The following is a 57,671-nucleotide window of genomic DNA, read 5'->3' on the forward strand; positions in this document are numbered from 1 at the left end:
CGCCCGGCTCTGGCGGGGGGGTGGGGGGGCCGGGCGTCCGCCCGGGGCCGCGTTCCCCGCGCGGGCCGGGCGGGGGCGGGGGGCCGGTACCGGCACCCGGCCCCGCGTCGTGACCTGCGGTGATACCCGCCGGGATGCTCGGTGCCACGATCCGATGACGGGTCCTTAAACTTGCCGCGTGGGTACACATCGCAGCGGGACCAGATCTCGGAGTATCAGCAAAGGTCCGGTTATCGCGGCATCGGTACTCGTGCTCGTGCTGGTGGCCGTGTTCGCCTGGTTCCAGTTCAGTGATCGCGCCGATTCCTCCGACGTAGCGGCCGCCGCCGAGTGCGTCGAAGGCCCGGCCACCCTCGATGTCACCGTCGACCCCGCCATCGCGGGCCCGGTCCGCGCCGCCGCCGACGCCTACAACGCCACCACACCACGGGTGCGTGATCACTGCGCACAGGTGCAGGTCGCGGCACACCCGTCGGCCGCGCTGGTCGCCGGCCTGGCCGATGCCACGACGTGGGATCCGGCGCTCGGCCCGAAGCCGGGACTGTGGATCGCCGATTCGAGCCGGTCCATCGATCTGGTCCGGGTGCCCGGCCTGATCGAGGGCGCGCCCGCGTCCATCGCGACCAGCCCGATCGTGCTCGCGGTCCCCGAGCCGCTGCGCCAGGCGCTCGACGAGCATCAGATCACCTGGTCGGATCTGCCCCGCCTGCAACAGGGCAGCCTCGACGAACTCGGCCTGTCCGGGTGGGGTGGGTTGCGGATGGCGCTGCCCGGCGGTGACGCGACCACCGCCGCCGCGGCCTCCGTCGGGTCCGCGGTCTCGGGCACCGAACCGCTGACCGAACAGGCCGCGGGCGACGGCCAGGTCGTCGCGGCGATCTCCGGTCTCGCCGCCGGCGCACCGGTATCCGCCGATCTGACGACCGCCATGGCCGGGATCACCGCCGACCCGACCGCCGACACCGTGCACGCGGTCGCCGCGACCGAGCAGCAGCTGGGCACCGGCGGGCTCGTCGCCTACCGTCCCGCGGGCAGCGCCCCGATCGCGGACTATCCGGCCGCGCTGCTGTCGGGTCCGTGGGTCGACAAGACCCAGAACCTCATCGCGTCGCGCTTCATCGATTTCCTGCGCGCACCCGAGCAGGCGGCCGCGCTGGCCACCGCCGGGTTCGGTCCGGCGATCGGCTCGGCGCCGGCCAATCCGCCCAAGGGCGCGCTGCAGCAGGTGCTGTCCACCCTCGCCAACCCGGTGCTCGGTGTGAACGCGACTGTCCTGCTCGACGTGTCCGCGTCGATGAGCACGACCGACGGGTCCACCACCCGGCTGGCGAACGCGGGCGCCGCGCTGGCGTCCACGTTGCAGGTGATCCCGCCGGACTTCGGTCTGGGCCTGTGGACGTTCGGCAAGAACCTCGACGGCACCACCCCCTACCAGGTGCAGGTGCCCACCGCGCTGCTCAGCGACACCCAGCGCACTGCGTTCGGCACTGCCGTCACCTCGACCGAGGCCACCCAGACCACCGCCGATCAGGCCTATCCGAGCCTGCTCGCCGCCTACCGTGCCGCCGTGGCCGCCTACTCCCCCGGCCGCACGAACTCGATCCTGCTGATCACCGACGGCCCCGACGACGATTCGTCGCTGACCGGCACGGCGCTGGTCAGCGAGATCACCGCCGCGACGAAGTCGGACAAGCCGGTGCGCATCGATGTCGTGGTGATCGGCGGTGACGGCACCCAGACCTTGCAGACCCTCGCCCAGCAGACCGGCGGCACCTACACCCGGGTGACGACGAGCAACGACCTCGGCTTCGGCACCGCGGTGGTCGAGGCGCTCACCACCCCCTAGGGCGAAACCTCCACCAGCGCACCGGATTCCATGGCGATCCAGAGGTGCCCGCGCGGGTCGACGGTGAGTCCGTGTGGTTCGGTGCCGGGCAGCGGCAGGTGGGTGACGGCACCGTCGGTCGTCAGCCGGCCGAGCCGGGCGCTCGCCCACTCGGTGAACCACAGTGCGCCGTCGGGGCCGGTGACGATCGCGTGTGGGCGGGCCGCCGGATCCGGCAGGGGGTATTCGGTGATCGTGCCGTCGACGGCGATGCGGCCGATCGCGCCTGCGCCGATCTCGGTGAACCACACCGCATCGTCGGGACCCGCCGTGATGCCGACAGGTGCGGCCGCGGGGGTCGGGAGCGGATACGTCGTGAGGCCGAGCTCGGCGTCGACGCGGCCGATCGCGTTGCCCTGGTTCAGCGTGAACCACACGGCATCGTCGGGGCCGGGTGTGATCATCGACGGCATGCCGTCGACCGCGACGCGGCTGACCTCGCCGTCGGCGGTGCGCCGGCCGACCTGCCCGGCCTGCAATTCGGTGAACCACCAGCCGCCCGGCCCCGCGCACAACCCGTAGGGACTGTCCAGCGCGATGCCGGTCACCTCGCCCCGCACGGTGATCCGGCCGAGCCGTCCGCCGCGGAACTCGGTGAACCACAACGCATCGTCGGCGCCGGCCACGATCACGGTCGGTTGCCCGTCGGCCGGGTCGAGCGTGAAGGTCTCGACCTCCCCGTCGGCGCAGCGACCGATCATCCCCTGCGCGGCCAGAGTGAACCACAGCGCGCCGTCGGGCCCGACGGTGATCCCGTAGGGCGCGCCTGCGACCTCGAATACCCGTACGATGTCAGCCAAGATCCCGAATCCCCTTCTGTTCGCCCCGGAATCGGCGGCGCAGTGCCCGATCGTGCGAGACGACGACCACCGCGCCCCGGTAGTCGTGCAGTGCGCGTTCCACCTCGTCGACCAGGGTCAGCGAGAGGTGGTTGGTCGGCTCGTCGAGCAGCAGCAGATCGTGTTCCCCGGCCAGCACCCGGGCCAGCGCGAGCCTGCGCCGCTGCCCCTCCGACAATGTGCCCACTGCACGATCGAGCAGTGCGGGCGCGAACAGCCCGGTCGCGAGCAATGCCGTGCGCCCGAATCCGTAGGTCTCGACGACGCTGCGCGCCGGGTCGAACCGCTCGTCCTGGCGCAGATAGCCGACCCGGCCCGGCGCCGCGGCGTGGATCGCGTCGAGCAGGGTCGATTTCCCGGCCCCGTTGGGTCCGTGGATGAGCAGCCGGTCGCGCGGACCCAGCGTCACCGATCCGACCGCGAATTCGCCACCCGATCCGGTGAACCGGCCACGGAACCGCAGCGGCTCGGGTGGGCGTGGCACCGCGTGCTCGCGCAGCCGCCGCAACCGCTCGGCGGTCTGGCGCACGCGCGAGGCCACCGAACTCTGTACCCGTCCGGCATTGCGGTCGTAGGCCATCTTGTTGTTGTCGGTCATCGCGCGACCGTGTGCCACCCGGACCGCGGTGGTCGTCGCGAACTCCTCGAGCCGCGCGATCTCCGCCCGCCACTGCTCGTAGGCCTGCTCCCAGCGGACCCGCGCGGCCGCCTTCTCCGCGAGGAATCCGCTGTAACCGCCGCCGAAGCGGGTCAGGGTGCCGTCGGCGACCTCGAGGATCGCGGTGACCACGTGGTCGAGGAAGAGGCGATCGTGCGAGACCACGACGACGGTCCCGCGATGGCTGCGCAACCGGTGCTCCAGCCAGGTCAGCGCCGCCTCGTCGAGATGATTGGTCGGTTCGTCGAGCAGCAGCACCTCGGGTGCGGCGGCCAGCAGACAGGCCAGGCCGAGCCGGGCCCGCTCGCCGCCGGAGAGGCTCTCCATCCGCCGGTCCCGGTCGATGCCCGCCAGCCCGAGACCGTGCATGGCCGCGTCGACCCTGGCATCGGCGGCGTAGCCGTCCCGCGCCTCGAATCGGGCCAGCAGGGCGCCGAATCGGTCCATGTCCTGCGCTTCGGCGGCCTCCTGCATGCCGCGCTCGAGCACCCGCAACTCCGCCAGCGCCGCTTCGACGACCGCGCCGACGGTGTCGCCGGTCAGTGTCTGCGCGAGGTGCCCGACACCGTTGTCCGCGGTGACCGTGACCGCGCCCGCGTCGGGGGTCTCCAGTCCGGCCAGCACCCGCAGCAGCGTCGACTTTCCCGCGCCGTTCTCGCCGACGATCCCGACCCGTTCACCGGGCCGGATGGTGGCGGACACCCCGTCGAGCACCGGGCAGTCCGCGTAGGACTTCGATACGGCACGCAGGGACAGTTGAGTAGTCAAACAGCACTCCAATCGCTACTTGTGTAGCTTTAACTCTAACCAAGAGTCGACACTAACGCAACAGGAGTAGATTTTGGAACCGCAACGTCGCCCCGGTGGACGCAGCGCCCGGGTCCGCGAGGCCGTCCTCGACGCCACCGCCGCCGAACTCGCCGAGCACGGCTATCCCGGTCTCACGGTGGAGGCCGTCGCCCAGCGCGCCGGCGTCCACAAGACGACCGTCTACCGCCGCTGGCGCGGGCCGGAGGGCCTGGTCGCCGACGCCCTGGAGCGGGCAGGCGAACAACCCTGGCCGATCCCCGACACCGGCACCCTCACCGGCGACCTCCGCGCCCTCACCGAACTGCTCCGCACCGGCTTCACCGACCCCGAATCCGGCAGCGTGGCAACAGCTTTCGTCGCCGCAGGCATGCAGCACCCCGATGCCGCGGCCGCCCTGCGCAGCTATTACACCGCCCGCCACCGCGACGCCGCGGTCATCATCGACCGCGCCGTCGCCCGCGGCGAACTCGCACCGGAAGTCGACGCGACCGAGATCATCCGCTTCGCGACGGCCCCGGTCTTCCACCGGCTGTTCATCACCCACGAGCCGGTCACCGCCGAGCATGCCCGCCGGGCCGCGGACGCGGCAGTCACGGTGGCGCGGACGACGCAGGGACCGGACGGTCAGACCCGGACGGCGTAGACCTCGTGGAGTTCGGTACCGGCCAGGGCTGGGTCCTGCCGGGTGCGCGGGCTGAGTCCGTGCGCGTCCAGGACCTGGCAGAACTCACCGAGCCGCCCGTCGTGATCGTGCACCTCGGCCACGACCGCGCGGATCCGTGACCAGTCCGATTCGGTGATGCCGAGCAGCACATCGAATTCGGCCCGCTCGACATCGACCTTGAGCAGGCCGATCTCGGCGGTGGTGTCGTGCGCGGCCAGGATCGCCGAGACCGTGGTGACCTCGACGTCGATCTGCTCACCGTCGTGCAGGCCCCGGGTGATCAGCGAGATCGCGTCGTCGGGTAATCCGCTGTTGCGCAGGAAGATTCGCGTCGCCTCGTCGTCGGCGGCCGGATCGGCGTACAGGCCCGAATTGGCGGTGGCCCGCGGGTACCAGGTGAACGGCAGCACGCCGGGCGCGGCGCCGACGGCGACTTCGAGTGCCACGCCGCCAGGCACGTGGGCAGACATGTTGCGGCGCAGGCAGTCGTAGGTCGCGGGCGCCGGTTCGGCCGCGATCACCCGCACCGCGGGGTGGGTGTCGGCGAACATCATCGCGCTCAGCCCGATGTTCGCGCCGATGTCGACGGCGAGGTCGCCGGGTCGCAGTGTGGCCGCGGCCTGGCGGTAGAACCCGTCGACCGCCATCTCGTTCCAGAGCATGCGCGCTTCGGCGGGGCTGGTGCAGGTCACGGTGCGGCCGTCGTCGAGCCGCAGATTCTGCTGAGTGGTCATGAGGACATGAATCCTTCGAGGATCGGGCCGATGGCGGCCAGCGCGGAGGGGTGTGTCAACTCGAGGTGCCGTGCGTCGATGACGGTGTTGTGGACGGTGCCGGTGATGTGCGGTTGCCAGGTGCCTGCGATGGCGGCCGGATCGGGACGGTCCTTACCGGCGGTGAAGAACACCAGGTCACCGTCGAAGACCCGGGGCCGGTAGGCATCGGCGAGGGCACCGGCGGTGTCGAAGCTGCGCATCACGCGGTCGACCTGTTCGGCGGTGAACAGGCCGGTGCCGGTGATCTGTTCGCGCACGACCTGCCAGGCCTGCTCGGGCGTGCGGGCGGTGACCGCGTCACCGAGGTCGAACAGTTCCCGCCAGCCACCGAGCAGGTCGGCCAGCACCTCACCCGGGGCGGAGCCGTTCCCGTCCGTCGCCGGCGGCACTCCCGCCGCGCTGTCCATCATGGCCAGCAGCGCGACCTGTGCGCCCTGCTCCTGCAGCAGCACCGCCACCGCATGGGCGATCGCACCGCCCAGCGACCAGCCGAGCAGGTGGTACGGACCGTCCGGCTGCGCCCGGCGGATCTCGTCGGCGTAGCGCCGCGCGAGGTCCTCGATCGAGGTGGCGATCGGCTCGGCCGCGACGACATGGGGATCCTGGAGCCCGTACACCGGGCGGTCGCCACGCAAGTGCCCGACCAGGCCGCCGTAGAACCAGGCCAGCCCGCCCGCGGGATGGATCGCGAACAGCGGCGTTGCGGCCCCGGTGGGGCGCAGCGGCAACAGGACCTGCATGCCCGACGCGCCGTCGGCCTCGTCGGCGCGGCGGGCGAGGGCGCGCGGGGTGGCGTCGTCGAACATCCACGGCAGTTCGATCGCCACGCCGCGCGCGCACGACTCGGTCACCGCCATCGTGGCCAGCAGCGAGTTGCCGCCCAGGTCGAAGAATCCTTCGGTCGCGCCGACCCGCGGCACCGACAGCACCTGGGCGAAGACCTCGGCGACCACGGCCTCGGAATGGGTGCGCGGTGTCTCCGGCTCGACAGTTTCATCGTCGAAGACCGGCGCGGGCAGCGCTTGTCGATCGAGCTTGCCGTTGATCGTCACCGGCAGCGCGGGCAGCACGACGATCACCGACGGCACCATGTAGCCGGTGAGCACCTCGGCCACGGCCCGCCGGATGCCCGCCGGATCGACCGGCTGCCCGTCCACCGCGACGACATAGCCGATCAGCTGATCGACCTCCCTGACGTGCCGGTGCACCGCGGCCGCCGCCTGCGCCACACCCGGCTGACGCAGCAGGGCCGCTTCCACCTCACCCAATTCGATCCGGAAACCACGCAATTGGATCTGGGCGTCGGCCCGGCCCAGGTATTCGAGCTCGAGCCCGGCGGGGCCACGGCGCCACCGGCCGAGGTCACCGGCGCGATACATCCTGGCGCCCGGCGCGCCGAACGGTGTGGCGACGAACCGGCCCGCCGTCAGCGCGGCGGCGCCGCGGTAGCCCCGGGCGAGCTGCTCGCCGCCGGTGTACAGCTCGCCGGTGACTCCGACGGGCACCGGCCGCAGGCGATGGTCGAGAACGTGGACCGTCATCCCCGGCAGTGCGGTGCCGATCCCGCGCCCGCCCGCGCCATCGATCTCGGCGAAACCGACATGCACGGTCGTCTCGGTGATGCCGTACATGTTCACCAGTCGCGGCGATCCCGCCGGATGGGCCGCGAACCATTCGCTCAGCCGGGTCGCGTCGAGCGCTTCACCACCGAAGACGACATAGCGCAGCGCCGACTCGCCATCGGCGGCCTCCCGGTGCCGCTGTTGCGCCGCCACGAATCCGTAGAAGGCCGAGGGTGTCTGGCTCAGCACGGTGACCCGCTCCCTGGCCACCAGGGCGGCGAAGGCGTCCGGCGTGCGGGAGGTGTCGTAGTCGACGACCACCAGCCGCCCGCCGGAGAGCAGGGCGCCCCACATCTCCCAGACCGCGAAATCGAAGGCGTACGAGTGGAACATCGTCCAGACGTCGGCGGGTCCGACATCGAATTTCTCGCGCGCGTGGGTGAGCAGGGTGACCACGTCACGGTGGGTGACGGCGACACCCTTCGGCCGCCCGGTCGACCCCGAGGTGTAGATCAGGTAGGCGAGATTGTCCGGGCGCGGAGTGCGCGCGGGCCGCGTGTCCGGGACCGGTGTGCCGTCGTCGAGATCGATGACGGGACCGTCGAATTCCGGTAGCCGGGACACCGCGCCGGACCAGGTCAACAGGGCGACCGGTTTCGCGTCGGCGAGGACGAAACGCAGCCGTTCGGCCGGATACGCCACATCCAGCGGCAGATAGGCCGCGCCCGACAGCACGACACCCAGCAGGCCGACCACCAGATCGGCGGTTCGCGGCAGCGCCACGGCCACCAGCGTTTCCGGTCCGGCGCCGCACGCGATCAGCCGGGCCGCGACCGAACGCGCGCGCAGCTCCAGTTCGCGGTAGGTCAGGACCGTCGTGCCGTCGGTCACCGCGACGGCGTCCGGCACGAGCACGGTCCGGTGCGCGAACAGCTCGCCGAGCGTCGTCGCCGGGACGACAGCACCGGGTTCGCCTGCGGCGGTGCGCAATTCGTGTTGCTGCCGGGGCTCGAGGTACTCGATGTCGCCTACCACGACTCCGGGATCGGCGGTGACCGCGTCCAGGATCCGGACATACCAGCGGGCGAAACGCTCCATCGACTCGTCGGTGAAAAGATCGGTGGCGTAGGTCAATCGGCCCACGATGCCCAGAGCCCGCCCCTCGGGATCGTACTGTTCGACCAGTTTCACATTCAGGTCCGACTGGGCTTGTTCGAAGTAGTTCCCGACCGGCTCCACCGTGATCCCCGGCAGGTCCAGCACGGCCTGATCGAGGTTCTGGTAGTCGATGGTCACCTGGTAGAGCGGCAGGTGCGCGGTGGATCGCGGTGGGTTGATCGCCTCGACGACCTGCTCGAACGGTACGTCCGCGTGCGCCATGGCGGCCAGGTCCGCGGCCCGGACGGCTGCCAGCAGATCCGCGAAGGGTGCGCCGGGCGGCACGGGCGTGCGCAGGACGACGGTGTTGACGAACATGCCGATCAGATCGTCGAGTTCGCGGGCGCCGCGACCGGACATCGGTGTGCCGACGGCGACGTCACCGGTGTTCGCCAGGCGCGACAGCAGCACGGTCAGCGCCGCGTGCGCGACCATGAACGGCGTCGCGCCCGCTGTGCGGGCCAGCGCGCCGATCCGTTCCTGCAACGGCGCGCCGATCGCGAATTCGAAGGCTCGCCCACGCATCGACGCCACCGGCGGGCGCGGCCGATCGGTGGGCAGTTCGAGCAGTTCGGGCAGTCCGGCCAGCGTCGCCCGCCAGTACGCCAGCTGGCGGGACAGCAGCGACTCGGGATCGCTGTCGTCGCCGAGTACTTCGTGCTGCCACACCGCGTAGTCGGGGTACTGCACCGGCAGGGCGGGCCAGCCGGGCTCGGTCGCGGCCGTCACGGCGTGATAGGCGGCGGCGACATCGCGGGCCAGCGGGATCATCGACAGTCCGTCCGCGCAGATGTGGTGCACGGCGATGACCAGCACGTGATCGTCGGGGCCCACCTCGAACAGTTCGGCCCGCACCGGCGGCGCTTCGGTCACCTGGAACCCGGCCGAGACCACCGTGGCCACCGCCTTCGGCAGCACCGATTCCTCCATCACGACCGGACGCAAGGCGGGCACGACCTCGTCGGCGCCCACGACGACCTGCCGTGGAACACCGTCGACCACCGGGAATTTCGTGCGCAGCGACTCGTGCCTGTCGATGACCAGCGCACAGGCCGCGCGCAGGGCGGACAGGTCCAGCTCGCCGGTCAGCCGGACCACCAGGGGCACGTTGTAGGCGCCGACCGTGGCGTCGAACTGGTTGAGGAACCACATGCGCAGCTGTGCCGGTGACAGCGGTACCGCGGCGTCGTCGGGGCGCCGGGTCAGCGCCGGGCGCCCGACCAGGTCGCGGCTGGTCAGGTGGGTGGCGAGGTCGGCCAGGACCGGGAATTCGAACACGTCACGGACCGAGACGCGGATACCCAGCGCGGAGCCGAGCCGCGCGGTCAGCCGGGTCGCGGTCAGTGAATTGCCGCCGAGATCGAAGAAGTCGGCGCGCAGGCCGACCCGCTCCAGGTCGAGTACCTCGGCGCAGATGTCGGCGACGACCTGTTCGGTCTCGGTGGCCGGGGCCAGGTAGCCGGCGGCCGGCGCGCCGACCGGCACCGGCAGGGCCGCGCGATCGAGTTTCCCGGTCGTGGTCAGCGGCAGCTGTTCCAGCACCACGCACACATCGGGCACCATCGAGGCGGGCAGCCGGCCCCTGGCCCATGCCCGTACCTGGTCGGGGTCGACCAGGTCTCCGGTCAGGTAGCCGACGAGCCGGTCGGTCCCTTGCCCGTCGGCACGCACCAGCGCGACCGCGTGGGTGACGTCGTGATGCCCGGCCAGGACCGTCTCGATCTCGCCGAGTTCGATGCGCTGGCCGCGGATCTTGACCTGATGGTCGGTGCGCCCGAGGTATTCGAGTGTGTGCCCGGCGGTCCAGCGGACCCGGTCACCGGTGCGATACATCCGCGCTCCCGGTGCGTACGGGTCCGCGACGAAGCTCGCCGCGGTGGCGCCCGCGCGGCCCAGGTATCCGCGGGCGGGCTGGACGCCGCCGATGTACAGTTCGCCGGTCACCCCGACCGGCACCGGCCGCAGCCGGGAATCCAGCACCACCGCGGTGGTGCCGCGGATCGGACCGCCCAGGGTGACAGTCTCCCCTGCCCGCAGCGGATCGCTGATAGCGACCATGATCGTCGTCTCGGTCGGGCCGTAGCCGTTGAACAGTTCCCGGCCCGGTGCCCACGCTGCGGTGAGTTCGGCCGGTACCGCTTCGCCGCCCGCGACGAGCACCCGCAGACCATCCAGGCCCTCGGGCGACATCGTCGCCAGCACGGTCGGGGTCAGGAACGCATGGGTCACGGCGTGTGCGCGGATCAGGGCGGCCAGCTCCTCGCCGGCGAAGACATCCGGCGGCGCGACCACGAGCGTCGCGCCGTGCGGATGGGCCATCAGCAACTCCAGCATGATGGCGTCGAAACCTGGTGCGGCACACTGCAATACCCGGGATTCCGGCTCCACGTGGTAGCGCTCGCGCTGTTCGGCGGCGAAGTTGGCCAGACCGGATCCGGTCACCGCCACACCCTTCGGCGTGCCGGTGGTGCCGGAGGTGTAGATGATGTACGCGGTGTCGGCAGCCCGCGCCGGGACGGCCCGTGCGGCCACCGGAACCTCCGGTGCGGAATCGTCGACGACGAGAATCTGCCAATTCCCTTCCGGCACAGCCCCGCCCGTGTCCGTGGCGGCCAGCCGGGCGCCACAGCCGGCCAGCATCACCGCGAGCCGTTCCGCCGGATTGCGTGGGTCGAGCAGCGCACACGCCGCGCCGATCTCGGCCACCGCCCAGATCGTGGTGACCAGCTCGATCGAGCGCGGCATGACCACGCCGACCGTGTCCCCGGGCGCGACACCGTGCGCGATCAGCCGCTCGGCCAACCGGTGTGCCTTCGCGTCCAATTCCGCGAAAGTGACCTGTTCGGCGCCGCACACCACCGCCACGCCCTCGGGTCGCCGGGCGACCCCGCGCCGCAGCAGGTCGGTCAGCGGTTCCGGCGGCACGCTCGGCGCACCCTTGGCCGGCACCAGCGCGCTGCGTTCCCTTGCGGTCAGCAGGTCCACGTCGCCGACGCGGGTCTCCGGATCGGTCGCGATCCCGCGCAGCACCCGGTGCATCCGGTCGGCCAGGCCGGCGGCGGTGGCCGCGTCGACCCGGGATCGCTGATAGCGCACCCGCAGGTGCAGGGTGTCGGTGTGGTGCGCCTGCACGGTGATCGGGTAGTGCGCGGCATCGGCACCCTCGACGGCGGTGACCCCCATTCCGTCGATATCGGCGTCACCGAGCCCACTGCTGTCGACCGGGTAGGACTCGTAGGCCACGAGGGTGTCGAACAGTCCGCCCCCGCCTGCGGCGGCCAGGATGTCGGACAAGGCGATGTGGTGATGGTCGAGCAGCCGGGTCTTGTCCGCCTGCAATCGCCGCAGTGCCTGGGTGAAAGTCCGGTCCGGCCGGACGTGCACGGGCACCGGCAGGGTGTTGACGAACAGCCCGATCATGGATTCGACGCCGGGCAGGTCGGCGGGGCGTCCGGAGACGGTCTCGCCGAAGACGATCCGCTCCCGGCCGAGCTGGTTCGCCAAAACGGTTGCCCAGGCGAATTGGACGACGGTCGACATCGTGACGCCGTGCGCCCTGGCGAACTCGCTGAGCGCGAGGTCCAGGTCGGCGTCGAGGTCCAGGCTCAGGTCGACCGGGATGTCGACGGTCGCCGCGCCGCCGGTCTCGGCCACCAGCGTGGGTTCGGTGAACCCGCTCAACGCGTCCCGCCAGACCGCGACGCCGGCCGCGCTGTCGTGACGGTCGAGCCAGTGCAGGTACTCACCGTAGGACGGTGCGCCGGGTAGCAGTGCCGTATCCGCCCCGACCGCGTACAGCCCGATCAGGTCGCGCAGCAGCAGCGGTAGCGACCAGCCGTCGAGCAGCAGGTGGTGCGCGGTCAGGATCAGCCGGAACTCGGTGGGCGACACCGTGACCAGGACGAACCGCACCAGGGGTGGGTCGGCGGGATCGAAGGCCGCGGCCCGCTCGCCCGCGAGGATCTCCGGCAGCGCCGCGCTGGACGCATCGACCGTGCGCCAGTGCGGCGCCACCTCGACCGGAACCACCTGCGCCGCAGTGCCGTTCGCGGTCCGGGTGAAGGCGGCACGCAGATTCGGATGCCGCTCGAGCAGCGCGCTCGCCGACCGGCGCAGCCGGGTCTCGTCGAGCGAACCGGTCAGCGTCATCATGGATTGCGCGGTGTAGACGTCCAAGGCGCCGGCTGCCAGCTCGGCGTGGAACAGCAGTCCGCTCTGTAGCGGCGCCAGCGACCAGACCGCGTCGAGCGGACCGTAGCGCGCGGTGAGGTCGTCCAGGTCGTCCTGGGCCAGGGCGACCAGCGGAGTATCGGACGGGGTGAGTCCCCACGCGCTGTCCCGGGTCGCGGCGTCGGCGATCTCGGTGAGCGCGGACCGCCATTCACCGAGCAGGTCCTCGACCGCGTCGCTGTCGAGAAGCCTTGTCGCATAACCGATCTGCGCCGACAGCACCGGCCCGTCCGGCATATCCGCGATGGTCGTGTCGATCGTCAGCGCGGCAGCGGCGGGCATGTCGGGGTCGAAGGCCGCCTGCCGATCGACATCCTCCGGGGCGGGGATCCAGGCGACGCCGGACAGTGCCGCGAGGTCGACCCCCGCCCGGCCGAGGTTGTTGAAACTGATCTGCGGTGTGGGTAGCGCGGCCAGTACCTGCGCGGTCTCGCCGTGCAGATAGCGCAGCATGCCGTAGCCGATACCCTTGTCGGGAATGTCGCGCAAACATTGTTTGACCGCCTTCACCGCCGCCCGCGGATCGGTGTCGTCCACGACGAGATCGACCGGGTACGCGCTGGTGAACCAGCCGACCGTGCGCGACAGATCGGCGCCGGGAGCGAGCTGCTCCTCGCGGCCGTGACTCTCCAGCAGAATGCGCGCCCCCGCGTGGTCGATGCCGCGCCGGCGGCGCCAACGTGTCACTGCCATCGCGAGACCGGCGAGCAACGCGTCGTCGGTGGTGGCACGGGCCGCCCCAGGGATAGCGCCGAGCAGCGCGGCGGTCAGGGTGACCGGCAGCGTCCACGTCGTATGCGCCACCGCCGCGTGCACATCCACGGCCGGGTCGAACATCTCGCGCCCCAGCGGCGGTTCGGGCCGTGTGCCCATCGCCTGCCAGCGACCGAGTTCACCGGCGCGCCCGGCGGCCGAGGTGGTCAGCACCTCCGCCCACCGGCGCATCGACGTCCCCACCTCCGGTAGCTCCACCGGCCGCCCCTCGACGACCTGCTGCCAGGCAGCCACGAAGTCCGGGATCAGGATCCGCCACGACACACCGTCGACCGCGAGATGGTGCACGACGATCAGGGCCCGCCCCGCCGCCGCGACACCGGGTTCCGGCACCAGGCACACGACCTGCACCATCACCGCCCCGGCCGGATTCAACCGCGCCGCAGCCTCCGCCAGCGCCGCTTCGGCCAGCGCGGTGAATCCCGCACTGCCCGGCACACTTCCGGACCCGAAGGCTCGCACCGACACCACCTCGTCCGCGTCGACCGCGCCCCGGGGCAGGACTTCGAGGTGGTCGTTGTCCAGCCGGGCGCGCAACATGTCGTGCCGGTCGAGCACGGCCCGCACGGTCGCGACCACGTCGTCGCGGCGTGCGTCGCCGGGCAGCTCGACCAGCAGGGACTGCGCGAACCGGGCACCACCCGGCCGGGCCAGGAACCAGGACACGATCGGGGTGGGCGAGACCTCGCCGACCCCGCCGCCGGGGAGTTCGGCGAGCGTCGCCCGTCCCGCGGCCTCGGCGACCTGCGCGAGGCCGCGGACGGTCCTGTGCTCGAAGATGTCCCGCGCCGTGACCACGACACCGGCGGTCTTCAGCCGCGCGGCGAGCTGGATGGACATGATGGAATCGCCACCGAGCGCGAAGAACGAATCCTCCACCCCCGCCGTCGGCAGACCGAGCAGCTCGGCGAAGATCGCGGCGATCCGCCGCTCCAGCTCAGTCTGCGCGGTCGCGGTCGCGACACTCGTGGCGGCAACGGGTTCCGGGAGCGCCCGCCGATCGATCTTGCCGGTCGCCGACATCGGCATCTCGTCGAGCACCGTGATCGCCGAGGGCACCATGTGGTCGGGCAGCGCACCCGATATCCGCTCCCGCACCGAGTCCACATCGATCGTCGCGTCCTCCCGCGCGACCAGATAGGCAGCCAGCATCGGTTGCCCGGCCGGGCCGCGCCGGCTCACGGTGACCGCCGTCGCCACTTCCCGGCACGCGAGCAGTGCCGCATCGATCTCGCCCAGTTCGACGCGCTGACCGCGGATCTTGACCTGGAAGTCGGCGCGGCCCAGATACTCGATGGTGTGCTCGGCCGTCCATCGCACGAGGTCGCCGGTGCGGTACATCCGCGTACCCGGGTCACCGAAGGGATCGGCGACGAACGCGCCCGCGGTCGCGCCCGCCCGGTTCAGGTAACCGCGTGCGAGCGACCTGCCCGCCAGATAGAGCTCGCCGACCACCCCGACCGGGACCGCTCGCAACCGCCGATCCAGCACGACGGCCCGCACCCCACGGATCGGGGCGCCGATGGTGACCGGATCACCGGGCCGCAATGCGGCACTGACACTCACCGCGACTGTCGCCTCGGTGGGTCCGTACACATTGTGGAATCGGCGGCCCGGTGCCCAGGTGGCGACGAGGTCGGCGGACACCGCTTCCCCGCCGACGGTCAGCATCCGCAGCGACGCCAAGCCGTCGTCCGGCAGGGTCGCCAGCACGCTCGGTGTGAGAAACGCATGGGAGACCTGTTCTGCGCGAATCAGTTCGGCCAGTTCCGGGCCACCGAACACTTCGGCGGGCGACACCACGAGCGTGGCGTGCGCGGTGTAGGCCATCAGTGACTCCATCAGCAGCGCGTCGAACGCGGGCGACGCCACCTGGAGTACTCGCGACGAGCGGTCCATCCGGTAGTGCTCGTCCTGTTCGGCCGCCAGCCCGGCCAGACCCTCGTGCGTGACGACCACACCTTTGGGAGTACCGGTGGACCCGGAGGTGTAGATCAGGTAGGCCGCGTCGTCGAGGCGCACCGGGCAGACGGCGGGACCGGCCGCGTCGCCGGTCAGGTCGACCTCGTCCACACACCACCACTGGACCTGCTCCGGTAGCGACGCGCGCGCCGAGGCCAGTGTCACGCCGAGCCGGGCACCGGAGTCCGCGACCATATGGGCGATTCGGTCGGCGGGGTGACGCAGATCCATCGGGACGAAGGCCGCACCGGTCTTCGCGATCGCCCAGAGCGCGACGTGGAAGTCCACCGAACGTGGCAAGGCCAGGGCGACAAAGCTGCCCGGTGCCGCACCGGCCGCCGAGAGCATCGCGGCGAGCCGGCCGGATCGCCGGTCCAGGTCACCGTAGGTCAGCGTCTCGCCGGCACCGATCAGCGCGGTCGCCGCCGGATCCGCCGCGGCGCGAGCGAGGAGTTCCGGCAGTGTTCGCGCGGTGACCCGCGCCGCCTGCCCGGCAGGCACCAGCTGTTCGGTTTCCTCGGCACTGAGCACATCGATCGCGCCGATCGCTGTTTCCGGCCGAGCGGTGACGGTCTCCAGCACACGAACCAGCCGCTGCGCGAATCGCGTCGCGGTGTCCGGACCGAAAAGGTCGGTGGCGTAGATGATCTCGCCGGTGAACCCGGCGCCGTCGCGCCGTTCGTTCATCAGCACCGTGAGATCGGTCTTCGCCTGCGCGGTGTCCGGGTCGAGCAGCTCGATATCGATGCCGTCGAGTTCGAAGCGGGTGGTTTCCGCGTGCCGGAAACCGAGCAGCACCTGGTACAACGGCGAGTACGCGGTGGAGCGGGCCCGGTCGAGCAGTTCCACCAGCCGTTCGAACGGCACATCCGCGTGCGCCAGCGCGTCCAGGTCGGTATCGCGCACCTGCGCCAGGAACTCCCGGAACGAGGATCGCTCGTCGATCCGGGTACGCAGGACAACGGTGTTGACGAACATGCCGACCAGATCGTCGAGCTCGGGGCGACCGCGACCGCCCACCGGCGTGCCGACCGAGATGTCGTCGCTGTGCGCGGTCCGGGCGAGCAGGACAGCCAGCGCGGCATGGACGACCATGAACATGGTGACGCCCTCACGTGCCGCGAGTTCAGCGATCGCGGCATGTACCGGCGCCTCGACAGCGAAGCCGACCCGCCCACCTGCCATCGACAGCACGGCGGGCCGCGGTCGATCGGTCGGCAGTTCGAGCGACTCGGGCGCGTCGGCCAATGTTCGCTGCCAGTAGGCGATCTGGCGCGCCGCCGGCGATTCCGGATCGTCTTCGGCCCCGAGCACGTCGCGTTGCCATACGGCGTAGTCGGCGTAGTCGACGGCCAGCTCCGGCCAGCCGGGTGCCCGGCCCTCGCGCCGGGATCGGTAGGCGGTGAACACATCCCGGGCCAGCGGTGCCATCGACGCGCCGTCGGCGGCGATGTGGTGCACGACCAGAACGAGCACATGTTCATCGGGCCCGGTGCGATACAACCGCGCACGCAACGGCGCCGTGTGGGTGACGTCGAAGCCCGACTCGACCGCCTCCCGCACCGCTTCGGCCAGCAGGCCCGGATCCGTGATGTCGGCGAACTCGACATCGGCCAGCCCGGTGGCGCTGTCGTGCACGAGCTGCCGCGGCCTGCCCTGCACCGCAGGGTAGACCGTCCGCAACGGTTCGTGTCTGCCCACCACGTCGATCATCGCCGCACTCAGTGCGGGCACATCGAGCGTGCCGGTCATTCGGGCCGCGAAGCAGATGTTGTAGGCGCCGGAGGTGGGATCGAGCTGGTTGAGAATCCAGATGCGCCGCTGGGCCGCGGCCAGCGGGATCTCCGCGGCACCTCGGCGCCGGACCAGCGGGATCTCCGTGTACCGGTCGCGGAGCGCGACCCGCTCGGCCAGCTCGGCGATCGTCGGTGCCTCGAAGATGTCGCGAACGCGCACGCGCACGCGCAGCGCGGCTTCGGCGCGCGCGGCGACCCGGGCTGCCGACAGCGAGTTCACTCCGATGTCGAAGAGGTCTGCGGCGACGCTGACCTCGTCTGTGCCGACGATGTCGGCGACGATCCGCGCCAGCACCGCCTCGCGCTCGTTCCTGGCCGCGAATTCGGCGATCATCTTCTCCCGCAACGCGGCCTGGTCGGTGTGCGCGTCGTCGGTTTCGTCGAAGACAGCGCGGGCGAGCGCCGCGCGGTTGAGCTTCCCGCTGGTGATGAGCGGCAGCGTGTCGAGGACCCGCACTGTGGCAGGTACGAGGTAGGCGGGAAGCAGCCGGGTCAGCTGCTTACGGATCGCCGCGCCGTCGAGCGTCGCACCTCGCGCCGGGGTGACGAACGCCGTGATCTGGTCCGCGGTCACGATGGCGACTGCCCGCGACACCGCGCCGATCGACCGCAGCGCGGCCTCGATGTCACCCGGCTCGACCCGCTGACCACGGAATTTCACCTGGAAGTCGCTGCGGCCGACGTAGACCAGAGCCCCGCCTGCCGTCCACCGGACCAGATCGCCGGTGCGGTACATCCGCTCGCCGGGCGAGAAGGGGTTCGCCACGAATCGGTCCGCGGTCAGGTCGGGTCGCGCGATGTACCCGCGCGCGAGCTGATCGCCGGCCAGATACAGCTCACCGACCACTCCGGACGGGACCGGCAGCAATCGCGAATCCAGCACGAACGCCCGCGTGTTCCATTCCGGCACACCGATCGGCACCGAACCGCGATGGGAATCCTCGCCACGCCAGTGGGTCACCGATACCGCTGCTTCGGTCGGCCCGTACAGGTTGTGCACCCGTGCGTCGCAGATCGCGCGCATCGCAGCGACGGTCTCCGGTGCCAGCGCCTCGCCGATGACGAGAACCACTCGCAGCGAGGCGATGGTGCCGGGTGCGGTGACATCGGCGAACACCGACAGCATCGACGGCACGAAGTCGGTGATCGTGACGCTGTGCGCCGCGATGGTTTCGGCGATATAGGCCGGATCACGATGCCCGTCGTGGGTCGCGACGACCAGCTTCGCGCCACTGCGCAGCGCCATGAAATAGCCCCACAGCGACACATCGAACGTCGTCGCGGTCTTCTGCAGATAGACGTCCTCGGCCCCCATCGGGTATTCCGCGAGCATCCAGGCGATCTGATTGCCGATCGCCTGATGCGATACCGCCACACCCTTCGGGCGACCGGTCGAGCCGGAGGTGAAGATGACGTAGGCGGGGTGCTCTGGCCGTACCGGCCGGATCAGCTCGCCCGGGCGCACCGGCTGACCCGAGAAACCCGCCGGCCGCACGGTATCCATGGCGATCACCGGCACCGCATCGGGGACGTCGACCGTGTCGGCGGTGGTGGTCAGCACACACACCGGCCGCGCGGTCTCGAGGATGTGCGCGATCCGGTCGGCCGGATGATCCGGATCCAACGGCACGTACGCACCGCCTGCGGTGAGGATCGCGTACATGCCGACCACCAGATCGAGTGACCGGCGCACTGCCAGACCGACCAGCGATTCCGCACCGACCCCGCGCTGTATCAGCAGCCGGGCCAATCGGTTCACCCGTTCGTCGAACTCACGATAGGTCAGCTCGGTGCCCTCGTAGACCAGCGCCACCCGATCGGGGCAGGCCGTCACCGCGGCCCGATAGCCGTCGAGCAGGAGCGCGGGCGCGAGTTCGTACCGGGTCTCGTTCCACTGCTGGAGGATGCGCGCACGCTCGACCGGATCGAGCAGGTCGACGGCACCCACGGGAGCGGCCGGGTCTGCCACCACTGCCGCCAGCAACCGCACCAGCCGGTCGGCGAAACCGGTGACGCCCGCTGCGTCGAAGAGGTCGGTGGCGTAGGTGAGGCGCAGGTTCATGCCCGTGGTCCGGTGATCCGCGCCGTGGTCCTCGGTGACCATCAGCAGCAGGTCACAGATCGCCGCGTCGGCGCCGACATCGATGGTGGCGATGTCCAGGCCGGGGACGTCGAGCTGAGCCGGTGTCATGTTCTGATAGGCGAGCATGACCTGGAACAGCGGCGAATGCGCGGTCGAGCGGGCCGGATTCAGGACCTCGACGAGCTGTTCGAAGGGAACGACGGCGTGGTCGAATGCCTCGACATCGGTGCGCCGCACCAGATCGAGCAGGTCGGTGAAACGCTGCGCGGGACGCACCCGGGTACGCAACACCAGGGTGTTGACGAACATACCGACGAGCCGGTCCAGCGACCGGTGGCCGCGTCCGGCGTACGGAACACCGATGGTGATGTCGTCACTGCCGGACAGCCGCGCCAACAGGATCGCCAGTGCTGTGTGCACCACCATGAACGGTGTCACGCCGGTGCGCCGGGCCAGTGCCGTGACGGCGGTGGCGATCTCGGCCGGCACCGTGGTCTGGATCGTCGCGCCGTGGTGGGTCTGCGCGAGTGGTCGCGGGCGGTCGGTGGGCAGCGAGAGCACATCCGGTATCCCGGCGAGCTGGGTCCGCCAGTAGGCGAGATCGCGCGCGGCGGCGGAATCGGGCGCGGCCAGTGTCTCGCGTTGCCACAGCGCGTAGTCGGCGAACTGGACGGGCAGCGGTGCCCACGCCGGTGCGGTCGCGGCGCATCGGGCGCGGTAGGCCTCGATGATGTCGGCGGCCAGCGGTGCGATCGAATACCCGTCGCAGTTGATGTGATGGACCGACAGCGCCACCGCGTGCGACGACGGCGCCAGTTCGAAGATCGCGACCCGCAGCGGCGCGCCCGCGGACACATCGAACCCGGTGCCGAAGAACTCCCGTAGTCGCGCGACGAGCTCCGCCTCGGTCACCCGGCGCGCGGAGAGGTCGCAGGAATCGACGACTTCGCCCGCCGACAGCACGACCTGCGCGGGGGTGCCCTCGAACGCCGGATACGCGGTACGCAGGATCTCGTGCCGTTCGACGACATCGCGCACGGCCGCAGCGAGCGCGGCGGGATCGATCCCGCCGTCGATCCGGATCGCCAGCGGCACCACATAACTCGCCGAGTCGGGGTCGAGCTGGTTGAGCAACCACATCCGGCTCTGTGCCGGCGAGAGCGGGACCCGATCCGGACGTGCGCCGGGCACCGGTCCGGCGACGGCACCTCCCGCGCGCAGTCGTTCGATCCACCGGGCCAGCTCGGCCACCGTCGGCGCCTCGAAGACGGCGCGGACGGGGATCTCCACGCCCAGGACCTCGCCGATCCGGCTGAGCGTGCGGGTGGCCAGCAAGGAATTGCCGCCGAGGGTGAAGAAGTTGTCGTCGGCGCCGACCCAGGGCACCTGGACGAGATCGCCGACGACGGTCGCGATCGTCTCCTCGACGATTCCGCTGGGTGCCCGGTACCGCGCGGTGCTCTCGTGCGGGTCCGGTGCGGGCAGAGCACGATAGTCGACCTTGCCGTTGGCCGTCAGCGGGAGCGCCGCGATCCGGACCACCTGCGCGGGAACCATGTACGCGGGCAGGCGCGCCAGCAGGAACGCCCGGACCAGGTCGGCGTCGAGTGGCTCGGCACTCACGACGTAGGCCACCAGGACGGGCTCACCACCCACCGTCCGCACCCTGGCCACCGCGGCATCGATGTGTTCGTGGGTGAGCAGAGCCGCCTCGATGTCGCCGAGCTCGACCCGCAGCCCGCGAATCTTGACCTGGTCGTCGTGGCGTCCGACGTAGCGCAGTCCGCCGGATCGATCCCACCGGACCAGGTCACCGGTCCGGTACATCCGGTCGCCTGGACGCGCGGCGACCGGGTCTGCGACGAAAGCGGCAGCGGTGAGATCCGGACGGGCGTGGTAGCCGCGGGCGAGCTGGATACCGCCGAGGTAGAGCTCACCGGTGACCCCGGCGGGGACCGGGCGCATCCGGGTATCGAGTACGCGCACCACCACATTCGCCTCGGGATCACCGATCGGCACCACGCTGCCGAGGAGATCGATCTCGTGGGCCGTCACGCTGACAGCGGCTTCGGTGGGACCGTAGAGATTGTCTATCCGTGCGTCCCCCGCCGCGCGGAACCGGTCGACGGTGGCCACGTCCAGCGGCTCACCGATGCACAGCACCTGCCGCAACGAGCCGAGGCCGGCCGCGGTCGCATGGTCGAGGAACGCCGACAACAACGACGGCACGAAGTCCGCGACGGTGACTCCGTAGCGTTCGACGAGCCGGGCCACGGCGGCGGGATCGGTGTGCGCGTCGGTGCCCGCGACCACCAGCGACGCGCCCGAGGTCGGGGCCGCGAACAGCTCCCACACCGACAGATCGAAGGTGACCGGTGTCCGCAGCATCAGCACGTCATCGGAGCCGATTCCGTAATGCGTACCGAGCCAGCGCAATTGGTTCACGACCGCCTCGTGGGTGAGCGCGACGCCCTTGGGGATGCCGGTCGAGCCCGACGTGAACAGTACATAGGCCAGGTCGCCGGGCAGCAACGCGCGACGACGATCGGCATCGGTGACGGCCGCGGTGTCGGTCGCCGCCGGCAACAGCTCCGAGAGTCGCCAGATCGGCACATCGGTGCCGATGTCGGCCTCGTCGTGCACCAGCACGACCTCGGGCCCGGCCGTGGTGAGCATTGTCTGTGTCCGCTCGGCGGGGTGATCCGGGTCCAGCGGCAGATACGCCGCACCGGCCGTGTGGACCGCGTAGAGCGTGATGAGCAGTTCGACCGAGCGCGGCACCGCCACCGCCACCAGGCTCCCCGGACCGACACCGCGGCCGATGAGTACCCGGGCCAGCGCGTTCACCTCCTCGGCGAAGCGGCGATAGGTGCGGGTCGCGCCCGTCCGGTCGTCGATGACGGCGATGCTGTCCGGGGTCGCCTCGACCTGCGACGCGAACAGGTCAGCGATGGTCGCGTCGTCACCGGTCGATGCCGGTCCGGCCCCGCGGGCGGCCAGCTCGGCGGACTCGTCCCCGCTCAGCAGTGCCAGGTCACCGACCGGCTGGTCCGGGTCGGCGACGGCACCGCGCAGCACGCGAACGAACAGCTCGAAGATCGACGCCACCGTGGATTCGTCGAACAGGTCTGTCGCGTAACCGAATTCGACACCGATCTCGCCGGGCGCACCGGCGGCGTCCATGGTGTCGACGAGGTTGAGGTGCAGGTCGTATTTGGCGACTCCGGGATCGATGAGTTCGGCCGTCACGGTCGACCCGGCCAGCCGCAGGGTCGGGATATCGATGTTCTGGAACGAGAAACCGACCTGGGTCAGGGGCGCGTGCGCGGTACTGCGCGGCGGATTGAGCTCCTCCACCAGCCGCTCGAACGGGATGGCCGCGTTGTCGAAGGCCGCCAGATCACGTTCCCTGACGCGGTCCAGGATCTCGGTGAACGGCGCCGACAGGTCGACGTGCACGCGCAGCACCAAGGTGTTGACGAACATGCCGATCAGCGGGTCCAGCGCGGGTTCTCCGCGTCCGGCCACCGGGGTGCCGACCGCGATGTCGCCGGTCCCGGACAGGCGGGCCAGCAGCACCGCGAACGCGGCATGGGCGACCATGAACACGGTGGCGTCGCGGTGGCGGGCGAAGGTGACCAGGTCACGGTGGAGATCGGCGGGCAGGGTCGCCGACAGCGCCGCCCCGTGGAAGGACTGCTGCGCGGGGCGCGGCCGGTCGGTCGGCAGGTCGAGCACCTCGGGCAGCTCTGCCAGTGCGGCACGCCAGTATCGGATCTGTTCGGCCGTCGGGCTCGCCGGATCATCGGCCGAGCCGAGCAGCGCACGCTGCCACAGCGTGTAGTCGGCGTACTGCACCGCGAGCGGGGCCCAGCCGGGCTCCTCCCCCTGGGTGCGGGCACGGTAGGCGAGGGCGATGTCGGTCGCCAGCGGACCCAGTGAGGATCCGTCCATGGCGATGTGATGCGCCGAGAGCACCAGCGTGTGGTCGTCGGGTCCGGTGCGCAGCAGTGCCACCCGCCACGGCACCTCGGCGCCGACATCGAAGCCTGTCGAAATCTGCCGCGAAATCCTGTCCTGGAGAGCATCTTCGGTGACCGTCTCGGGCGTGAGCTCCGGCGTGCAGTCGCCGGCGGGCAGGATCTCCTGCCACGGTCCGTTGTCGCCGTCGGGGTAGCGCGTCCGCAGCGTTTCGTGCCGTGCCACGACATCGGTGAGGGCGGCGGCCAGCGCGCCGACATCGAGTGGGCCCGAGATCCGGACGACAACCGGCACGTTGTACACCGCCGACGCGTGGTCGAAGTGATTCAGGAACCACATGCGGGTCTGGGCGGGAGACAGCGGAATCCGATCGGGTCGGCGTTGGGGTCGCAGGGGCGTACGGCCTGCACCGGGCGAGCGGGGACCGTGACCGGCGGCGATCTCGTCCAGCTCGCGGGCGAGCGCGTCGACCGCCGGTGCCTCGAACACGGTGCGCACCGGAATGTCGACGCCGAAGGTCCCCGACAACCGTGCCGCGACTTTGGTGGCGGTCAGCGAATTGCCACCGAGATCGAAGAAGTTGTCCAGCACACTGATTCGCGACGCACCGAGCACGTCACGGTAGACACCCGCCACGAGCTGCTCGGTCGGCGTCCGCGGACCGATGTCCGGGCTGCCGCTGGGGAACACCGGCTCGGGAAGGACGGTGCGATCGAGTTTTCCGCTGGCCGTCAGCGGGAACCGGTCCAGCACCATACAGACATCAGGGACCATGTGCGCGGGCAGCCGGTCGCGGGCAGCGGCGCGCACCCGCTCCGCGTCGACCCCCGCCCCGACGAGGTAGCCGACCAACCGGTCGGCACCGGTGCCGGCGCGGACGACCACCACGGCCTGGGCCACAGCGGGATCCTGCGCCAGCACCGCTTCGATCTCACCCAGTTCGGTGCGCTGACCACGGATCTTCACCTGGTGATCGGCCCGGCCGAGGTAGTGCAGAGTCAGCTCCGGTGTCCACCGGACCAGGTCGCCGGTGCGATACATCCGGGTTCCGTCACCGCAGGGATCGGCGACGAAACTGGTCGCGGTGAGCGCGGATCTGCCCAGGTAGCCGCGGGCCAACTGCACCCCACAGATGTAGAGCTCACCCGCCGACCCGACCGGTACCGGCCGCATCCTGGCATCGAGCACCTGGGCAGCGATACCACGGATCGGACTGCCGATGGTGATCGGGCCGTCGGCGGGTACGGGGTCGCTGATCGCGACCATGATGGTGGTCTCGGTCGGGCCGTAGCCGTTGAACAGGCGACGGCCCGGGGCCCACCCCGCGCTCAGTTCGGGCGTCAGCGCTTCGCCACCGGCGATCAGTACCCGCAGACAGTCCAGCCCGGCCGGCGACATCGAGGCCATCACCGTGGGCGTCAGGAAGGCGTGTGTCACCCCTTCCGTCCGGATCAGTGCGGCCAGTTCGGTCCCGGCGAAGACATCCGGTGGGGACACCACCAGCGCGCCACCACCCGGGTGCGCGAGCAGGATCTCCAGCATCACCGCGTCGAAGCCTGGCCCGGCGGCCTGCAACACCCGCGCCCGCGGGTCCACGTCGTAGCGTTCTTGTTGTTCGGCAGCGAAATTGGCCAGGCCCTGATGGGTGACCTCGACTCCTTTCGGTACACCGGTCGTACCGGAGGTGTAGATCACGTAGGCCACATCTCCCGGGTACACCGGCCTGCCCCGCTCCACGTCGGTCACCGGCGCCGGCGCATACCCCTCGGTGATACTGCGCGACACCGGATCAGCGACAACGAGCCGGACCCACGGCCCGTCCGGTACCGCATCGTCGACCTGCGCGCTGGTCAGCACGACCCGGGGCCGGCTGTCGGTGAGCATGGCCCGGAGCCGATCGCGCGGATTGCGCGGATCGATGAGCACCACCGCGGCTCCGGTCTTCGCGACAGCCCACACCGCGACCACGAAGTCCGCCGAGCGCGGCAGCACCATGGCGACCACTTCGCCCGGCCGCGCGCCCTGGTCGATCAGGCGGCGGGCGAAGCGGTTCGAGAGCTGGTCCAGCTCGGTGAAATCCATCCGCTCGGTACCCGAGATCACCGCGGGACCGCGCGGTGCGACAGCTGCACCGCGCGCCAGCAGGTCGGCCAGCGCCACACCCGGCACCGCCGCCGCGCCACGGACCGGCAGCAGCTCGGCGCGTTCGGCATTCGACAACAGCTCCACATCGCCCACCGGTGCGGCCGGATTCGCCACCACCGCGGCCAGGACGCGGTGCAGCCGCGCGGCCAGCAGCTCGACGGTCGCCGCGTCGAACAGGTCGGTCGCGTAGTTGATCCGCAGCGCCACGTCACCGGTACCGGCGGTGTTCGCAGCCACCGTGACGACCAGATCGACCTTCGCCGGCTCCGCGCCGGGCTCGGCCACCTCGACGGTGAGCTCCGGCAGCGTCAGCCCGGCCCGCTCGGTGTTGTCGAAGGCCAGATAGACCTGGCACACCGGCGCGTAGGCGGTCGATCGCCCGGGGTCGAACTCCTCGACGACCCGGTCATAGGGCACATCGCCGTGGCCGAACGCATCGAGATCGATGTCCTTGACGCGGTCGAGGAACACCGTGAACGATTCATCGCCGCGAACCGGTGTCCGCAACGCCACCGTATTGACGAACATGCCGACCATCGGCGCCAGGGCCGGCTCGCCACGCCCGGCCAGCGGCGCGCCGATGACGATGTCGGCGGTCCCCGACAACCGCGACAGCAACACCGCCAACGCCGCGTGCACGACCATGAACGGGGTGACATCCGCGGCACGGGCGAGCTGTTCCACGGCGGCATAGGTGGACGCCGGGATCTCGCTCACGACGACATCACCGCGCAGCGTTCGGCGCGTAGGTCGCGGCCGGTCGGCAGGCAGGTCGAGAACGGCGGGAGCGCCCGCCAACTGTGCTGTCCAGTACCGTAATTGGTCGGCCGACCGCGATTCCGGATCCGACTCGTCACCGAGCAGGCGCCGATGCCAGTGCGCGTAGTCGGCGTACTGCACGACCAGCGGTGGCAGCTGCGGCGCCTCCCCCTGCGACCGCGCGACATACGCGGCCGCGAAGTCGAGGGCCATCGGCGCCAACGACGCACCGTCACAGCAGATGTGGTGCAGGACCAGAACCAGCACGTGCCGATCGGGCCCGGTGGCGAGCACGGCCGCCCGCAGCGGCGGCCGGGCGGTGACATCGAAGCCCTGTCCGGTCAATTCGCCGAGGCGGGCGTCGAGCAGTTCGGGCGCGAGGTTCTGCGGAAGACACGAGAATTCCGCCATGGCGGACTCGGCGGACAGGATCTCCTGTGTCCCCGTGCCGTCGACCACCGGATAGCGGGTGCGCAGTGTCTCGTGCCGCTCGATGACGTCGCCGAGCGCGGCCCGCAGCACCGCGAGGTCGAGCCGACCGGTCAACCGCAGGACCAACGGGATGTTGTACGCGCCGCTGTCCGGCTCCGCGCGATTGATCAGCCACATCCGCAGTTGCGCCGGCGCGAGCGGCATCCGCTCGGTGCGCGGTACCGGCGCGGGCACCGGCCTGGCTCGGCGCCGGGCCCGGCCGACGCACTCGGCGAACCCCGCCACTGTCGGATTGCCGAACAGGTCGCGGACCGACAATTCGCAACCGCTCGCCTCCACGACACGGACGACGGCCCCGGTGGCGGTCAGTGAATTGCCGCCCGCCTCGAAGAAGCTGTCGTGTACGCCGATCTCGTCCACACCGAGCACCTCGGCGAAGGCCCGCGCGACCAGCTGTTCCACCTCGGTCCGCGGCGCGACGAAATCCACCGGGACCGTGGCCACCGGCTCGGGCAGCGCACGCGCGTCGAGCTTGCCGTTGACCGTCAGCGGGAGCTCGTCGAGCACCATCAGCGTCGCGGGCACCATGTACTCGGGCAGCACCGACCGCGCCAGCTCGGCGACCGCGTCGATGTCGCAGTGGGCACCCGTCACCGGCACCAGGTAGCCGACCAGCCGCGCCGCGTCGGTGTCGGCCCGATGGACGATCACCGCGGCGGCGGCCACCGCCGGATGGGCCAGCAGTGCGGCGCGGACCTCGTCGAGCTCGATCCGGAACCCTCGCAGCTGGACCTGGCCGTCGGCACGACCGCGGTATTCGAGTGCACCGTCGTGATTCCAGCGCGCGAGGTCCCCACTGCGGTACATCCGCGCCCCGGGATTCCAGGGATCGGCGACGAAGCGCCCCGCGCTGAGGGCGGGCTGGCGCAGATACCCGCGCGCCAATTGCGCTCCGGTCACATAGATTTCGCCCCACGCGCCGATCGGCGCCGGTCGCAGCCGCCGATCGAGGACATAGGTACGCAGCCCCGGCAGTGCCGTACCGATGATGCCGGGCGCGCCGGGCACCGCGACGGTGGAGTCCAGGTCGGCGCGGGTGACGAACACCGTCGTCTCGGTGATGCCGTAGCTGTTGACGATCAGCGGCGTCGCCGGGTTGTCCTCGTACCACGGCGCCAGTGCCCCCGGATCCAGTCCCTCGCCGGACAAGACGACCATCCGCAGGGCGGGCTCACCGTCGGGAGCACCCGCCGCGAGGTACCGCCGCTGGGCGGCAGCGAAGTGGTAGAACGCCGAGGGTGTCTGACTGAGCACGGTCACTGCCTCGCGGGCGACCAGGCGGACCAGCTCGTCGGGCGCGCGGGCGGTCAGCCCGTCGACGACCACCACGCGACCACCGCAGACCAGCGGGCCGAATACCTCCCAGATCGAGTAGTCGAACGCCATCGAGTGCAGCCACGTCCAGACCTCACCCGCACGGATATCGAGTGCCGCGACAGCATTCGACAGGTAGGTCGCCACCGCGCGGTGACTGATCACCACGCCTTTGGGTCGTCCGGTCGAACCGGAGGTGAAGATGACATACGCGGCGTCGTCCGGACGCAGCGGTGCGATCCGGTCGGCGTCGGTGACCGGCACCGTCGAGCCGTCGAGGCCGGCACCGGGGTCGAGCACGACCGCCGCGCTACAGGTCGTGGCCGCGGCACCCACGATGACGACCGGATCGGCCCGGCCGACAATGTCATCCAGTCGCTGCGCCGGGTGCGTGGCATCCAGCGGAAGGTAGCCGGCACCGGACTTCAGGACGGCGAGCATCGTGACGATCAGCTCGATCCCCCGCGGCAGGACCACAGCGACCAGTTCGCCCGGCCCGGCACCGTGGGCGATCAATCGCCGGGCCAGCCGCGTCGAGCGCTCGTCGAGTTCGCGGTAGGTGAGGCTCGCGCCGTCCGCGGTGACCGCGTCGGCATCGGGCGTTGTCCGCGCCTGCCGCGTCAGCAGGTCCACCAGCGTCTCGGTGGGGGTCACGCCACCGGGATCGGTGCCGGCACCGACGAGCACACGCGCCTGTTGCGGGGATACCAAGGGCAGGTCGAGCACGTGCGCGTCGGCGTCCGCCTCGACGAAACCGTGCAGGAACTCGATGAACGCGTCCGCGTGCACGTCGATGTCGTCCTGGCTGTACAGGTTGTCGTTGCCGTGCAGTTCCACGAGCAGCGGGGCGTCCGGGCCGGTCCGGTACAGGTTGATCTGCAGATCCTCGAGCGCGCCCGAGGTGAGCGCGTGGTAGTGACCGACGGCGTCACCCAGCCGGAGCGCGGAGTCGAAGAACAGGATGTTGACCACCGGGCCGTAGGTGGTCGCGGAGTTGTCGATGGCGGGCGAGGCACGGCGTAAGTCCTCGAATCGGTAGCGCTGATGCCGGAGCGCGGCGACGAGCTCGCCGTTCGACGCCGACACCAGCTCACCCACTGTGGTGGTGTCGTCGATCCCGAAGCGGATCGGCACCATATTGGCCAGCATGGCGGCGGCGTTGCGCAGCCGCACGGTCACCCGGGCGGTCATCGGAACCGACAGCACCACGTCGTCGGCACCGGTCATCCGGGTCAGGAAGCCCGCGAACGCCGCGACGAGCAGCTGCGCGGCCGACGCGTCGAGCTCGGCGCAGCGCTGGTCGACCAGCGCGCACAACGGTGCGGGCAGCCGGCGCGCGGCGACCCGGTCCACCGTGCTCGGCCGACCGGCCCGACCCGACAGACCCACCGGTCCCGGGAGCCCGGTGACCTTGTCCAGCCAATAGGCCTCGTCGGCGGCGAATCGCGAGCTGGTGCGGTAGGTCTGCTCCTCGTCGGCGATTTCGCGCAGGTTGGCCGCGACCAGGCGGGCCGGCGCTCTGCCCTCGCGCAGGGCGTTGTAGTGCTCGGCCACGCGACCGAGCACATTGAACGCGCCGTACCCGTCGATGATCAGGTGGTGGGCGCGGGCATACCAGAGGTGCCGGTCCACGCCGATCCGGATCAACCGGGTCATCCCGAGCTGGTGCTGGGTGATGTCGACCCGGCGGGTGTAGTCCCGGCGCATCCAATCCAGTGCGGCGGCCATCGGATCGGTGTGCGTGCTCAGGTCGAGGACCAGCTCGTTGAAGGTGATGCTGCGGTCGACGAACTGGAACGGGCGCCCGTCCACCTCGACGATGCGTACCATCAGCGACTCGGTCTCCGCGCCCGCCGCGTGGGCCGCCCGGTTGAACAGGGCCACATCGATCGGCCCCTCGATCTCGACGTACTGGGCGATGTTCGTCGCCGGACCGCTGTACGCGCTGTCGGCCAACCACATGCCGTATTGCGCGGAGGAAAGCGGAATCAAATCCTGATCACCGGCACAGCTCTCGACAGACTCCATGTTTACCCGACCCCTCGCATGGCTACCGACTAATGTTTCGACCCCGCTGCCGTACACCCACCTGCATCACCCTGCCCGATGGACGCGGATTCCCGAATCCGCCGACCAGCCATACCTTTTCCCCTTGCCGTAATTTTCGCGACCGCAGGGCTGTACCCAGCGAGTTCTGCCCGAAACCTCGACCATGACACTAGCCTGCCAGCAAACATCCGGCACACCAATTACAGGGAACACGCTAGTAACAATTGCGCGTCCCGATAAACCACGCACCACGTCCCGACAAACCGATTATTCCCCACGAATTCATCGCCACGGAAATAGTTGCGAAATGTTTCGATCGAAAACGCCGTACCGGACATTCATTCAATACTCAGCAAAGCGACGGCAAGTTTGTTATGACAGCGGGCCCGGCCGAACGAATCGGCGGGGCCCGCACATCGATGCCCGAAGGCTGCCAGGTCAGTCCTGGTAGGCCTCCAGCGGCGGGCAGGAGCACACCAGGTTGCGGTCGCCGAAGGCGCCGTCGATGCGGCGGACCGGCGGCCACACCTTCGGGCGGGTGTGGTGCAGGCCGCGCGGGTAGACGGCGATCTCGCGACTGTAGGGGTGGTCCCAGTCGCCGACGAGGCTGGCCGCGGTGTGCGGCGCGCCGCGCAGCGGGTTGTCGGTGACCGGCCAGACGCCGGCGCCGACCTGGTCGATCTCGGCGCGGATGGCGATCATGGCGGCGATGAACTCGTCGAGTTCCTCGAGGTTCTCGCTCTCGGTCGGCTCGACCATCAGGGTGCCCGCGACCGGGAAACTCATGGTCGGGGCGTGGAAGCCGTAGTCGGCGAGGCGCTTGGCCACGTCGTCGACGGTGACGCCGGTCTGCTTGGTGATCTCACGCAGGTCCAGGATGCACTCGTGGGCGACCATGCCGTTCTCACCGGTGTAGAGCACGGGGAAGTGCGCGTCGAGGCGGCGGGCGATGTAGTTGGCCGAGGCGATCGCGGTGAGGGTGGCCGCGCGCAGGCCCTCGGCGCCCATCAGGCGGATGTAGGCCCAGGTGATCGGGAGGATGGAGGCCGAGCCGTAGTTGGCGGCCGACACCCCGTGCGAGCCGGTCTCGCGCGGATCACCGGGCAGATACTGCGCCAGGTGCGAGCGCACCGCCACCGGACCGACACCGGGGCCACCGCCACCGTGCGGGATGCAGAAGGTCTTGTGCAGGTTCAGATGGCTGACATCGCCACCGAAGCGGCCCGGACGGGCGAGGCCGACCAGGGCATTGAGGTTCGCGCCGTCGACATAGACCTGGCCGCCCGCGTCGTGTACGAGCGCGCACAGCTCGGCGACCTCGTGTTCGTACACACCGTGGGTGGACGGGTAGGTGATCATGATGCAGGCCAGCCGGTCGGCGTGGTCGGCGATCTTGGCGCGCAGGTCGTCGAGGTCGACGTCCCCGTTCGCGCGGCACTTCACCATCTCGACGCGCATGCCCACCATGGCCGCCGAGGCCGCGTTGGTGCCGTGCGCGCTCGACGGGATCAGGCAGGTGTCGCGGTGGTCGTCGCCGCGGTCGAGGTGGTAGCGGCGGATGGCCAGCAGGCCGGCGTATTCGCCCTGGCTGCCCGCGTTGGGCTGCAGGCTCACCGCGTCGTAGCCGGTGATCGCGGCCAGCCACCGCTCCAGGTCACCGATCAGGCTCAGGATGCCCGGCACGTCCTCGGTGGGTGCGAACGGGTGCAGGCGGGCGAAGCCGGGCCAGGTGATGGCCTCCATCTCGGCGGTCGCGTTGAGCTTCATGGTGCACGAGCCCAGCGGGATCATGCTGCGGTCCAGCGCGATGTCCTTGTCCGAGAGCGAGCGCAGGTAGCGCAGCATGGCGGTCTCGGTGTGGTGGCGGGTGAACGCCGGGTGGGTCAGGTAGTCGGAGGTGCGGGTCTCGATCGCGACGGGCTCGGTGCCCGCGCCCGCCTCGGGGGTGAGCGCGGTGCCGAAGGACTCGATCACCGCGGCCACGTGCGCGTCGGTGGTGGCCTCGTCGCAGGCGATCGCGACATGATCTGCATCGACCGGGCGCAGGTTGATGCCCTTCGACTTCGCCTTGGCCACCACGGCCTCCGCGCCACCGGGCACGTGCGCGAGGATGGTGTCGAAGAAGGCGCCGTGCACGACCGCGCCGCCGAGACCGGTCGCCACCGCGGCAGCGTGCTCGTGGACCCGGCGCGCGATGGCCCGCAACCCGTTCGCACCGTGATAGCTCGCGTACATGGCGGCGACGATGGCCAGCAGCACCTGCGCGGTGCAGATGTTGGAGGTGGCCTTCTCCCGGCGGATGTGCTGTTCGCGGGTCTGCAGCGCGAGGCGGTAGGCGGGCGCGCCGTCGGCGTCGACCGATACGCCGACCAGGCGGCCCGGCAACTGGCGGGCGAAGGCGGTGCGCACGGCCAGGTAACCGGCGTGCGGGCCGCCGAAGCCCATCGGCACGCCGAAGCGCTGGGTGGTGCCGAAGCACACGTCGGCGCCCTGCTCGCCGGGCGGGGTGATCAGAGTCAGCGCCAGCAGGTCGGCGCCCGCGGCCACCAGTGCGCCGCGCTCGTGGGCGGCGGCGAAGACCGGCGCCCAGTCGACGACGCGGCCCGACGCGCCGGGGCTCTGCACCAGCACGCCGAAGAACTCGCCGTCGGGCAGCACACCGGCGGCCAGCTCGGCCTCGACGATCTCGATGCCCAGCGGCTCGGCCCGGGTCGCGAGCACGGTCTTGGTCTGCGGGAACAGGTCGGTGTCGATCAGCAGCCGCGCGGACTTCGACTTGGCCGCGCGCCGCAGCAGCGTCATGGCCTCGGCCGCGGCGGTGGCCTCGTCGAGCATCGACGCGTTGGCCACGTCCATCCCGGTCAGGTCCGAGACCATGGTCTGGAAGTTGAGCAGCGCCTCGAGCCTGCCCTGGCTGATCTCGGGCTGGTACGGGGTGTAGGCGGTGTACCAGGCGGGGTTCTCCAGCAGATTCCGCACCAGCACCGGCGGGGTGAGCGTGTCGTAGTAGCCCAGGCCGATCATGGAGGTGGCGACGGTGTTCGCGTGCGCCAGCGCGGCCAGTTCGGCGAGCACCTCGTGCTCGGAGGCAGGTGCGGGCAGCGCGGCGAGCCCGGATTCGTCCAGAATGGTGGCGGGCAGCGCGGCGGTGGCGAGCGCGTCGACGGATTCGACGCCGACGGTCGCGAGGATCCGGGCGAGTTCCTCGGAATCGGGTCCGATGTGGCGGTCGGCGAACGAACGGGTCACGGCAGCTCCAGGTCGGGCGGGTCGACGGCGTCGACGGGTACCAGCCCTCCCCCTCTGTCTGTGCGCCTGAGAGATTCGGTGACCCGGCCGCGAAGCCGTGCCCCTTTCCCCGTGGGCGGGCAGCCGGATGCCACCGCTTTCCAGAGGCGTCGAATCACCGGGCGGTCCCTGTTGCCTGAGAGATTGACGGGGAGGTGCTGCTCCTTCGGCGCCCGGACTCCGAAGAACCCGGGACTCTCCCGCACGGCGGCGACGCACCACCGAGTCTAGATGCAGCGAACCCCCGGCCGCGCCACCTGGGGGCCGCCGGGGGTGTAGTGCTGATCACTCAGCCGGTTTTGCGGTTCTCCCGTGCTTTGCGGCGGAAGGACAGCTCGTCCTCGGGCCGGTCGGTGATGGCGGTGGCCCGCTCGGCGGGGAAGTCCGCGATCGCGCCGGTCAGTTCCCGCATGGCGCCGCTGACCGCGATACCGAAGACGCCCTGCCCACCCTGCAGTAAATCGACGACCTCCTCGGGCGAGGTGCACTCGTACACCGAGGTTCCGTCGGAGAACAGCGTGATCCCGGCCAGGTCACCCACGCCACGACTGCGCAGATGGTCCACGGCGATCCGGATGTTCTGTAAAGAGATGCCCGCGTCCAGCAGCCGCTTCACGATCTTGAGGACGAGGATGTCCTTGAACGAGTACAGCCGCTGGCTGCCCGAGCCCGCCGCGCCCCGGATGGACGGCACGACCAGCCCGGTCCGGGCCCAGTAGTCGAGTTGGCGATAGGTGATTCCCGCGACCTGACACGCACTGGGTACCCGGTAGCCGACCATCTCGTCGGGCACCGAGTCGTCCGGGAACAAGCCAGGCTGCACCACATCCTGCGTTTGCTCTTCCACTGACCGCTCCTTGCCTGTGCCGACGATCCGATCTCGCAGTCACGACCGATGTTGCCCGACTTTCGAGGTTACTCCTGCCATTGTCGGACCTGCACAGTCGTCGCACCAAGCACCGCGCGCCGCGATTCCCTCGACCTCTACTTCAGGTATAGAAGATCGCCCGGTCAGCTCAGCTGTCGGTGGCTTTGAAATCGTCCGGCGAGACCGATTCCAGGAACTCCTTGAACTTCTCCACCTCGTCCTCGCGCTCGTCGGGCATCACCAGCCCGGCCTCGGCCAGCACCGGCTCCTCGGCGAAGATCGGGCACCCCACCCGCAGCGCGATCGCCACCGAATCCGAAGGCCGCGCGGAGACCCGCAGGTCACCGTCGAAAACCAGATCCGCGTAGAAGGTGCCCTCCTGCAGATCCACGATCCGCACTTCCTTGAGGGTGTGGCCCAGTTCGGTGATCAGAATCTTGATCAGATCGTGAGTGAGCGGCCTGATCGGGGTGACCCCCTCCTGCTCGAGCACGATCGCGGTGGCCTCGGCCTGCCCGATCCAGATCGGCAGGTACCGTTCGCCCGCCGCTTCCCGCAGCAGCAGCACGGGCTGGTTCTGTGGCTGCTCGACACGGATGCCGATGACGCGCATCTCGCTCATGAGTTGTCCTGCCTCCCATACTCGCCGCCGGCCGGCACGACCGCTGCACAGCTCGCCGTACCACGAGTCTAGGCGAATTCCTGGGCGGGCAAAGGCGTCGTCCGGGGCGAAATCGGCGTGTTGCCGGGGTGATACCGGGTCACCCGGTGCGCGATGTCAGTTGCCCAGGGCCGTGCGGACCGCCGCTTTCACCAGCGCGGCGTGCAGGTTCAGCGACAATGCCGCCAGTTCGCGGACGGTCTCCTCGGCGCGGGCGCGCGCGTCGGCGTCGCGGCTCTTGGCGATCGGCGCGGCGATCTGCGCGACCAGCGCGGCCTCCCGGTCGGCGGCGAGCTTGAACGCGCGCAGATGCCGTGCCTCCAGGCCGAACTCGGCCATCGATTTAGCGGCCAGCGCCAGCGTCACCGCGTCGGATTCGAAGAACCCACCGGCGCCCGGCACGATCAGCCCGGCACGGAGCAGATCGTCGAGGAATCGATCGTCGATACCCGCCTTGGCCAGCAGATCGGCCCGGGTGAGCCGCACCCCCACCTCGACGCGGAGTTCGTCGGGGGTGATCTCGCCGGGCACCACACCCAACCGCCGCGGTGGCGCCGGCACGCGGGCCTCGTCACCGGTACGCGCGGCGCCGGACAGCGACTGTCCGGCCGCCGCGGCGCCCTGATGGTGCGCGCGGGCGCGCGCTTCCCGCACGCCCAGCGTCGCCGCACCGCTGTCGATCGCTTCCAACTGCTCCTTGATCACCTTCAGCGGCAGGTACTGATCGCGTTGCGCGGTCAGCACGAAACGCAGCCGTTCGTAGTCGGCGACAGAAAACCGCCGGTACCCCGACGGCGTCCGTTCCGGCCGGATCAGGCCCTCGGATTCGAGGAACCGGATCTTGGAGATGGTGATATCAGGAAAATCTGGTCGCAGCAGGTCCAGCACGGAGCCGATCGACATCCCTCCGCGCGCCCACTGCGCCGCCCCTGTCACAGCACCGCGCCCAGCGAGAGCGCCAGCACCGTAGGGGTCATCGCGACCCCGCGCCCGACGCCGACTCGTTCGCCTGCGCGCGCGGACCGGTCAGGAAGACCAGCCGGAACTTGCCGATCTGGACCTCGTCGCCGTTCTGCAGCTCCGAGGAGTCCACCGGCTCCCGGTTGACGTAGGTGCCGTTGAGGCTGCCCACATCGACGACCTGGAACGAGTCGTCGTCCTGACGGAACTCCGCGTGCCGACGGCTGACAGTGACGTCATCGAGGAAGATGTCACTGTCGGGATGGCGACCGGCCGAGGTGGTCGGCTGATCCAGCAGAAAACGCGAGCCCGCGTTCGGGCCGCGCTTGACCACCAGGAGGGCCGCGCCGACCGGCAGGCCCTCGACGCCCTGTACCGGCTGTTCGCCGGTCGGCTCTCCGGAGCGTGACGCGTCGACCTCGTTGAGGAAGTCCGCGCGGAAGACCGATGTCGTCTCGGCCGCGGTCTCCCCGTAACCCGGGTCCCTGTTCTCGCTCACCGTTTCTCTCCTCCTCGAACCTGATTATCCATGCAAGCAGGTGCTTCATTCGGCGACACGACCGGCGCGATCACATCGCCAGGAAAGATCCCGGCGTCGATTCCCCGACGTATCCGCTTGGCTTTGACCGTACCCTGCCGGGGCGCACCCGTGCAGGGAGAACTGTGAAGGCTGCTTCAGCCCCCGATAACTCCTTGATAACCCGCGGCATCCAGCAGTTCACCGAGGGCGGAATCGAGTGCCGCCTCGTCATCGAACGCGAGCTCGAACAACCAGCCCGCGTCATAGGGATCGGTGTTCAGCGTTTCGGGCGCCGACACCAGATCCTCGTTCACCGCAACGACTTTGCCGCCCAGCGGGGCGTAGATGTCGGACACGCTCTTGGTCGATTCGACCTCGGCGATACTCTCCCCCGCGGTCACGTCCTTGTCGACGTCGGGCAGCTGGACGAACACCACGTCACCGAGCTGTGACTGGGCGTAGTCGGTGATGCCGACACGAACCGCCGTGGGGCCGGTCCGCCGCACCCATTCGTGCTCGTCGGTGTAGCGCAGATCCTCAGGGGTCCGGGTCACAGGACGTCCTTTCGTCGTCAACGTTGCGGGTAACAGTATCGACTAGCGGCCGCGGTGCGGCACAGGCGGTATCGAACGCGCCACGGCCACGGCGAGCCCGGCGTAGAGCGCTCCGGTCCAGACGTAGAGCGCGGTACCCCAGATCAGCAGCGCCCAGCCGAAGGCGCCACCGAAAGCCGCCCCGGCCCAGTCCATCTCCCCGGTCAACATCCACGGCAGCGCCGACATCAGCGCGAACGTGGCCGCCTTGCCGAGATAGATCACCTCCGGTGGGGGCAGGTCGCGGCGCTTGTACACCGACAGCGTCGCGGCCAGGACCAGATCGCGCCCGATCAGCAGCACCGCGATCCACCACGGCAGCAGCCCGCGTGCGACGAACGCCACCAAAGTCGTCACCAGGTATAGCCGGTCGACCAGCGGGTCGAGCAGGGCGCCCAGGCGGGAGGACTGATCGAGCAGGCGAGCCAGTTTGCCGTCGAGGAAATCGGTCACGCCACTGGCGATGAGGAGGGTGAAAGCCCAGCCGTCGGCCTCGCGGACCAGCATCAACCACAGGAAAACGGGGATGCCGATGAGTCGCAGCACGCTCAGCGCATTGGGCACGGTCAGGATGCGGTCGCTGAACACGCCACCGGTTTCGGTGTCGTTCGTGCCCGGCGTTCCCGATTCGGTTGCCACGCCCCTGCATACCGCACCGACCCCGGGTCGCGCCATCCGGCCACGCCGGGACATCGCCTCCGGGGTCCGGCGCGGCCCGCGGCGACGATGCCGACCGGCGCCGGACCGGCTACCGTGGACCGTCGTGTCCGACAGTGGTATTGATTTGCGCTCCTATGTTTCCGCCGAGGACGCCTCCGCGCGTGGCCGGGCCGCTGCCGCCCGGGTGCCGGTGGGTGACCGTGACCGGGCCGCCGCGAGCCCGCAGCGGCCCTCGGTGCGCGAGTTCGTCGCGGCCAGCAACGCCGGCCGCATCGATCGGCTGATCCCGCTGCGGATCGGCCGGATGGCTGCCTCGCCGTTCACCTTCTTCCGCGGCGCCGCCGGGCTGATGGCCATCGACCTGGCCGCGGGCCCCGACAGCGGGCTGCCCGCGCAGATCTGCGGTGACGCACACGCCGCCAATTTCGGTCTCTACGGCACCCAGCGCGGCGAGATCGTGATGGATATCAACGATTTCGACGAAACGATCCAGGGCCCGTGGGAGTGGGATCTCGAGCGGCTCGCGGCCAGTCTGGTGCTGGCGGGCCGGGAGAGCGGCGCGGACGAGGACGACTGTGCGCGCGCCGCCCGCGATGCCGCGCGCTCCTACCGGCGCACCGTCGCCGAACTGGCCGAGATGCCGTTCATGCAGTCCTGGAGCGCGCTGCCCGACGAGTCGATCCTGGCGCAGGCCAAGGCCGAGGACCTCCTGGACGACTTCAAGAAGGCCGCCAAGAAGGCCCGCAAGAACACCAGCGCCAAAGTGGTGGCCAAGTGGACCGAGCATCTCGACGATCACGAGACGGGGATCCGCAAGCACCGCTTCGTCAGTGATCCGCCGATTCTCACCGCGGTCGAGGACGAGGTCGCCGAGGCGGTGATCGACGGGTTGCAGCGCTACGCGGGCACCATCCGGGAGTCGCGGCGCAATCTGCTGGCCCGGTTCGCGGTCTCGGATGTGGCCTTCCGCATCGTCGGCACCGGCAGCGTCGGCCTGCACAGCTATGTGGCGCTGTTGCACGGCAACGACGGGGAGGCGCTGGTGCTGCAGGTCAAGCAGGCACGGCCGTCGGCGCTGGCGCCGTTCCTGCCGGCCACCGCGCCGCGGCACGAGGGCGAGCGCATCGTGGTCGGCGCGCGGACCGTGCAGTCCGAGACCGACATCCTGCTCGGCTGGACCACGATCGAACTCGGCGAATCGCTGCCGTTCATCGTGCGCCAGTTCCGCAATCTCAAGGGCAGCATCGACCCGGCGGAGCTGTCGGCCGACGATCTCGACGACTACGGCAGGCTCGCCGGCGCCCTGCTGGCCCGCGCGCACGCGCGGTCGCTCGATCCGCGCGCGCTGGCGGGGTATCTGGCCACCGACAGCACCGACGACGACCGGTTCGAGACGGCGATCGCGCGGTTCGCCACCCGCTACGCCGACCGCACCGAAGCCGACCACGCCGAACTGGTCGCCGCCGTGGCGGCAGGCGCGCTCGCGGCCGAGCCGAGCTGAACACCACCGGCAACCTGCCCGGCAACGGCCGGTAATCGAGCTACGATGTACGCCAACGGTTCTCGGCCCGCGGCGCCAACGACCCAGAAGGGCGGACTCCATGCTCGTGCGTGTGCAGAATGCGGCAGGCACCGATGCCGAGCTGGCACTGATCGACTGGCTGCGCACCTGGAAGGATCCGTCCAGACCGCACGGTGTGGCGACGATCAACTGCGGCCTGTTCCACAACGACCACCTGCACCATCTCGACGCGGTGGTGTGGACACCGACCAGCTGCGTGGTCATCGAGGCCGAGACCTTCACCGCACCGCAGGACGGGGTGCTCGAGATCCCGCTCAACGGCCCGTGGCTGGTCTCCGGCGAGATCGCGCAGTTCGCGGGGGCCGAGAAGTCGACCCCGCTTGAGCGGTCCAGGGAACACACCTTCGCGATGCAGGACTATCTGGCCGCGCGCGGGCTCGGTCAGCGCGCGGTGCACGGGCTCGGGGTGATCGTGCCGATGCCGGGCGCGCAGATCGACGTGCACCAGGGCTGGAGCGATCCGAGTTTCGACGTGATCGTCACCGACGATCCGTACCGGCTCGAGCAGTACTTCGAGCTGCTGGCCGCGAAGGAACACAATCTCTGGACCGCCAACGACATCGCCATCGCGTTCCGCGGGCTGGGCATCCTGCCCTACCTGCCCGCCCCGCAGGACCTGCTCAACGAGGGATTCCTCGGCCCGATCGATGTGACCCTGTGGCACGGCGGACCCACCCAGGCCCAGGCCGAGGCCTACGCCGAGGAACAAGCCAGGCGCGAGCAGGAGGCGCAGTCCGGTGGCCTGGTCGCGCCCTGGTACAGCCCGTGGAAGCTCTACCCGCGGGTCGAGGGCGATCTGGATTTCGGCCGGGCGTTCCTGCGGATCACCCTGGCCCTCGGCATGATCATCGCCATCGCCTGGGTGCTGTGGTTCGTGGTGACCGCGGTGCTCACCTACGGCCCGGCCTGACCGGGCCGCTATCGTCACCGCGGTGATCCCCGCCGCGCGTAGCGCCACTACTGTCGGCGCCGCCGCGCTGACCGTCGCGATCCCGGCGAGCTTCCCCGCCGGCGGCGGTCCGACCACCCTGGACACCGCGGTCTCGACGCCGATCACCGAGTCGGTCTCCCCCGGGCTCGCCGCATGGCTGGTCGTCCCGAGCGACGGACCGGTGGTGCTGGCGCTGCTGCTCGCGGCCGTCGGCTGGTTCGCGGTGCGGCGGCGCTGGTGGGCGGCGGTGACGATGCTGGTGGTACCCGAGCTCGCGGTGGCGATCAACACGTGGGCGCTGAAACCGTTGTGGGAGCGCCCGATTCAGGACAATCTCGCTTACCCGAGCGGGCACACTGTCCATCTGGTCGCGGTCGCGACGACGTTCGCCTGTCTGGTGAGCGACCTGCGTGCCCGCGTCGCCGTCGCGGCGCTGACGCTGCTCGCGCTGGTCTGTGTCCTGCCTGGCATGGTCGTGCTGGGCTACCACTACCCCACCGATGTGCTCGGCGGGGTGGTGGCGGCCGTGGCGATGGCCGTGGCGGGCTGCGCGCTCGCGGCGGCCCTGCGCGACCGGCTGGGCCGCGCCTGAGCTATCGCCGGTCGAAAACGCTGGCGTCGTGCAGCATTTCGGCGCGCAGCATGGTCTCGGGTACCCCCATCGCCTCGACCAGGGTCAGCGCGTCGGGGCGCAACCGGTCGACCAGTTCGTTCACCCCGCGCCGCACCGCCTTGGCCCGCTCCACCGACATGAACCGGTGCATGATGTACCAGGCGAGATGCTCTTCGAGGGTGGCGTACACGTAGAGATCGCAGACCTTTTCGGCCAGCTCCCTGGCCTCCGTGTCCTCGATCTCGGCGATGCCCGCGACGAATTCCTCGAGCACCAACCGGTCGATATGGGCGGCTCCGGCGGCCAGGATGTGGTCCTGGGCGTTGTTGAACGCCTCGAAGGGGCCGGTGTCGGCGGCCCTGGCGCGCAGCCGGTGCGCGGCGGTGCGCAGCAGGTAGTCCTCGCGGTCGGCGAACAGTTGCAGCTGCACCGAGCGCTTGGACAGATCGCCCTCGTCGACCGACTCGTCGCTGCGGTCGCGCAGGGTCTGGATCAGCTGACGCACACCCGAGCGCTTGCGGACGACGTCACCGGCCATGGTGGCGGCGAACTTCACCCAGCCCAGCGCGTCGAGGTCGCGGACCTCGTCGGAGTAGGCGGTGAGCAGTTCCTTCGCGACGAGCTGGGTCAACACGACATTGTCGCCTTCGAAGGTGGTGAAGACATCGGTGTCGGCCTTGAGGGTCACGAGCCGGTTCTCGGTGAGATACCCCGCGCCGCCGCAGGCTTCCCGGCATTCCTGGATGGCCCGGGTGGCGTGCCGGGTCTGGGCGACCTTGAGGCCGGCGGCACGTTTCTCGAGCGCGCGCTGGGCGCCCGGTTCGGTCTCGCGACCGCTCTGGATCAGATCCATCCGGCGCACCAGGTCGTTCTGCGCGAAGGCGAGCGCGAAGGACCGGGCGACGAGGGGCAGCAGGCGGCGCTGGTGGCTGCGGTAGTCCAGCAGCAGGGTCTCCTCGCCGGTGTCGGGATCGGCGAACTGACGCCGGGCCAGCGCATAGCGCACGGCGATGCTCAGGGCGACGCGCGCACCGGCGGCCGCGGCCCCGCCGACGCTGACCCGCCCGCGCACCAGGGTGCCGAGCGTGGTGAAGAAGCGGCGGCTGGGGTTCTCGATCTCGGAGCTGTAGGTACCGTCCGGTGCCACGTCGGCGTACCGGTTGAGCAGGTTCTCCCGTGGCACCCGCACCTGGTCGAAGACGATGCGGCCGTTGTCGACGCCGGGCAGGCCGCCCTTGAGGCCGTCGTCGTAGGTGGTCACGCCGGGCAGGTCGGCGCCGAGCTCGTCGCGGATCGGTACCAGCAGGCAGTGCACGCCCTGCTTGTCGCCGCCGGTGATCAGCTGGGCGAAGACCGCGGCCATCCGTGCGTGCGTGGCCGCGCCGCCGATGTAGTCCTTGCGCGCCGACGGGGTCGGGGTGTGCACGACGAATTCCTGGGTCGCCGGATCGTAGGTGGCGGTGGTCTCCAGGTCGGCGACGTCGCTGCCGTGCCCGGATTCGGTCATCGCGAAGCAGCCGAGCAGGTCGAGGGAGATCAGCCGTTTGATGTAGTCGCGGTGCCGTTCGGTGCCCAGGTTCTCCACCGCGCCGCCGAACAGGCCCCACTGCACACCCGATTTCACCCACAGTGACAGATCCGCGTAGGCCAGCATCTCCAGCCCGGTGACCGCGCCGCCCGGATCGCCGGTGCCACCGTTCTCGGGCCGGAACCCGCGCTCGGGATAGCCCATGGTGGCGATCACGCGCATCTGCTCGAGCACGCGGGCCCGGGCCGCGTGCATGTCGAGTTCCGGATCGCCGGTGAACCGGTCGTCGGCCAGCTGGATCCGTGCCTGCGCTCTGAGGTCGCGCCACGGTCCGTCCAGTGCCGCGCGGAGATGTTCTGCCGTCCTCGATGTGCCGGTAGCCATGTCTTCGACCCTAGCGGGGCGACGGGCCTTGCCAAGGGATTGAACAAGCGTTTAACATATTGAACATGCGTTCAACCCTCGATCTGAGCACGGCGGCCCGCATTCGCGACACCGCGATCGACCTGTTCGGCGAACAGGGATTCGGTGTCGGTGTGCGCGCGATCGCCGCCGCGGCCGGGGTGTCCCCCGGGCTGGTGAACCACCATTTCGGCTCCAAGGACGGCCTGCGCGCGGCCTGCGACGAGCGCGTACTCGAGACCATCCGCGACCAGAAGCTGCGCGCACTGCGCACCACAGCCAACGGCCCGACCGGAATGCTCAACGCGCTGGCCGAGATCGAGATGTACGCGCCACTGGTGGCGTACATGCTGCGCAGTTTCCAGGCCGGTGGCGCGCTGGCCGAATCCCTGCTCGAGCACATGATCAGCGACGCCGAGCAGTACATGCAGACCGGCGTCGCCGAGGGCCTGCTCAAACCGAGCCGCGATCCGGCGGCCCGGGCACGCTACATCGTCCTGTGTCACGTGGGGGCGATGAACCTCGCCCTGCAGCTGCGTCAGCAGCGCGAGGGAAAGCTCGACTACCGCACCGCGATTCGCGATCTCTCCGACGAGATGACGATGCCGGCGCTCGAGCTCTACACCCACGGCATGCTCACCGATTCAACAGTGTTCGACACCCTCACCGAGGAGTAGAAGATGCCCACCGCCACCTCCGACCCGGTCATCGAGATCCGGGGCCTGCGTAAGACGTTCGGCCGGTTCACCGCGCTCGACGGCCTGGACCTCACGGTCCGGCCCGGCGAGATCCACGGGTTCCTCGGCCCCAACGGCGCGGGCAAGTCGACCACGATTCGCGTGCTGCTCGGAGTGCTCCGCGCCAGTGGCGGCGACACGCGGCTGTTCGGGCGCGATCCGTGGGCGGACGCGGTCGCCCTGCATCACCGGATCGCCTATGTGCCAGGCGATGTCACGCTGTGGCCGTCGCTGTCGGGCGGCGAGACGATCGACCTGCTCGCCCGGATGCGCGGCGGGCTCGATCAGACGCGCCGCACCGCGCTGATCGAACGCTTCGAACTGGACCCGACCAAGAAATCACGCACCTATTCCAAGGGCAACCGGCAGAAGGTCGCGCTGGTCTCGGCGTTCTCGGCGAACGCCGATCTGCTCATCCTCGACGAACCCACCTCCGGCCTGGATCCGTTGATGGAGCAGGTGTTCCAGGACTGCGTGCGCGAGGCCGCGGCGCGCGGGGCGACGGTGCTGCTGTCGAGCCACATCCTCTCCGAGGTCGAGCATCTGTGCGATCGGGTGACCATCATCCGGGCCGGGCGCACGGTCGAATCCGGCTCGCTGGACCAGCTGCGGCATCTGAGCCGCACCGCGATCACCGCCGAACTCGTCGGCGACCCCGGCGACGTGGCCGCCCTGCCCGGCGTCGACGACGTCGAACGCGACGGCTCCACCCTGCGCTGCCAGGTCGAGGCCGAACACCTCGGCGCCCTGATCCGCGTCCTCGGCGACGCGGGCGTACGCAGCCTGACCAGCGCGCCACCGACCCTCGAAGACCTGTTCCTGCGCCACTACCACGTCGAGCAGGACACCACCACGGAGAAGGTGCGGGCATGACCACCATCGCCGCCACCCCACGCTTCACCGGAACCTCCCGCAGCACAAGCGAATTCGCCGGCACGGGGCAGATGCTGCGGCTGTCGCTGCGCCGCGACCGGGTGATCGCCCCGCTGTGGGCGCTGCTGATCGGGCTCATGCCCGCCCTGCAGATCGTATCGGTCAAGGACATCTACTCGACCCAGCAGCAGCTCGACCAGTTCGCCTCGACGACCGCGGCCAGCCCCGCGCTGATCGCCATGTACGGTCCGGTCTTCAGCTCGGCGCTGGGCTCGATCGGCACCTGGAAGGCCGGCGCGATGTACGCGATGATCGCCATCGCCGCCGTGCTGACGGTCGTCCGGCACACCCGGGTCGAGGAGGAGACCGGGCGCGCGGAGCTGGTGGGCGCCACCAGCATCGGCCGGTTCGCCGGTCTCACCGGCGCCCTGCTGCTCACCTTCGGCGCCTCGGCGGTCGCCGGAATCGCCTGTGCCGCTTCGCTGATGGCGACCGATCTGCCGACCGCGGGATCGGTCGCCTTCGGTGCCGCGCTGGCCGGTTCGGGCTTCGTGTGGGGCGCGATCGCCGCGGTCGCCGCCCAGCTGAGCAACGGCGCCCGGATCGCCCGCGGGGTCGCGCTCGGCACGCTCGGCGCCGCGTTCGCGGTGCGCGCGGTCGGCGACGCGGGCAACGGTGTCCTGTCGTGGTTCTCCCCGCTGGGCTGGTGCCTGCAGATCCGCCCGTTCGCCGAGGAGCGCTGGTGGGTGCTGATCCCGCTGGTCGTGCTCGGCTCCGGCGCCACCGTGCTCGCCTATCACTTGCTGCGCACCCGCGACATCGGCGCCGGACTGCTCGCCGACCGGCCGGGCCCCGCCACCGCGGGTGCGGCCCTGTCCGGCCCGGTGGGTCTGGCCTGGCGGCTGCAGCGCGGTTCGCTGCTCGCCTGGACGACCGGGTTCGCCCTCTACGGCCTGCTGATCGGCGGCGCGGTGAACAGCATCGGCGGCATGCTCGACGATGCGGGCACCCTGCAGGATGTGGTCACCTCGCTGGGCGGTTCGGCGGACCTGGAGAAGGCGTTCATTGCCTACGCGATCACCATGCTGGCCGCCGCGGCGGCCGCGTACTCGATCTCGGCGGTGCTGCGGCTGCACGAGGAGGAGCACGCAGGCCGGACCGAGTCGGTGCTGGCCGCGGCGGTCGGGCGGGTGCGCTATGTGGTGAGTCATCTGCTGTTCGCGCTGGCCGGGCCCGCGGTGGCGCTGCTGGTGTCGGGGCTGGGTATCGGCGTCGTCTGGGGCGCGACCGATGGTGCCGTCGTGGACAAGATCGGCCAGGCGGCGAGCGCCGTCGCGGTGCAGCTGCCCGCGATCTGGGTGGTCACGGCGGTGGCGATGCTGCTGTTCGGGATCGTGCCCAGGTACGCCGCGCTGGCGTGGGCGGTGCTCAGCGCGATGATCGTGGTCTTCCTGCTCGGCTCGCTCGGTGGGCTGCCGCAATGGATGCTGGATCTGGTGCCGTTCATCCATCCGCCCAAGCTGCCCGGCGCCACCTTCGAGTTCACCCCGATCGCCTGGCTGCTCGCACTCGCCGTCGGCGGGATCGCGGTGGGAGTCATCGCCTTCCGGCGACGCGATCTGCGCTGAGCCGACCGGTGCCGCTACCGGGTGCCCTCGACCCGGTAGCGGCAGGTTGTCCGAAACCGAGAGTTACTGAAATTGTCTGTCACACACACCCTTTGACCTGCGGCGACTCGTGACCATTCCCACACGCCACCGAGGCGCCATGAGCTTGCCCGGCTAGGTTACTGACGAGTACGGTAAACGTATCCGGGACGACGATGTGCCCGGTTCTCTTTCCAGCCACCTGTGCAGCTGGACGTCGACGCCGCACTTCCGCATCCACCGCCGCATGCCGGATCACTGTTGCGCGACACCGTGTTTCGAAATTTTCAGGAGGGGCGATGGTTTCCTACATCGTGACAGGCGGTACCGGATTTCTGGGTCGGCGAGTGGTGCGGGGGCTGCTCGCGGCCGACCCCACCGCGATCGTGCACGTGCTGGTCCGTGCCGAGTCGCTGGCCAAGTTCACCGCGCTCACCGCGCAGCATCCCGACGGCGACCGCGTGTTCGCCCTGGTCGGCGACCTGACAGCCCCCGGACTCGGCCTCGGCGACGGCGCACCGCGCGCCGAGCACGTGCTGCACCTGGGCGCGGTCTACGACATGACCGCCGACGAGCAGACCGCGCACGCGGCCAATGTCGCGGGCACCCGCTCGGTGATCGCGCTGGCCCGCAAGCTCGGCGCCGTGCTGCACCACGTGTCCTCGGTGGCGGTCGCGGGTGATCATCGCGGCAAGTTCTTCGAGGAGGACTTCGACCTCGGCCAGAACCTGACCTCGCCGTATCACCGCACCAAGTTCGCCGCCGAGAAGCTGGTCCGCGAGGCCGACGACCTGCGCTGGCGGGTCTACCGGCCGGCCATCGTGGTCGGTGATTCGCGCACCGGCGAGATGGACAAGATCGACGGCCCCTACTACTTCTTCTCGGCCATCTCGGCGCTGGCGTCGCTGCCGGCCGAACTGCCGCTGCCGCTGCCCGATCTGGGCGCGACCAATGTGGTGCCGGTCGACTACGTGGCCGAGGCGATGGTGCGCCTGGTGCGCCGCGACGGGCTGGACGGGCGCACGTTCCACCTGGTCAACCCGCAGCCACAGCCCTTCGGCGAGATCTACCGCGCGCTGGCGACCGCGGCCGGCGGGCCCGCGGGCATCGGGACGGTGCCGGGCAGCGCCCGCGCGCTGACCGGTCTCGGGCATGTGCCCGGCGCGCACGCGCTCCGCGACTTCCTGTTCGAACAGGCCGGGATCCCGGCGGCGGTGGCGCCGCATGTCGGGTTCACCGCGGAGTTCGTCGCCGACTCCACCCGGGCCCAGCTGCCCGGGCTCACCGTGCCCGCCTTCGACACCTACGCCGACAAGCTCTGGAATTTCTGGCGGGCCGATCTCGACCCGAACCGTGGCCGTGCGGCCGCCGACGCGCACCCGCTGACCGGCCGCACGGTGCTGATCACCGGCGCGTCCTCGGGCATCGGCCTGGCGACCGCGCACGCGGTGGCCCGGCGGGGCGCGATCGTGCTGATGGTGGCCCGTGGTGTCGAAGATCTCACTGCCGCAGCCGAATCCGTGCGCGCCGAGGGCGGCACGGCGTTCAGCTACCCGTGCGACATCACCGATGCCGCCGGTGTCGACACGCTCGTACGGCAGGTGCTGACCGAGCACGGCCATGTCGACTACCTGATCAACAACGCGGGCCGCTCGATCCGCCGTTCGGTCGCCAACTCGGTCGACCGCATGCACGATTTCGAGCGGACCATGGCGGTGAACTACTTCGGCGCCGTGCGGCTGATCCTGGCGCTGCTGCCCTCGATGCGGGAACGCCACTTCGGTCACATCGTGAACATCTCCTCCATCGCGGTCCAGACCAAGGTCCCCCGCTTCGCCGCCTACGCCGCGAGCAAGTCGGCCCTGGACAACTTCAGCGATATCGCCGCGGTCGAGAACCGTGGTGCCGGAGTCACTTTCACCTCGATCCGGATGCCGCTGGTCCGCACCCCGATGATCGCGCCCACCGATCTGTACCGGGCGCTGCCGCTGCCCGACCCGGATCGCGCCGCCGACATCGTCGTGCGTGCCCTGCTGGAGCGGCCCGACCGCATCGACACCCCGGTCGGCACCTTCGCCCAGGCCGTCGAGATGTTCCTGCCCTCGCTCAAGCGCACGATCATGCACACCGGCTTCCGCCTGTTCGGTGAATCCACCGCCGCCCAGGGCACACCGGCCGTCCCGACCGTGGTGGCGGAGCCCGTCGAACCCGCCGCGCCGTCCCGCAACGCGCTCACCGCGCTGGCGCCGGTGCTCACCCCGCTCATGGTGGTGCCGGGTTCCGCGGCCCGGGTGAGCCGCATCCTGCCGGGCGTGCACTGGTAGTCGACGGCGCAGTGCCGGCCCGGTCACGACCTGTCGACGGTCGTGACCGGGCCGTCCGCGTGTGTCACGCCGCCGCGCTGTCGCGGCGGGTCAGTGTTCGCAGAGGGAGAATTCGCGTTCGTAGAGGTCGTCGTTGTGTTCGTCGACGAAGTACTTGCGTTCCGTCATCAGGTCCTCGCGGTACTGCTCGGCTTCGGCGCGGGTCATCGTGGTCGTCGGGGCCCAGGGTTGCTGCGGCGGAATGTCGCTGGTCGAGGTGATCGTGACCGTGGGGTCGACCAGGAAGAAGGCCAGGATCTTGCGGTGGCCGGGGCGGGTGGGGTCGGCGAGGCCGAAGGGGGCGACGCGGTGCTGGAGGATGTTCGGGAAGGCCAGGCAGCGGCCGGGCACGGTCGCGACCGAGCCGAGGACCTGGTTGAGCGGGTCTTCGTCGTCGAGGCCGTAGACCTCGTGCATGCCGTTGCGGTCGTTCTGCTCGTAGTCCGGATCGTCGATGGCCGCGCGGAAACTCAGCTGACTGTCGGTGATGTTGGCCGAGTCCCAGTAGTAGATGCCGGTCGAGACGATGCGTTCGTTCATCATCCCCTCGACATGCCAGGAACCGCCCGGGTATTCGGGGTTGCCGGGGGTCAGCTGGATCGTCGCGAGCTTGACGATGACCTGCAGGCGGCGCCCCCGCAGGTCGACGCGCGTGTCGTCGCCGCGCCCGGCCGGCGGGCGGTATTCGGGCGCGTCCGGGACGACCGGCAGGCGGTTCTGCCACCAATCGTCGGAGGCCTCCTCATAGGCTTCCCAGGCCTCGTCGAACTTCTCGTCGTCCTCGTCGAGCTCGGGCTCCTGCGGTTCGTCCACGTACCAGTTGTAGGGGTCGGCGATGATCCGCAGCGGACGGGGGCTGCGCAGATCGGTGAGGACGTTCTCGAAGAGCGGACGCATGCGCGCGAACAGCACCGGCAGCACGTCGGCGAGCTCGCCATGGGTCTGCGGATGCACATTGTTGACATACGAGGCGAATTCGACCGCCCCGTCCGCGCCGACCTCGACATCGGTGGGCAGCCACTGGAACTTCTCCGACAGCGCGTAGCGCGCCGTGTCGGAATCCGCGCCCGGCCACGGCGCGTCCGCGTCCCGGCTCACCCCGCGCACGTAGCAGTACAGCGAGGGGTGCACCAGATCCAGGACCTGACCACCGGATCCGGGGTGCCAGTCGCGGTCGGCCTCGGGAACCTCTTCCAGTGGCCGGACCGCCGCGGCGAGCCGGTCGCGCAGTTCGTCCTCGATCAGCGAGTCCGAGTGCCACGTGCCGTCGACGCCGGACACCTCGATGCCGGTCCGTTCGTCGCGCAGCGCGGCGTAGTGCGCCAATTCGGCCAGCACATAACGGATCTGGGCGTCGGTGAGGCCCTGTTCGGCCGCCTCCCGTGTCCACCTGGCCACGATCTCGGGATCGTCACACTTGACGAACCACTGCGGCTTGGCCCGGATCTGGGCACTGAGCTGCATCATCTGCAGTTCCCGCAGAGTCCGGGGTGGTGCGACCGAGCATTTGTGGGCGACGAGAAAGGGCAGCGGAAAAGCAGCGAGATCAATCATGGCGCTGCCGAGGATAGTTCAGCGCTCCGACAGATCCGATGACCGCCGGCGAGCGGTCACCTCACCGGACCCGCACCAGCTCCGTGGACCAGGGTTCACCCGCCGCGATGAGCGCACGGGCGGCCCGCAGCTCCCGTGGCCTGGCCATGGCGACGGCGCCGACCGGTCGGCCGTCGCGCAGCGCCACCGCCAGGAAGTCGCGCGCCGCCGGATCGCCCTCGACGATCAGCTCGTCGTGCGGGTGGACCCACCCGGCGAACTGCATCGACACCCCGTGCTGATCCGTCCAGCCCCAGGGGATCTCGGCGGGTGCCGTCGGCCGGCCGAGGATCGCCCTGGCCGCCGCGGCGCCGTCGGACAGTGCGGCGTTCCAGTGCTGGGCTCGTTCGAAGACACCGCGGTGCGGATGGCAGGAACTGGCGACGTCACCGGCGGCGAACACCCCGGGCGCGGACGTGCGGTAGTGCTGGTCGACGACGATCCCGTCGCGTACCGCGATGCCCGCGGCCTCGGCCAGTGCCGTGTCCGGCACCGAGCCGACGGCGATCAGCGCGGCGGCGGCGCTGAATGTGCGGCCGTCCGCGACGGTGGCCGTGACACCCTCCCCGCCTTCGGCGAGTTCGGCTGTCCTGACATCGTTTTCGACGAGCACGCCGTGTTCGCGATGCAGTGCGTGTACCACCTCCGAGACGGCCGCCGGGACGATCCGCGCGAGCAGGGCCGGGCCTGCTTCGAGCAGCGTCACCCGGGCGCCCAGGCCGCGCGCGGTCGCGGCGACCTCGCAGCCGATCAGCCCGCCGCCCAGCACCAGCAGCGAACCGCCCGCGTCGACGGCCGACTGCAAGGCGGTGACGTCGGCGCGGGTGCGCAGCGTGTGCACCCGTGCCGAGCCGGTCTCGAGCGTCCGCGCGCGGGCACCGGTCGCGAGCAGCAGGCTGTCGTAGCCGAGCAGTTCACCGGTGTGCAGGCGCACAGTGGACCGGTCGGTGTCGACGGCCACCACCCGCGTCGCCGGGCGCAGCTCGATCGCGTTGTCGGCCCAGAACTTCACCGGCTTCAGCAGGACGCGGTCGAACACGGCGGTGCCGGCGAGCAGTTCCTTGGACACCGCGGGCCGCCGGTACGGCAGGTCGGGTTCGGCGCCGAGCAGCAGGATCTCCCCGGCATAGCCCTCGCGGCGCAGCGTCTGGGCCGCGGTGACACCGGCGACACCGGTGCCGACGATGACGATCCGGGCGCTCATCCGCGGCTCACCTCACGCATGTCGAAATCGGCCTTGGCCGCGCCGCAGTCGGGGCAGGACCAGTCCTCGGGGATGTCGTCCCAGCGGGTGCCGGGCTCGATGCCGTCCTCGGGCCAGCCGAGGGCCTCGTCGTACTCGAAGCCGCATTGCGCGCACTGGTAGAGCTTGTAGTCGTTCATCGTCGGACCTCTCCGGACGGTTCGAAATCGAGCTTCTCGCGGACGCCGCAGTCGGGGCAGCACCAGTCGCCGGGGATCGACGCCCAGGCGGTGCCGGGCGCGAAACCCTCACGGGGAGCGCCGATCCGCTCGTCGTAGACGTAGTCGCACACGGGGCAGGTATAGGACATCAGCGGGCTCCGTACTGCGCCAGCACCTTCGCCCGCTTGGCGGGCTGGATGTTCACACGGGTGATGTCGCCCTGGTAGTGCGCGAGCACCCGGTGATCCATCACCTTGCGCCACAGCGGCGTCAGGTAGGCCAGGCCGATCAGGCTGGCGTAGCCGCTGGGCAGTTCGGGGGCGCCGTCCATGTGCCGCAGGATCTGGTAGCGGCGGGTGGGGTTGGCGTGATGGTCGCTGTGTCGCTGCAGGTGGTAGAGGAAGATGTTGGTGACCAGGTGGTCGGAGTTCCAGCTGTGCTCGGGGGTGCAGCGTTCGTAGCGGCCGCTCGCCGTCCGCTGCCGCAGCAGCCCGTAGTGCTCGAGGTAGTTCACCGTCTCGAGCAGGGAGAACCCGTAGATCGCCTGGATCAGCAGGAACGGCAGGATCGACGGCCCGAACACCGCGACCAGCCCGCCCCACAGCACCACCGACATCAGCCAGGCGTTGAGCACGTCGTTGTGGATCGAGAACGCGCTCTTGCCCAGCCGCTGCATGCGGGTGCGCTCGAGCTCCCACGACGAGACCAGGCTGCCCCACACGCTGCGCGGCAGGAAGGTCCAGAAGGATTCGCCGAAGCGGGCGCTGGCCGGGTCCTCCGGTGTCGCCACCCGGACGTGGTGCCCGCGATTGTGCTCGATGTAGAAGTGCCCGTAGAAGGTCTGGGCGAGGGTGATCTTCGACAGCCAGCGCTCCAGCTCGTCCTTCTTGTGGCCGAGTTCGTGCGCGGTATTGATGCCGACGCCGCCGATGGCCCCGACGGTGAAGGCCAGACCGATCTTCGAGGCGAGGCCGAGACCGCCGTCGATGCCGAGCCAGGACAGGTTGTCCGCGGTCCACAGGTACGCGGCGAACACCAGGCTGACCAGCTGCAACGGAATGTAGGCGTAGGTGCAGTAGCGGTAGTACCGGTCGTGTTCGAGCTGTTCCATCACCTCCGCGGGCGGGTTCTTGCCGTCGGAGCCGAAGCACAGGTCAAGGGCCGGGAGCAGCAGGTAGATCAGGATCGGCCCGAGCCACCACCACACGGGTGCGACAGCCTGCCAGCCGAGCCGCTCGAAGACCCACACGAAACCGGTCGCCAGCAGTACCGAACTCGGCGCGACGAGTCCGAACAGCCAGAGGTAACGCTTGGGATCGCGCCAGCGTGGTGGCGCGGTGGATGACTCGTGGTCACCGATACGAGAGGTCGTCATCGCTGTTCTCCTGATCACCGAGACCCCGGACAAGTAGTCACCGGAAGTCGCTTTTGTTTACAAAATAGCGCGTTGTGTTCCGATCAAATACACATTTGCCCAGATTGTCAATGATGAAGCAGAAGGGGCAGCACATGTAGGATGAGTGCGTGGCCGAATCGCCGAACTTCCAAGCCGAAATGCGTCAACTCCTGCGCGACCGCATGCTCGACGCCGCCCGCACCATGGTCGTCACCGAGGGCTGGGGATCGGTCAACATGTCCCGGGTGGCCAAGGAGGTCGGCATCAGCAGACCGGTGCTGTACAAGGAGATCGGCACCAAACAGGCGCTCGCGGACGCTCTCATCGAACGCGAGACCGGCATCTACCTCACCGGCATCACCGAGACACTGGCCGAGCATCCGGCCGAGCCGATCGCCGGGATGACCGCCGCCGCCGAGTACACCTTGCGCACCGCAGGCGACAACACCCTGATCAAGGCGGTGCTCTCGGCCCGGCAGGACGGCGACACCGCCCTGCTGCCCGCGCTGGTGAGCGATCCGGAACCCGTGCTCGGCCGGGCCGTCGCCGCGCTCACCAGCACGGTGCGCGAGCAGTACCGCCTCGACACACTGAGCGACGACGAACTCACCGGGGTCGTCGAGATCATGGTCCGGCTGACGCTGAGCCACCTGTTCCAGCCGACCGGCAGCGTCGATCGCGCGGTCGCGCAGATCGGCGCCGTCCTGTCCGGCGTACTGCCCGCCGCCTGAGCGCGGCTCACAGCCGCGCGTTCACCTGCCCGGCGGCCGCGGCGAACGCCCAGCCGTAGGCACCGTGCGCGGTCGGGAAGATCCCGCCCGCACATACGGGATCACCTGCGGTGCAATAGTTCTCGGTGCGATCGGCGTACAGCGGCGCGACCGTGCCGCCGACCAGCCGCAGCGGATCACCGAAGAGCAGCACCGCGACCACCCGGGAAGACAGCTCCGCGGGCAGCACCCACATACCGGGCAGCACCAGCATCGCCGGTGAGCCGAGCACCCCGTGGGTCACCGCGGCGCCCTGCGAATAGCCGACCAGGACGAACCGCTGCTCGGGGCAGGCCGCGGCCTGCGACAGCAGATGGGTGGTCATGGCCCTGGTGCCGTCGCCGACCGAGGAGGGCACCAGCAGATCGGCCGGATACTCGACGCGATGCGCGGTGGTGTCGACCGGCAGTTGAGTACTGAGCACCGCGTAGAGCGGGTCGCCGATCGCCGAACCCAGATAGCCGGGTTCGGAGGTGCCGCGGGCAACGACGACATCGAGAGTGGCGCAGTTCTGCGCCGACGCCGTCGCCGGGGACATCATTGTCCCGATCCCCGTGGCCAGAAGTAATACTGTCAGCGCTCGCGCTGTCCGAGAGGTCATCGTGCCCACCCACTCACGCCATTGTGAGAAATAGAGAACGAGCGATCACCGTCCACCACAACGGTATTCGGTGCGCTCAGGGGTGGAATACCCGTCGGCCCGCATCGGCACGGCACACAGTGTGCATATCTTGCGCCACAAACGAGTCTCGGAATCGCCTGCGGCGCGACGCCGCAGGCACGGGATCAGCGCTTCTTCTTGGGCTTCTTCTTGTACTTGGGCTTGTCGTGATCGGGCTCCCACTCGTAGCCGGCGACACCGTTCTCACAGTAGGAGTTGGCGACCAGGACATCGCCCTGGTCCCGCTCGCACCACCGGGTCGTCTTGGAACAGGAAGTGGCGCCGAGTCCGGCGAGTACGGCGAGAGCGAGTACCGCAGCGCCGGCACGGGTGCGAACCTTCATGAGCCTATGGCCTTTCATCGACAAATTGTCGCTGGTCAAGGCATTTTCCAGGACTGCCCCCCAGCTACCGACGCACCAATGCTACTTTCCCATCATGTCGAGCGCAGCGCCTGATTCACTGGAAGATTTCACACCCGACGCGATTGTCGTCGGCGCGGGGCTCGCGGGCCTGGTCGCCGCCCACGAACTCGTGCTGGCCGGACGCAAGGTCCTGGTACTCGACCAGGAGAATCGGGCCAATCTCGGCGGGCAGGCGTTCTGGTCGCTGGGCGGGCTGTTCTTCGTCGACAGCCCGGAACAGCGAAGGCTCGGCATCAAGGACTCCTACGACCTCGCGCTGCAGGACTGGCTCGGTTCGGCCGGTTTCGACCGCGAGGACGAGGACCGGATGGCCCGGCAGTGGGCGCAGGCCTATGTCCGCTTCGCCACCGACGAGAAGCGGGACTACCTACACGCCTTGGGCCTACGGGTGACTCCCCTGGTCGGCTGGGCCGAGCGGGGCGGCGGGCTGGCCGACGGGCACGGCAATTCGGTGCCGCGCTTCCATCTCACCTGGGGCACCGGCCCCGAGGTGGTCCGCGTCTTCCTCGAACCGGTGCTGGCCGGTGAGGCGAAGGGCTTGGTGCGCTTCGCTTTCCGGCATCAGGTCGACGAACTGGTGGTCTCCGACGGCGCCGTCACCGGGGTCCGCGGCAGTGTGCTGGCCCCGAGCGACACCGAACGCGGGGTGGCCTCGAACCGGGATGTGGTGGGCGAGTTCGAGCTTCACGCCCCGGCGGTGCTGGTGAGTTCGGGTGGTATCGGTCACGCGCACGAGCTGATCCGGCGCAACTGGCCCACCGAACGTCTCGGCCCGGCTCCGGCGACGATGATCTCCGGTGTGCCCGCCTATGTGGACGGCCGCATGCTCGGTATCTCCGAGTCGGCCGGCGCCGCGCTGGTCAACCGGGACCGGATGTGGCACTACACCGAGGGCATCAACAACTGGGATCCGATCTGGCCCGATCACGCCATCCGGATCATTCCGGGACCCTCGTCGCTGTGGTTCGACGCCGACGGAATCCGCATGCCCGCACCGTGTTTCCCCGGCTTCGACACCAACGAGACCATGCGCCGCGTCCTCTCGACCGGGCAGGACTATTCGTGGTTCGTGCTCAACCAGTCGATCATCGAGAAGGAGTTCGCGCTCTCGGGTTCCGAGCAGAACCCCGACATCACCGGCAAGGATCTCAAGCTCACCCTGCGCAGCCGGGTCGCCAAGGGCGCACCGGGACCGGTGGAGGCGTTCAAGCAGCACGGCGTGGATTTCGTCGTCGCCGATACCCTCGCCGACCTGGTCGACGGGATGAACGAGATCGCCCGCGGCCCGAAGCTCGACGCCGCGGCGCTGGAGCGCCAGATCGTCGCACGCGACCGCGAAATCACCAATCCCTACACCAAGGACGCCCAGGTCGCCGCGATCCACAACGCCCGCAAGTACTTCGGCGACAAGGCGGGCCGGGTGGCCAAGCCGCACCGTGTTCTCGACCCCGCGCACGGCCCGCTCATCGCGGTGCGCCTCAACATCCTGACCCGCAAGACCCTCGGTGGGCTGCAGACCGATCTGGATTCGCAGGTGCTGCGGCCGGACGGGTCGGCCTTCCCCGGCCTGTTCGCCGCCGGTGAGGTCGCCGGGTTCGGTGGCGGCGGCGTGCACGGCTACAACGCGCTCGAGGGCACGTTCCTGGGCGGGTGCATCTTCTCGGGCCGGGCAGCCGGGCGGGCGATGGCGAAGCGGCCGACAGTGAGCTGAGCGGTGCGCTAGAAGGGGCGGCCGTGCCGGGGAGTCAGGGTGCGGGCCGCCTCTTTGGCGACCTCGGCCAGCGCGCGCGCCAGCCGGGCGGTGTCGAGCGCGGTGCGGTCACCGTTGACGGTGCCCGACAACGAGATCGCCGCCACCGCCACCCCGCGCCCCCGGATCGGCACGGCCACGCAGCCGACTCCGGGCAGCGATTCCTCGGTGTCAACGGCCACGCCCTGCCGATTGCGGATACGGGTGAGCTCGCGGTGCAGTTCGGCGCGGTCCACGATCGTGCGCGCGGTCCGCGGCACGGTGTTGCCACGCAGCGAGGCCTCAGCGATGCCGGGTTCCAGGGTGGCCAGCAGGGCCTTGCCCACAGCCGTGGAGTGCGCGGGCAGCCTGCCGCCGACGCGGGTCGGAATGGCCACCCGGCTGCGCCCGCCCGCACGGTCGAGGAACAGCACCTCGCGCCCGTCCAGCACGGCGAGATGGCCGATCAGGCCGGTGCGCTGACTCAGTTCGTAGAGCAGCGGCGCGACCACCTCGCGCAATTCGTTCTGCTCGGCGGCGAGGCCACCGAGTTCGAGTACCCGCAGCCCCAGGCGATAGCCGCCGGGGGTGTGCGCCAGCCAGCGCAGCCGGATCATCTGGTCGAGGATGCGGTGCACGGTCGAGCGGGGCAGCCCGGTGCGTTCGGCCAGCCCGAGCAGGGTCAGGGTGGGCGTGGTGGCGTCGAACGCGTCGAGGATGAGCGTCATCCGCTCGATCATCGAGGTCGGCGGCGCCGCGGGCGCCCCGGTCGCCCGGTCCGATCCGGTCCACAGATCTTCCGGTGCCGGCTCGGTCACGATCTCGACCGTCATTGATCCAACCTCCACAGTGCGTAGCGCTAACAGACTAGAGCCGTCCGCTGTGCTTCTGCACCATTTCGCTGTACCGACCAGTCCACAACGGAGATTCGGACTTTTCCGCCACCGGCGATCGGGCGGATTCGAGCTGCGCGGCACGGTCGACGAGTAGTTCGGCCGGACCGGACGGCGGGGTGGTGCGGCGCCAGATGGCCCGGAACTTCCGGGTCAGCCGGGCACTGCCGGCGGACGGGATCTCGATCAGCGCACCGGATGCCAGATCGGGCGCGGCGATCAGGCGGCTCAGCACCGCCGGTGCCATGCCGGTCCGGGCGGCCGACACGATCGCGGCCGCCGAACCCAGTTCGGCGGCCGGGCCCGCCGGTGCGCCTTCGGTGCTGAGCAGATTCCACACGGTGTCGCGGGTGCCGGAGCCGGGTTCCCGCCACAGCAGTGCGGTACCGGACAGCTCGGCCAAGGTGACCGGGGTGTCGCGGCGCACCCAGGGATGATCCGGGGCGACGACCACGACCAGGTCGTCGGTACCGAGAATCCGGCTGCCGAGCCCGGCGGGTGGGTGCGGACCTTCCACGAAGCCCAGTTCGGCGGCGCCCTCGCGCACCAGCGCGGCGACCTGGGTCGAGTTCTCCACCTCGAGCGCGATCACGATCTCGGGACGATCGGTCCGCAGGGCCGCGAGCCAATGCGGAATC

General features: G+C 70.1%; 32 protein-coding genes and 1 riboswitch (1 of these 33 only partly in view). Of the genes, 11 read left to right on the forward strand and 21 right to left on the reverse strand.

What is annotated here, in order from left to right:
- The first annotated feature begins 178 nt into the window (after positions 1-178).
- A complete protein-coding gene (locus ACFXK0_RS16925) occupies positions 179-1,846 on the forward strand; it encodes a VWA domain-containing protein (RefSeq protein ID WP_379411240.1) in 1,668 nt (555 codons plus the stop codon).
- On the opposite strand, the gene ACFXK0_RS16930 is transcribed toward ACFXK0_RS16925, so the two are convergent.
- Both ACFXK0_RS16930 and ACFXK0_RS16935 read right to left on the reverse strand, forming a co-directional pair.
- Positions 1,843-2,685 (reverse strand): virginiamycin B lyase, encoded by an 843-nt coding sequence (locus ACFXK0_RS16930; RefSeq protein WP_379411242.1) that lies wholly within the window; start codon positions 2,683-2,685, stop codon positions 1,843-1,845. The genes ACFXK0_RS16925 and ACFXK0_RS16930 overlap by 4 nt on opposite strands.
- Positions 2,678-4,150, reverse strand: a complete 1,473-nt coding sequence (locus ACFXK0_RS16935) for an ABC-F family ATP-binding cassette domain-containing protein (RefSeq protein WP_379411243.1) — start codon at positions 4,148-4,150, stop codon at positions 2,678-2,680. Before ACFXK0_RS16935 ends, ACFXK0_RS16930 begins: the two co-directional genes overlap by 8 nt.
- A 73-nt stretch (positions 4,151-4,223) precedes the next feature.
- Here ACFXK0_RS16935 and ACFXK0_RS16940 point away from each other — a divergent pair, with 73 nt between their 5' ends.
- Positions 4,224-4,835 carry a TetR/AcrR family transcriptional regulator gene (locus ACFXK0_RS16940; protein ID WP_379411244.1) on the forward strand — a complete coding sequence of 204 codons (612 nt, stop codon included), beginning with the start codon at positions 4,224-4,226 and terminating at the stop codon, positions 4,833-4,835.
- Here the strand turns inward: ACFXK0_RS16940 and ACFXK0_RS16945 are convergent.
- The 9 genes from ACFXK0_RS16945 to ACFXK0_RS16985 form a co-directional block, all read right to left on the reverse strand.
- Positions 4,817-5,590: an FkbM family methyltransferase gene (locus tag ACFXK0_RS16945; RefSeq protein ID WP_379411246.1), complete on the reverse strand. Its 774-nt coding sequence runs from the start codon at positions 5,588-5,590 to the stop codon at positions 4,817-4,819. The two genes, ACFXK0_RS16940 and ACFXK0_RS16945, sit on opposite strands and share 19 nt — an antisense overlap.
- On the reverse strand, positions 5,587-29,973 hold the full coding sequence (locus tag ACFXK0_RS16950) for a non-ribosomal peptide synthase/polyketide synthase (protein ID WP_379411247.1): 24,387 nt from the start codon (positions 29,971-29,973) through the stop codon (positions 5,587-5,589). The genes ACFXK0_RS16945 and ACFXK0_RS16950 overlap by 4 nt, the downstream gene beginning before the upstream one ends.
- A gap of 402 nt (positions 29,974-30,375) precedes the next feature.
- A complete protein-coding gene (gcvP, locus tag ACFXK0_RS16955; protein ID WP_379411249.1) occupies positions 30,376-33,186 on the reverse strand; it encodes an aminomethyl-transferring glycine dehydrogenase in 2,811 nt (936 codons plus the stop codon).
- Between the two features lie 152 nt (positions 33,187-33,338).
- Positions 33,339-33,438, reverse strand: a riboswitch (glycine riboswitch).
- 76 nt (positions 33,439-33,514) lie between these two features.
- A complete protein-coding gene (locus ACFXK0_RS16960) occupies positions 33,515-34,072 on the reverse strand; it encodes a MerR family transcriptional regulator (protein ID WP_379411250.1) in 558 nt (185 codons plus the stop codon).
- A 169-nt stretch (positions 34,073-34,241) separates the two neighbouring features.
- On the reverse strand, positions 34,242-34,715 hold the full coding sequence (locus tag ACFXK0_RS16965; protein WP_019046780.1) for a bifunctional nuclease family protein: 474 nt from the start codon (positions 34,713-34,715) through the stop codon (positions 34,242-34,244).
- 156 nt (positions 34,716-34,871) lie between these two features.
- Positions 34,872-35,657 (reverse strand): MerR family transcriptional regulator, encoded by a 786-nt coding sequence (locus ACFXK0_RS16970; protein WP_379411252.1) that lies wholly within the window; start codon positions 35,655-35,657, stop codon positions 34,872-34,874.
- Positions 35,658-35,727: 70 nt separating this feature from the next.
- Positions 35,728-36,213 carry an FHA domain-containing protein gene (locus ACFXK0_RS16975; RefSeq protein ID WP_110041099.1) on the reverse strand — a complete coding sequence of 162 codons (486 nt, stop codon included), beginning with the start codon at positions 36,211-36,213 and terminating at the stop codon, positions 35,728-35,730.
- Positions 36,214-36,389: 176 nt separating this feature from the next.
- A complete protein-coding gene (gene gcvH, locus ACFXK0_RS16980) occupies positions 36,390-36,788 on the reverse strand; it encodes a glycine cleavage system protein GcvH (RefSeq protein ID WP_379411253.1) in 399 nt (132 codons plus the stop codon).
- A 42-nt stretch (positions 36,789-36,830) separates the two neighbouring features.
- Positions 36,831-37,466, reverse strand: a complete 636-nt coding sequence (locus tag ACFXK0_RS16985) for a CDP-alcohol phosphatidyltransferase family protein (RefSeq protein ID WP_379411254.1) — start codon at positions 37,464-37,466, stop codon at positions 36,831-36,833.
- Between the two features lie 124 nt (positions 37,467-37,590).
- Here ACFXK0_RS16985 and ACFXK0_RS16990 point away from each other — a divergent pair, with 124 nt between their 5' ends.
- The 3 genes from ACFXK0_RS16990 to ACFXK0_RS17000 all read left to right on the forward strand — a co-directional run bounded on the left by ACFXK0_RS16990 (position 37,591) and on the right by ACFXK0_RS17000 (position 40,592).
- Entirely contained in the window at positions 37,591-38,988 is a 1,398-nt protein-coding gene (locus tag ACFXK0_RS16990) for a DUF2252 domain-containing protein (protein ID WP_379411255.1), read from the forward strand.
- Between the two features lie 100 nt (positions 38,989-39,088).
- The gene (locus ACFXK0_RS16995) at positions 39,089-39,979 is read left to right on the forward strand and encodes an NERD domain-containing protein (protein ID WP_379411256.1); all 891 of its coding nucleotides are present in this window, start codon (positions 39,089-39,091) and stop codon (positions 39,977-39,979) included.
- 22 nt (positions 39,980-40,001) lie between these two features.
- Positions 40,002-40,592, forward strand: a complete 591-nt coding sequence (locus ACFXK0_RS17000; protein ID WP_379411257.1) for a phosphatase PAP2 family protein — start codon at positions 40,002-40,004, stop codon at positions 40,590-40,592.
- A 1-nt stretch (position 40,593) separates the two neighbouring features.
- On the opposite strand, the gene ACFXK0_RS17005 is transcribed toward ACFXK0_RS17000, so the two are convergent.
- The gene (locus ACFXK0_RS17005) at positions 40,594-42,525 is read right to left on the reverse strand and encodes an acyl-CoA dehydrogenase (RefSeq protein ID WP_379411258.1); all 1,932 of its coding nucleotides are present in this window, start codon (positions 42,523-42,525) and stop codon (positions 40,594-40,596) included.
- 65 nt (positions 42,526-42,590) lie between these two features.
- Between ACFXK0_RS17005 and ACFXK0_RS17010 the strand changes: the two genes are divergently transcribed.
- The 4 genes from ACFXK0_RS17010 to ACFXK0_RS17025 all read left to right on the forward strand — a co-directional run bounded on the left by ACFXK0_RS17010 (position 42,591) and on the right by ACFXK0_RS17025 (position 48,123).
- Positions 42,591-43,220: a TetR family transcriptional regulator gene (locus tag ACFXK0_RS17010; RefSeq protein ID WP_379411260.1), complete on the forward strand. Its 630-nt coding sequence runs from the start codon at positions 42,591-42,593 to the stop codon at positions 43,218-43,220.
- A gap of 3 nt (positions 43,221-43,223) precedes the next feature.
- Positions 43,224-44,153 (forward strand): ATP-binding cassette domain-containing protein, encoded by a 930-nt coding sequence (locus ACFXK0_RS17015; RefSeq protein ID WP_379411261.1) that lies wholly within the window; start codon positions 43,224-43,226, stop codon positions 44,151-44,153.
- Positions 44,150-45,781 carry an ABC transporter permease gene (locus tag ACFXK0_RS17020; protein ID WP_379411263.1) on the forward strand — a complete coding sequence of 544 codons (1,632 nt, stop codon included), beginning with the start codon at positions 44,150-44,152 and terminating at the stop codon, positions 45,779-45,781. Before ACFXK0_RS17015 ends, ACFXK0_RS17020 begins: the two co-directional genes overlap by 4 nt.
- Positions 45,782-46,098: 317 nt before the next feature.
- Complete coding sequence (locus ACFXK0_RS17025) at positions 46,099-48,123, forward strand: SDR family oxidoreductase (protein WP_379411264.1); 2,025 nt, start codon at positions 46,099-46,101, stop codon at positions 48,121-48,123.
- Between the two features lie 90 nt (positions 48,124-48,213).
- Here ACFXK0_RS17025 and ACFXK0_RS17030 read toward each other — a convergent pair whose 3' ends face one another.
- From ACFXK0_RS17030 to ACFXK0_RS17050, 5 genes are all read right to left on the reverse strand, one after another.
- Positions 48,214-49,716 (reverse strand): DUF4246 domain-containing protein, encoded by a 1,503-nt coding sequence (locus ACFXK0_RS17030; protein ID WP_379411265.1) that lies wholly within the window; start codon positions 49,714-49,716, stop codon positions 48,214-48,216.
- A gap of 61 nt (positions 49,717-49,777) precedes the next feature.
- Positions 49,778-50,959: an NAD(P)/FAD-dependent oxidoreductase gene (locus tag ACFXK0_RS17035; protein WP_379411267.1), complete on the reverse strand. Its 1,182-nt coding sequence runs from the start codon at positions 50,957-50,959 to the stop codon at positions 49,778-49,780.
- A complete protein-coding gene (locus ACFXK0_RS17040) occupies positions 50,956-51,138 on the reverse strand; it encodes a rubredoxin (RefSeq protein ID WP_379411268.1) in 183 nt (60 codons plus the stop codon). The genes ACFXK0_RS17035 and ACFXK0_RS17040 overlap by 4 nt, the downstream gene beginning before the upstream one ends.
- Positions 51,135-51,311: a rubredoxin gene (locus ACFXK0_RS17045; RefSeq protein WP_379411400.1), complete on the reverse strand. Its 177-nt coding sequence runs from the start codon at positions 51,309-51,311 to the stop codon at positions 51,135-51,137. The genes ACFXK0_RS17040 and ACFXK0_RS17045 overlap by 4 nt, the downstream gene beginning before the upstream one ends.
- On the reverse strand, positions 51,308-52,534 hold the full coding sequence (locus ACFXK0_RS17050) for an alkane 1-monooxygenase (protein WP_379411270.1): 1,227 nt from the start codon (positions 52,532-52,534) through the stop codon (positions 51,308-51,310). The genes ACFXK0_RS17045 and ACFXK0_RS17050 overlap by 4 nt, the downstream gene beginning before the upstream one ends.
- Positions 52,535-52,683: 149 nt before the next feature.
- Here ACFXK0_RS17050 and ACFXK0_RS17055 point away from each other — a divergent pair, with 149 nt between their 5' ends.
- Entirely contained in the window at positions 52,684-53,286 is a 603-nt protein-coding gene (locus ACFXK0_RS17055; protein ID WP_379411271.1) for a TetR family transcriptional regulator, read from the forward strand.
- Between the two features lie 7 nt (positions 53,287-53,293).
- On the opposite strand, the gene ACFXK0_RS17060 is transcribed toward ACFXK0_RS17055, so the two are convergent.
- Both ACFXK0_RS17060 and ACFXK0_RS17065 read right to left on the reverse strand, forming a co-directional pair.
- Entirely contained in the window at positions 53,294-53,866 is a 573-nt protein-coding gene (locus ACFXK0_RS17060; RefSeq protein WP_379411272.1) for a cutinase family protein, read from the reverse strand.
- A gap of 245 nt (positions 53,867-54,111) precedes the next feature.
- Complete coding sequence (locus ACFXK0_RS17065) at positions 54,112-54,330, reverse strand: hypothetical protein (protein WP_379411274.1); 219 nt, start codon at positions 54,328-54,330, stop codon at positions 54,112-54,114.
- Positions 54,331-54,424: 94 nt separating this feature from the next.
- Here ACFXK0_RS17065 and ACFXK0_RS17070 point away from each other — a divergent pair, with 94 nt between their 5' ends.
- A complete protein-coding gene (locus ACFXK0_RS17070; protein ID WP_379411275.1) occupies positions 54,425-56,122 on the forward strand; it encodes an FAD-binding dehydrogenase in 1,698 nt (565 codons plus the stop codon).
- A gap of 8 nt (positions 56,123-56,130) precedes the next feature.
- Here ACFXK0_RS17070 and ACFXK0_RS17075 read toward each other — a convergent pair whose 3' ends face one another.
- Positions 56,131-56,973, reverse strand: a complete 843-nt coding sequence (locus ACFXK0_RS17075; RefSeq protein ID WP_379411276.1) for an IclR family transcriptional regulator — start codon at positions 56,971-56,973, stop codon at positions 56,131-56,133.
- 34 nt (positions 56,974-57,007) lie between these two features.
- Positions 57,008-57,671, reverse strand: the 3' portion of a protein-coding gene (locus ACFXK0_RS17080; RefSeq protein ID WP_379411278.1) for a LysR family transcriptional regulator. 335 nt of this gene lie beyond the right edge of the window; 664 of the gene's 999 nt are visible here — the last part of the coding sequence; its start codon lies off the right edge, out of view — the gene reads right to left on this strand; the stop codon is at positions 57,008-57,010.

The sequence above is a fragment of the Nocardia sp. NPDC059177 genome (genome assembly GCF_042755165.1).
Taxonomy (GTDB): Bacteria; Actinomycetota; Actinomycetes; order Mycobacteriales; family Mycobacteriaceae; genus Nocardia.

What these genes read in the sequence shown, in the direction of transcription:
- ACFXK0_RS16945 (WP_379411246.1), bottom strand. Translation starts at nt 5,590, where the DNA reads ATGACCACTCAGCAGAATCTGCGGCTCGACGACGGCCGCACCGTGACC.
- ACFXK0_RS16965 (WP_019046780.1), bottom strand. Translation starts at nt 34,715, where the DNA reads ATGAGCGAGATGCGCGTCATCGGCATCCGTGTCGAGCAGCCACAGAAC.
- ACFXK0_RS16970 (WP_379411252.1), bottom strand. Translation starts at nt 35,657, where the DNA reads ATGTCGATCGGCTCCGTGCTGGACCTGCTGCGACCAGATTTTCCTGAT.
- ACFXK0_RS16995 (WP_379411256.1), top strand. Translation starts at nt 39,089, where the DNA reads ATGCTCGTGCGTGTGCAGAATGCGGCAGGCACCGATGCCGAGCTGGCA.
- ACFXK0_RS17005 (WP_379411258.1), bottom strand. Translation starts at nt 42,525, where the DNA reads ATGGCTACCGGCACATCGAGGACGGCAGAACATCTCCGCGCGGCACTG.
- ACFXK0_RS17010 (WP_379411260.1), top strand. Translation starts at nt 42,591, where the DNA reads ATGCGTTCAACCCTCGATCTGAGCACGGCGGCCCGCATTCGCGACACC.
- ACFXK0_RS17015 (WP_379411261.1), top strand. Translation starts at nt 43,224, where the DNA reads ATGCCCACCGCCACCTCCGACCCGGTCATCGAGATCCGGGGCCTGCGT.
- ACFXK0_RS17020 (WP_379411263.1), top strand. Translation starts at nt 44,150, where the DNA reads ATGACCACCATCGCCGCCACCCCACGCTTCACCGGAACCTCCCGCAGC.
- ACFXK0_RS17025 (WP_379411264.1), top strand. Translation starts at nt 46,099, where the DNA reads ATGGTTTCCTACATCGTGACAGGCGGTACCGGATTTCTGGGTCGGCGA.
- ACFXK0_RS17030 (WP_379411265.1), bottom strand. Translation starts at nt 49,716, where the DNA reads ATGATTGATCTCGCTGCTTTTCCGCTGCCCTTTCTCGTCGCCCACAAA.
- ACFXK0_RS17035 (WP_379411267.1), bottom strand. Translation starts at nt 50,959, where the DNA reads ATGAGCGCCCGGATCGTCATCGTCGGCACCGGTGTCGCCGGTGTCACC.
- ACFXK0_RS17040 (WP_379411268.1), bottom strand. Translation starts at nt 51,138, where the DNA reads ATGAACGACTACAAGCTCTACCAGTGCGCGCAATGCGGCTTCGAGTAC.
- ACFXK0_RS17050 (WP_379411270.1), bottom strand. Translation starts at nt 52,534, where the DNA reads ATGACGACCTCTCGTATCGGTGACCACGAGTCATCCACCGCGCCACCA.
- ACFXK0_RS17060 (WP_379411272.1), bottom strand. Translation starts at nt 53,866, where the DNA reads ATGATGTCCCCGGCGACGGCGTCGGCGCAGAACTGCGCCACTCTCGAT.
- ACFXK0_RS17065 (WP_379411274.1), bottom strand. Translation starts at nt 54,330, where the DNA reads ATGAAGGTTCGCACCCGTGCCGGCGCTGCGGTACTCGCTCTCGCCGTA.
- ACFXK0_RS17070 (WP_379411275.1), top strand. Translation starts at nt 54,425, where the DNA reads ATGTCGAGCGCAGCGCCTGATTCACTGGAAGATTTCACACCCGACGCG.
- ACFXK0_RS17075 (WP_379411276.1), bottom strand. Translation starts at nt 56,973, where the DNA reads ATGACGGTCGAGATCGTGACCGAGCCGGCACCGGAAGATCTGTGGACC.